This is a genomic window from Gammaproteobacteria bacterium (assembly GCA_034522055.1).
Lineage (GTDB): Bacteria > Pseudomonadota > Gammaproteobacteria > JAABTG01 > JAABTG01 > JAABTG01.
This window is the reverse complement of sequence record JAXHLS010000002.1, coordinates 1372490-1430160: the sequence shown is the minus strand read 5'-3', so window position 1 is coordinate 1430160 and position 57671 is coordinate 1372490. Positions and strand designations below refer to the sequence as shown.

The following is a 57671-nucleotide window of genomic DNA, read 5'->3' as shown; positions in this document are numbered from 1 at the left end:
CCCAGTTCGGCGGCTGCCACCCGCACGTCCACGTTTTCCGTCCGCGACGCGGCCAGCAGGACGTCCACCTTGTCCGGGTCGTGCTCCGAGGGCCCGATGATCTCGAAGTCCAGGCTGACCTCTTCGAGGGGATAGGGGATGTACTGGTCGGCCTCCAGCTGGATCTGGCCTTCCATCTCGTCGTCGGAGATGCCGGCGGGCATGGGAATGACCTTGGTGATCACCGCGGAGCCAGCGACCGCCAGGGCGCAATGCTTGGACTTGCTACCCGAGCGCTTCACCGCCCGCCGGATGGCCTCGCCCACCGCCTGTTCGTCGGTGATGGTCTTCTCCACCACGGAGTTCGGGGGTAACGGCTCCACCGCATAGCTCTCCACCCGATACTTGCCGCCGCTCCTGCCGAGCTCCAGGAGCTTTACGGCGGTGGAACTGACGTCCAACCCGATGACGGGGACATTACGCTTGCCAAAGAGGCTCACTGGGGTACCTTTTTCATTATAAATCAGCTAATTATGTAAGCAATGTCTACCGATTTATTACGTCTACGGCTAACTATAGATCAAGCAGTTGCAAGATACAAATAAACTGGTGTCTTAAGTTGAGGCGGTCCTTTCCCGGTGTGACACTGTCCGTGGAAGTCGTCGGGTGGCCACTGACGGGTCAACGGCAGAAGCCCCTACATTCTTTAATCTGTCGGGGTGCAATCACTTTCTTATATACTAGGGCGCCCGCCAGGGAAATGCCTGAAGATTCGGGCATCCGGAGGCGGGCATGGTTGATTCTTGCCATAAAGGCTCGAATCAGGGTCTTCCGGACGTTGCAGGATTCGTTACCCCATCTCACCATGCGCTTGTTACTGCGCCTCATTCTCGGACTCATGCTTGTCGGCGCCGCCACGGGCCTGGCGGCGGGTGCCGCCATCTGGTTCTACCTGGTACCCCAGCTGCCGGCCGTGGAGACCCTGCGGGACGTCCAGTTCCAGGTCCCCCTGAAGGTCTATAGTCGCGACGGTCTGCTGATGGCCGAATTCGGCGAGAAGCGACGCATCCCCGTGCGCCTCCCCGAGGTGCCCAAGGGGCTTATCGCGGCGGTCCTGGCGGCCGAGGATGACCGCTTCTACGAACACCCGGGCGTGGACTGGCAGGGTCTGGCCCGGGCCGCCTGGAGCCTCGCCACCACCGGGGAGAAGACCCAGGGGGGCAGCACCATCACCATGCAGGTGGCGCGCAATTTCTTCCTGGAGCGGGAAAAGACCTACATCCGCAAGCTCAACGAGATCCTGCTGGCCGTGAAGATCGAATCCAGCCTGGACAAGGACCAGATCCTTGAACTCTACTTCAACAAGATCTTCCTCGGTCACCGCGCTTACGGTGTGGGCTCCGCCGCCCAAGTCTACTATGGCCGCCCTCTGGCGGAACTCACCACCGCCGAGATGGCCATGATCGCTGGCCTGCCCAAGGCCCCATCGGCCTTCAATCCCATCTCCAATCCCCAGCGGGCCCTGTCCCGCCGGAGCTACGTGCTGCGCCGCATGCGCGAGGTGGGGTACATCGATGAGGCGGAATTCGAGTTGGCCGATGCCCAGCCCATCACGGCGCAACTCCACGGCTTCGCCGTCGAAATCGACGCGCCCTATGTGGCGGAGATGGTGCGCGCGTACATGGTGGAGCGTTACGGAGAGGACGCGTATGTGAGTGGTTACTCCGTTACCACGACCGTGGACAGCCGCTTGCAGGGGGCCGCCACGACCGCCCTGCGGCGGGGGCTGGTGGACTACACCGAGCGCCATGGCTATCGGGGACCGGAGGCGCGTCTGGAGACGGATGGCGAACCGTCGGCGGCGCAGGCCAGGGCGACCCTGGAGGATATCCCCCGGGTGGGCGGTCTGGTGCCCGCAGTGGTGTTCCGGGTGGGTGAGCAGGAGGCGGAGGCCTATCTGACCAACGGCGAGACCATCGACATCCCCTGGAGCGGCCTGTCCTGGGCCCGTCCCTATATCAGCGAGGATCGGCGGGGCCCCAGTCCCAAGGGTGCCGCCGACGTGGTGGCCCCTGGGGACATCGTTCGCGTGCGCGAGGACGAGGAGGGCGCATGGCGCCTCACCCAGGTGCCGCGGGTGGAAGGGGCGCTGGTGGCCCTGGACCCCGGCGATGGGGCGGTGAGGGCCCTCCAGGGTGGTTTCGACTTTTACCTCAACAAGTTCAACCGCGCCGTCCAGGCGAAGCGCCAGCCGGGTTCCAACTTCAAGCCTTTCATTTACTCGGCGGCCCTCGGATCCGGCCTGACGCCCGCCTCCCTCATCAACGATGCCCCGGTGGTGTTCGAGGATACGAGCCTGGAGGCATCGTGGCGGCCCGAGAACTACAGTGGCAAGTTCTTCGGGCCCACGCGCCTGCGGGAGGCCCTGACCAAGTCGCGCAACCTGGTGTCCATCCGCGTGCTGGAGCGCGTCGGCATCCCCTACACCGTGCGGTTCCTGGAGCGTTTCGGCTTTGCGCCGGACGAGCTGCCCCGCAACCTCTCCCTGGCTCTGGGGGCCCTGGACCTGGAGCCCATCAAGGTGGCGAGGGGCTTTGCGGTGTTCGCCAACGGCGGCCACCGGGTGACGCCCTATTTTGTCGACAGGATCACCGATTACCGCGGCGAGGTGGTCTTCGAGGCCGCGCCACCGGTGGCGTGCGCGGAGTGCTGGCAGGCCATCGAGAAGGCCGACGCGCAGGAAGCGGACCCGGAGATGCTGGCCGGCCTCGCGCCCCGTGCCATTCCCCCCGAGAACGCCTGGCTCCTGCGCTCCATGCTGAAGGACGTGATCCGCCGCGGCACCGGGCGCAAGGCCCTGGCCCTCGGCCGTGACGACATCGCCGGCAAGACCGGCACCACCAACCAGCAGCGGGATGCCTGGTTCTCCGGCTTCAACGGGGCCATGGTGGCCACGGCCTGGGTGGGTTTCGACAAGCTGGCCCCCCTGGGGGCGCGGGAGACCGGTGGGCGGGCGGCCCTGCCGGTGTGGATAGACTTCATGGCCGAGGCCCTCGAAGACATGCCGAGTCGCGACATGGCGCCGCCGCCGGGCCTGGTGACGGTGCGTATCGATCCCACCACCGGCCTGCTGGCCACTTCGGACTTTCCGGGGGCCATCTTCGAGACCTTTCGCAAGGCCCATGTCCCCACCAAACAGGTGGACTGGGAGGGGCCGGCGACGGCCGGTGGGGAGTCGTCGGGGAGCATCACGGAGCAGTTGTTCTGAGGGTCGCTTCGAGCCGACACGGGCGCTGTCCCGCCCTGGACGGTGCCGCGGTGCGATAGGCGATGATCGATGGCTAAGAAGAAGGCACATGCCGGCTCCGCCCTGCGGGAGCAGATCGCCGCGGTGGCGGCGCGCATCATGGTGGAATCGGGCAATCCGAGCTATTTGATGGCCAAGAAGAAGGCCGCCCAGCGCCTGGGGGCGGCCGATGGCCACGCCCTGCCCAAGAACGAGGAGATCCAGCAGGCTATCGCCGAATACCAGCGGCTGTTTCTCGCCGACACCCAGCCCCGTCATCTGCGGCGCCTGCGGGAGGCGGGGCTGAAGGCCATGCGCTTGCTGGAGCCCTTCGGCCCCCGCCTCGTGGGACCGGTGCTGGAGGGCACGGCGGATCACTACAGCGAGGTGAATCTGCACGTATTCGCCGACACCGTCGAGGACGTGGGCCTGTATCTCATGAATCACGGCATCCCCAGCGACCTCTCCAGCCGCCGCCTGCGGGAGGCCGGGGGCGCCAACGTGGAACAACCTGAATACCGTTTCGTCGCCGGCGACATCCCGGTGGGCGTCACGGTGTTCTGTGGTCCCGCCGCCCGCCAGCCCCCCGTCAGCCCGGTGGATGGCCGGCCCATGCGGCGGGCCTCCATGAGGCAGGTGGAGGCGTTGCTCACCGAACCCGGCGACGCCGGCCTCCTCGTCTGAGTGACCCGGCCATCGCCCGCCGGCGGGCCCGTCATTTGGCAGGTGGCCGTGCCCTCGCCCCTCCGGCAGGCCTTCGACTATCTTCCTCCTGCACCGTGGACCGGCCCCCCTCCCGCACCCGGCGTGCGCGTCGAGGTACCCTTCGGGCCGGGGCGCCGTGTCGGCATCCTCACGGCGGTGGCCGGCGCCACCACGGTGCCGGACCATCGCCTGCGCCAGGCATCGCGGGTGCTCGACGACGCTCCCCTGTGGCCACGACCCCTGTTCGAGCTGCTGCGGTGGGCCGCGGATTACTACCACCACCCCCCGGGCGAGGTGTTCGCCAGTGCCCTGCCGGCGGCCCTGCGCCAGGGACGCCCCGCCTCGCCGCGGCCCGCCGAGGTCTGGCGGCTCACCGCCGCGGGCCATGCCGGCGCCGCCGCGGTGCCGGCCCGTGCGGCGGCCCAGCGACGGCTGCTGGCCGTGCTGGCGGCGGCCCCGCAAGGCCTGCCGCCGCCGGAGTTGGCCGCCGCCATGGACGGTTGGCGGGCCCCCGCCCGTGCCCTCGAGGCCAAGGGCCTGGTGGAGACCGTGGTCCCGCCGCCGCTCACCCGCCCGCCACCGCCGCCCGCGGTGGCGCCCTCCACTCCCCAGCGCGAGGTGCTGGAGCGCCTGGCGGGGCTGGAGGGCTTTGCCGCCGTGCTGCTGGACGGCGTCACCGGCAGCGGCAAGACCGAGGTCTACCTGCGCCACATCGAGCATCTGCGGGACGCTGGGGCCCAGGCCCTGGTGCTGGTGCCTGAGATCGGACTCACCCCGCAGATGGCCGAACGCTTTAGGGAGCGTTTCGGCGCCGCGGTGGTCGTGATGCACTCGAGGCTTACGGATCATGAGCGCCTGGCGGCGTGGGCGGCGGCCCGGGAGGGCCGGGCGGCGGTGGTGCTGGGGACCCGCTCCGCCGTGTTCACGCCCCTGGCGCGCCCCGGCGTCATCGTGGTGGACGAGGAACACGATGGCTCCTACAAGCAGCAGGAGGGCTTTCGCTACTCCGCCCGCGACCTGGCGGTGGCCCGGGCCCGCCGCGAGGGGATACCCGTGATTCTGGGCTCGGCCACGCCATCCCTGGAGACCCTGGAGAACGCCGCGGCCGGGCGCTATCAGCACCATGTCCTGCCCCACCGGGTCACCGGCCACGCCCCGCCCCGCCTGCGGGTGGTGGATGTGCGGGGGCGGCCCCTGGCGGAGGGGTTGTCCCAGGAACTCCTGGCCGCGGTGGCGGCCCGCATCGCCCGGGGTGAGCAAAGCCTGCTGTTCCTCAACCGCCGGGGCTGGGCACCGGTGCTGCTGTGCCATGAATGTGGCTGGGTTTCCCACTGCGACCACTGCGATGCGCGCCTGGTCTTTCATCGTTCCAGCGGCCGCCAGCATTGTCACTACTGCGGCGCCGTCGCCCCCATGCCCGAGCACTGCCCCGAATGCCGCTCCACCGAGCTGCGTTTTCTCGGCAAGGGCACGGAGCGTATCGAGGAGGCCCTGAGGGGGCCGTTCCCCGAGGCCCGCATCGTCCGGGTGGACCGCGACAGCACCCGCCGCAAGGGGGCCCTGGAGGACGCCCTGGCCGAGGTGCACAGCGGCCGCGCGGACATCCTCATCGGCACCCAGATGGTGGCCAAGGGACATCACTTTCCGGCGGTGACCCTGGTGGGGATCCTGGACGCCGACGGCGGCCTGTGCGCGGTGGATTACCGGGCCCCCGAGCGCCTCGCCCAGCTCATCGTGCAGGTGGCGGGGCGGGCCGGGCGGGGCGATACCGCCGGCGAGGTGATGGTGCAGACCCATCAGCCGGAGCACCCCTTGTTGCAGGCCCTGGCGGCGGGGGGCTACGGGGCGGCGGTGCCCATCCTGCGGGGGGAGCGCCGGGCCGCCGAATTGCCGCCCTTCTGCGCCATGGCCCTGGTGCGGGCCGAGGCGAGGCAGGAGGAACACGTGGTGGCCTTCCTCGAGGGCGCCGTGGCGGTGGCCCGGGCGCGGCCGGTGACGGGGGCCGAGGTCCATGGTCCCATCCCGGCGCCGGTGGAGCGGGTGGCCAACCGGCGGCGTTTCCAGCTGGTGATCCTGGCCGCCGGGCGGCTGGCGCTCCACCAGGCCCTGACCCAGTGGCTGCCGGCCATAGAGGCCCTGCCGGGTGTGCGGCGGGTGCGCTGGAGTGTCGATGTGGATCCTCAGGATCTGGGTTGACCGACCCGGGCCCACATGCTGCTAGAATACCCCACTTTTTTGCCGGCCCTGTCTTCGTGAAAGAACACATCCAATCCCTGTTGAACGAGGCCCTCGAGGTCCTGCGCCGCGACGGCGTGGTGCCCGCCGACGCCGCCGTGGACATCCATGTGGAACGCGCCCGGGATAAGTCCCACGGCGATCTGGCCACCAACCTGGCCCTGGTGCTGGCCAAGGCGGCCAAGCGCAATCCCCGGGAGCTGGCCCAGGCCCTGGCGGCGGCCCTGCCCGCCAGCGACGGCGTGACCCGGGTGGAGGTCGCCGGCCCCGGGTTCATCAACTTCCACCTGGCGCCGGAATTCGCCCTGGCGGTGATCCCGCGCATCCTGGAGCAGGGTGAGGCCTTCGGCCGCGGTGCCGTGGGTGCGGGGCGGCGCATCCAGGTGGAGTTCGTGTCGGCCAATCCCACCGGGCCCCTGCACGTGGGCCACGGCCGTGGTGCCGCCTACGGTGCGGTGGTGGCCTCCCTGCTGGAGGCCGTGGGCTTCCAGGTGCACCGCGAGTACTACGTCAACGACGCCGGCCGCCAGATGGACATCCTCGGCACCAGCATATGGCTGCGTTACCTGGAGCTGTGCGGAGAGGAGTTTCCCTTCCCCAGCAACGGCTACCAGGGCGACTACGTGTGGGACATCGCCGCCACCCTCCACCGCGAGCACGGCGAGGCCTATCGGCACGGGGCGACCGAGGTATTCGTGGGGGTGGTGGCGGACGAACCCGCCGGCGGCGACAAGGAACTGCACATCGACGCCCTCATCGCCCGCGCCAAGGCCTTGCTCGGCGACAATCGCTACCGCTACGTCTTCGAGCTGGGCCTCAACACCATCCTGGACGACATCCGCGACGACCTGGGGCTGTTCGGTGCCGTCTACGACCAGTGGTTCTCGGAGCGCTCCCTGGTGGAGTCGGGGGCCGTGAACAAGGCGGTGGAACGCCTGCGCGCCGGCGGACATCTCTACGAGCAGGAGGGGGCGTGGTGGTTCCGCTCCACCGCCTTCGGCGACGAGAAAGACCGGGTGGTAGTCAGGGAGAATGGCCAGGCCACCTATTTCGCCTCGGACATCGCCTACCACCTCGACAAGCTGGAACGGGGCTTCGAGCGGGTCATCGACATCTGGGGGGCGGACCATCATGGCTACGTACCGCGGGTCAAGGCGGCCCTCGCGGCCCTGGGGGAGGACCCGGCACGCCTCGACGTGTTGCTGGTGCAGTTCGCCAACCTCTACCGCGGCGGTGAGAAGGTGCAGATGTCCACCCGTTCCGGCCAGTTCGTCACCCTGCGCCAGTTGCGCAAGGAGGTGGGTCGCGACGCCGCGCGCTTCTTCTACGTCATGCGCCGTTGCGAACAGCACCTGGATTTCGACCTGGATCTGGCCAAGTCCCAGTCGGCGGACAACCCCGTCTACTACGTGCAGTACGCCCACGCCCGGGTGTGCAGCGTCATGCACCAGTTGGAGGAGCGCGGCCTCGTCCATGACCGGGCCGCCGGTAACGTGGCGGCTTCACGATTGGGGGAGAGCCACGAGGCGGATCTGGTGACCCTGCTGGACCGCTATCCGGAAGTGGTCGAAGGGGCCGCCCTGACCCATGAGCCCCATCAACTGGTCCACTACCTGCGGGAACTGGCCAACGGTTTTCACACCTATTACAACGCCCACCAGCTGCTGGTGGAGGACCCCGACCTGCGCCATGCCCGCCTCAACCTGGTCCTGGCGGTGCGTCAGGTGATCGCCAACGGCCTCGGCCTGCTGGGCGTGTCGGCACCGCAATCCATGTAGGGGCGGGCGATGGCCAGGGACTACAAGAACCGCCGATCACCGCCGCCCCCGAAGGGCGGCTCCTGCTGGCTGTGGCTGGTTACGGGTCTGGCCGTGGGACTGCTGGTGGCCCTGTTCACCTATCTCAGCGTCCACCCGCCGGCCCACTCGCCCATGGCGGAGGCCCCCGGCGGCGCCCCTCCCCGTGAGGCGGACGACGCGGGCACCCGGCAGGAGCCGACCGCCCCGCCCCCACCGGCCAAGGCCCCGGCCGCCAGGCCGCGGTTCGAGTTCTATTCCATCCTGCCCGAGATGGAGGTGCCGGTGAGCGCCGAGGCCCTGCCCGAGCGGGGGACGCGGGAGCCGCCCAAGGAGGACGGCAACTATTTGTTGCAGGTGGGCTCCTTCCGCGGCGCCGACGAGGCCGAGCGGCTCAAGGCCAATCTTGCCCTGCTCGGCATGCAGGCCGCGATCCAGACGGTGTCGGTGGACGGCCGCCGGACCTGGCACCGGGTGCGCCTCGGTCCCTTCCCCAGCCTCAAGGAGGCCTACCGGGTGCGGGATCGTCTGGCGCAGGAGCGGATGGAGGCCATTGTGCTGAAGGTTTCTTCGTGGTAATGGACCCGGTGACGCCGGCGAGGTGCAGGGCCGCGAGGGGGGTTGAAATGCATCAGAAAATATCCGCAACTTCGCGGTATGAAAGAGCCACTAAACCATCGCTGAAAGCCATTCCCTCACCAGCATAGACGACATAACGGTTGCTGAGGGGATGATGCTTTGCCGCAAAGCGCTGCAAACCTTGTTTGAAACTGCTGTGCCAAGTGGCCGCGGCCTTGATTCCGATTCCGCTCAGATCACGTCCGGATTTGTATAACAAATCAACCTCCACGCCATTGCTGTCACGGAAGAAATACAGATTGGGCGTCAACCCGCGGTTATAACGCGCCTTAAGCGCCTCCAGCACCACCAGATTTTCAAACAGGTTGCCGACCAGTGGGTCGCGCGTTACCTGCGCGGCCTTTTCAATGTCCAGCAAATAGGCCAACAGGCCGACATCGGTGAAATAGTACTTGGGCGACTTGATCACACGCTTGCCAAAATTCTCGAAATACGGCGGCAATTTGAAAACCACAAACGAAGCCTCCAGTATCGACAGCCATTGCCTGATGGTTTTGCCATCCACCCCGACATCATTCGCCAGCGACTGGTAATTGATGAGTTGCCCGGTGCGCCCCGCCAGCAGTTTGACGAATTTTTCAAACAGCGTGGCATCCTTGAGCTGGATCAACTGGCGTACATCGCGCTCCACGTAGGTCTGGTAGTAGTTGGCATAGGCGGTGTACGGGCGTTGTTGCTGGTCGTATACGCGCGGCATGAAACCATGATGGATGTAGTCCTCGAACGCATCGAAGCGGATGTCGGCGGCTTCCAGTTCGGCAATCGACAGGGGCAACAGGTGCAACATCCCGGTGCGCCCGGCCAGTGACTGGGTGATGGCGGCACGTAACTCCAGTTGATGCGAGCCGGTCAGCACGAACTGCCCGTTTTCCGGCTGCGCATCCACGACACCCTGCAAATAGCTCAGCAACAGCGGAGTGCGCTGGACCTCATCAAGAATGACGTTGCCGGGGTACTGTTTCAGGAAGGCTTTCGGGTCTTCGGTGGCAAACTGGCGGTTCTCCGGGGTTTCCAGACTGACATAGGCGTAATCCGGCAGCGCCGCGCGCACCAGCGTGGTTTTGCCTGCCTGACGCGGCCCGATGACTGTGACAATCGGGTACTCCCGAAGCTGGACAAGCAGCTCGGTTTGCATGAGTCGTGGAATCATGCAAACAGCGTATTTTATGCCAATACGGAGTTCAACTCCTAATTTACATAACTCTGGTCCTTGTAAGGCGGCGTACCAAACCCCGTTCTGACCACGATGGCGTTGCCACCGTAACGGATGCGCTCACTGCGATTGTTCGCCAACTCACCCATTACGCCAGCGACTTACACGTCCGAGTCCTCATCGGCCTGGGTCGCCGATGGAGAACTCTGCACGCCTGTACAACTGCGCCCGTTGTCATCGTCAGGTGATGATCTGCAGCGGGGTATGCGCTTTTCGCGGTTCGGCTCTATTGTCGGAGTTTTTTACAGTGCCCGGCGGCAGCCGGTGCAAGCCATTGAAAACCCGAGTCCTGGTGATGTGGCTCGGCGCTTGCATCCGCGTTATTGAATGCAAGACGGGCCCGCCGCGGCGCCCCGGAGGTTATACATGGTTCCGATCGATTCCCGGGTCTCCCGGCCCGATGCCGACAAGGTGGCGCCTCGTGAGGTGTCCTATCCCCGTGAGGTCATGGAGGCGGGCTGGGTCCCCGACGCGGCGGATCTCGGGCGGCTGAAGGATGCCCGGCGCCTGCCGGAACGTTCCCGCCGCCGCGAGACCCCGCTGGGCGAGGGTCCTGCCCGCTTCATCTGAACGTGGCTCACTCCCCGCGGGGGGGCCTTGTCCGGCCGTTCGCCGAACTGCAGCCGGACATTGAGCATGTCGTTCATGATGGCGCCGAAGCGCCTGACCAACTCGGGGTCGAAGAGGGTGCCGGCCTCGCGCTTGATGAGGGCCACCGCCTTGTCCAGGGGCCAGGCCTCCTTGTAGGGACGGCTGCTGGTGAGGGCGTCGAACACGTCCACGATGGCCATGACGCGCCCGGCCAGGGGGATGTTCTCGGCCGCCAGGCCCTCGGGATAGCCCGTGCCGTCCCAGCGTTCGTGGTGGGTCAACACCACGTCCAGGGCCATGCGGGCCAGGGGGGTGTCGGGCGTACCGATGATGCGGGCACCGAGGGTGGTATGAGTCTTCATGATCTCCCACTCGTCGGGGTCGAGGCGGCCGGGCTTGAGCAGGATATGATCGGGGATACCGACCTTGCCGATATCGTGCAGGGGTGCGGTGATGGCGAGCAGTTCCACCGTGTCCTCGTCCATCCCTGCCGCCAGCCCGAGCCGCCGGGCATAGCTGCCCACCCGCACCACGTGCCGGCCGCTGTCGTCCTCCCTGAATTCGGCGCCGTGGCCGAGCCAATGGGCGAGCCGCATGGCCTCCTGCCGCTGGGGGCCCATGGCCCGGCGCACGTGATGATGCACCCGGGCGCGGGCCAGGGCGGGTATGCTGTGGCGCAAGACATCGGCGGCCCCGGCCTCGAAGGCCGCCACCTCGTCGCCGGCCGGGGCCCCCAGGGCCACGGCGATGACCGGTGGGCCGGGGTTGGCGAGGCGGCGGCACAGGGCATGGCCGGCCGCGGTGTCGGGGGCCAGGTTCACCAGGATGGCCCACGGTGGGGGTTCCCCGGTGGCGAAGGCCGCGGCCTGGTCCCGCGGCACGACGCTGAGTTCGAAGTCCGCGGCGAGGGCGTCGCGCAGGAAGGCCGCGGCATCGCCGGTGTCGTCGATGATGAGGATGGGGGGGTTGGCGGTGTGGTGGGTCATGGATGGTATACGCCTCCCGAACGGCCTGGGTTGATGGAGTGCCGCCGCGGGCACATCGAGGAATTATCGTAGACCGCGCACCATAATACGATGGCTGTACGCGGGGCCACGGGCACCGGGGCGGCGTAAGACTTTTTGAGAGACCACAGCGGTGAACGAACCACAGGACAACCAGGCCCTCGATGGCGGAGGAGGGGAGCCCCATCAGCTGCGCGTGGTGGCGCGCCGCAACGAATACGTGCTGCGGCGCTTCCAGCGCCACGAGCTTACCCTCATGGCCGTGGATTCCCTCCATGGCCTGCTCCGCCAGTTGACCGAGGGCACCCTGCGCAGCTTCGGCCTGGATGCCGTGGCCCTCACCGTGGTGGACCCCGGTGGCGAGATCGCCGATGCCCTGGAACGCGCGGGGGTGCCTCTGGCGGAGCTGCCGGCGGTGCGCCTGACGCCGCTGCCCGAGTGGCCCGGCCACGAGGGCACCACGCCCCAGCTGGGGCCGGTCCATGCGGCGGAGCACGGCGGCTATTTCGGAGAGCGCCTGGAGGAGCTTCACAGTGCGGCCCTGCTGCCCCTGGTCCGGGGCGGGCGTAACCGCGGTGTGCTGGCCCTGGGCAGCCGGGATCCCCTGCGCTATCAGCCCCACCTGGGCACCGACTTCCTCGACCACCTGGCCATGGTGGCCACGGTGTGCCTGGAGAATGCTCTCAACCAGGAACGCCTGCGCCACTACGGCCGCACCGATCCCCTCACGGGCCTCTACAACCGGCGTTACCTGGAGGCCAGGCTCGCCGAGGAGGTGTCCCGGGCGCGCCGTCACGGGATGCCTCTGTCGTGCATGTTCCTGGACGTGGACCACTTCAAACGCATCAACGACCGCCACGGCCACGCCGCCGGCGATGCCGTGCTGCGGCACCTGGCGGACCGTATCACCGAACTGCTAAGGGCCAGCGACGTGGCGGTGCGTTACGGCGGCGAGGAGTTCGCGCTGCTGCTGCCCCAGACCGCGGCGGCGGAGGCGGCGGTACTGGCCGAACGCCTGCGCGCCCATCTGGCGGCGCAGCCCATCGAGGTGGCGGGGGTCGATAGCCCCATGGAGGTCACGGTGTCCATCGGCGTGGCGGAACTGGCGGCCGACGAAGACGGCGCCGGGCTGCTGGACGGGGCCGACCGCGCCCTCTATCGCGCCAAGGCCGGGGGCCGCAACCGCGTGGAGCGGCGGGTCCTCGGGGACGCCGACTGAGGCTCCTCCCCGTTCATGGCGGGCGCTACTCCCGGCATCGTACCCCTCCTTTCATTTTGCCTCGTCAGCAGAATTTGTGGGTGTAGAGAGGAGAATTTCCTCTCGCCAAGAGCGCCAAGAACAGCAAATATTCCTCTCACGGAGGCACAGAGGCACGGAGATTTTTTTGTTGGATGGGCCCGGCGGACCTGCCCGGCGAGTGGAGTCCTTCCCGGGGACGGGAAGCCGTCACGGAAGCTGCGAGGGTTGCGGAACTATGGTTGTTCTCGCCTTTCTCCGTGCCTCTGTGCCTCCGTGAGAGATCATGCTTTTTTGATCAACACGCGGACAGGCCACGAATACAACGAAAAACGATAAGCTGAAGCTCTTCTCCCAGAGGGAGAGGGGGAGAACGTGCTTCGCGACTTACACGTTAACTCTCATGGCGAGACGCGCCACCCGAAATGATGAAAGCGGAGCGCGTATCGCCAATGTTCGTTCCCTCACCCCATCCCTGTACTTCGGGCATCCTGCCCTTCGCCCCTTCGGGGCCGCGCCGAGGCGCGTTCAAATCCGTTCCCGACGGATTTGTCCCAGAGGGAGAGGGGGAGTTCGTGCTTCCCGACTTTCACGTTAACTCTCATGCATCTGTGAGGCACCCCCGATAATGAAAGATAATAGGGGTGCCGTCGCCGTGGGCAGAGGTCGCGATACTTTTTGATGGCGCTAGACCGCGCAAGTTGACTCGACCCGCCACCATTCACTCGTACCCCAGATTGCTTGGCATGGCCTGAACCGGTCATGGACAGCGCACGTTAAAAAGAGCCGTCGGTTTCCGACAGGCCGTTGAATGGCGGCGCCCTTGGCGACAGCACATCATCAATGATAGTGCGTCAGCCTCAGGAGGTCAGCATGGACATCACCCCGATTCACCAGCGGGTCATCGGTCTGGATGTGCACCAGAACAAGATCACGGCCTGCGCCCTGACCGAGCAAGCCGATGGCAGTGTGGCAGTGGAACAACGCGAGTTTGGTGGCTTCAAGCGGGAGCGTCGGGCACTGGCAGAGTGGGCACACGGGTTCGCCCCGGACATCGTTGTCATGGAAAGCACGGGGATTTACTGGAAGAGCCCCTATGCGGCATTGGAGCGAGTAGGCATCGCGGCCTGGGTGGTCAATGCCCGTCATGTCAAGAACGTGCCCGGCCGCAAGACGGACATCTCCGATGCCCAGTGGCTGGCTACGCTGGCGCGGGCGGGCCTGGTGCGGGCCTCGTTCATTCCTCCGGCCGACATCCGTCACCTGCGCCTGATCTCCCGGCAGCACCAGAAGTTGGGTGGAATGCTGGCCGCGGAGAAGAACCGGCTACACAAGGTGCTGGCCGATGCCGGGATCCGCCTGAATGTGCTGGTCTCCGATCTGCATGGGCAGGCTGCACGGGCCATGGTCAAGGCCCTGCTGGCCGATGCGCCCATCGATGCCATCCTCAATCGCGCCGGACGCCTGCGGGCCAGCCGTGAGGATCTGTTCGAAGCCCTGCAACCGGAAGAACTCAGCGCAAAGCACCGCTTCGTGCTCAACGAGATCATGGCGCATATCGAGTACCTGGAAGCCACGATGGCCCGCTTCGCACAGGAACTGCTCGATGGCCTTGCCCCTGGGAGGCGCAGATGAGCCTGCTGGAAACCGTTCCCGGCATCGACCGCATGGGCGCCGCCATGCTGCTGGTGGAAATCGGCACCGACATGGACAGCTTCGGCAGCGCCGAACGCCTGGCTTCCTGGGTCGGGATCTGTCCCGGCAATAACGAGAGTGCCGGCAAACGCAAGCGCGGACGCACGCGCAAGGGCAATGCTTGGGTGCGACGCCTGTTGTGCGAGTTCGCCCAGGCCGCCTCACGAACCCGCTGCGCCCTCAAGGACAAGTTCTCCGCCCTGTCCATACGTAAGGGACACAAGCGCTCCATCATCGCCCTGGCCCACAAGATGCTGCGTATCGTCTATGCCATGCTCACCAACATGACACCCTATCAGGATCGCACCGTCGATTACGAAGCACTGATGGTCGGCCGCAACGCGCCTCGCTGGCTGAAGATGCTGGCCAAACACGGCTACATCGCTGCCTGAGTCGTTCTGTAGACTGACAACCCGCCAACGTTCCTTGCGCCCGGCATGCGTCACGCCAGAATCGCGCTCGCCCAAAGGCCGGGTTCTTTCACGTTAAGTCTGACGGAAGTCCCGCTCGCGTCGGCGCCGCGAGCCACGGTGTCCGCGGGAGGGTGCCCCCGTCAGGCCATGAATGTGCTGGGGATGATCGATACGCTGAAATATCTGGAGACCCCCGAAGGGGTGGAGCTGGGGCTGCAGGTGGCAGGGCCCGTGGCCCGCGGACTGGCGTGGGCGTTGGATGTCCTCATCCGGCTGGGTTTCTATATCGTGCTGGCCCTGGTGCTGCTGCCCATGGGGCGTTTCGGCACCGGCCTGTTCCTGGTGCTGCTGTTCCTCGGCGAGTGGTTCTATCCGGTGGTGGGTGAGGTCCTGTTCCATGGCGCGACCCCGGGCAAGCGTTCCCTGGGCCTGCGAGTCATCGCCGACAACGGTACCCCCGTGACCCTGGCGGCCTCCCTGATCCGCAACCTGCTGCGCTTCGTGGATTTCTTGCCCCTGTTCTATGGCGTGGGGCTGGTGGCCATGATGCTGAACCGTGACTTCAGGCGCCTCGGGGACGTGGCCGCCGGCACCCTGGTGGTGTACGGCCGGGACCCGCGGCCCCGGGAGGGGATGCCCCGCATCGAAGGGGCCGCTCCGCCCTTCGAGTTGCGGGCGGAGGAGCGCCAGGCGGTGCTCGATTTCGCCGAGCGGCGCCAGCTGCTGTCCGATGAGCGGGCCCGGGAGCTGGCGGCCCTCACCGGCCCCCTGGTGGCCGGCAGCGGGGACCCGGCGGAGTCCTTGGTCCGCTTCGCCGCCTGGTACGCGGGGGAACGATGAACCAGGACCGTTTCGTGGCCCTCCATGAGGAAGAGTGGCAACGGCTGGCCGCGGTCCTGCGCGACCGGGGCGCGCCGCCGGCGGACGTCGCCGCCCTGCCCGCCCTCTACCGCCGTGTCTGCCACCACTATGCCCTGGCCCGGGCCCGCCATTACAGCAGCGGGGTGGTGGAGCGCCTGCACGGCCTGGTGCTGGAGGGCCACCAGCGTTTCTACGGCGCCCGCCGGCCGTTGTGGCGCCCGCTCGGGGATTTCCTCACTCGCGGTTATCCGCGGCTGGTGCGCCGGGAGTGGCCCTTCGTGCTGGCCTCCGCACTGTGCTTCCTGGGGCCGTTACTCATGTTGCTGGTGGCCCTGCAGTTCCGGCCCGAACTGGTCTACACGGTGATGGATGGCGAGGAGGTGCGGCGCATGGAGGCCATGTACAGCCCCGGCGAGCACCGCCGGGTGGGCCAGGCGCGGGGCGCCGACAGCGACGTCATGATGTTCGGCTTCTATCTGCGCAACAACACCGGCATCGGCTTTCGCACCTTCGCCGGTGGCCTGCCCGCCGGCCTCGGCACCCTGTTCTTCCTGGCCCTGAACGGCATCCACATCGGCGCGGTGGCCGGCCATCTCACGGCCATCGGCTACATCCATACCTTCTGGGGCTTCGTCGCCGGCCACAGTGCCTTCGAACTCACGGCCATCGTGCTTTCGGGGGCGGCGGGCCTGCGCCTCGGCTGGGCCCTGGTGGCGCCCGGCCCGCGCACTCGCCTGCGGGCGTTGCGGGAGGACGCGGTGGTGGGGGTGCGTCTCATCTACGGCGCCGCCCTGCTGTTCCTGGCGGCGGCCTTCGTGGAGGCCTTCTGGTCCTCCCTCACGACCCCGGCCCCGGCGGTGAAGTACGGCGTGGGCGTGGCCCTGTGGCTGCTGCTCATGGCTTATCTGGTGCTGGCGGGCCGCGACCATGCGCCTCGCTGACGTCACCGTCGCCCTGCGCCCGCGCTCGCCCTGGGAGGCCAGCGATCTGGGCCTCGCCATGACCCAGGCATGGTGGCGTGCCGTATACCCACCCTTCCTGCTGCTGGTGCTGAGTGTCTACGGCGTCGTCAGCCTGCTGCTGTGGTCCTCGCCGGCCTGGGTGCCCGTGGTGATGTGGTGGCTCAAACCCCTGTTCGACCGCCTGCTGCTCCATGTCTACAGCCAGGGCCTGTTCGGTGCCCTGCCGGCCACCGGCCAGACCCTGCGGGCCCTGCCCGGCCTCATGAGCAATGGCTTGGGGCTGCAGCTGTCGCTGTTGCGCCTCGACACCATCCGTTCCTTCCGCACCCCCATCATGCAGTTGGAGCGGCTGCACGGCCGGGCCCGCCGGGAACGCCTGCGCACCCTGGCCCGGCGCGGCCGCAGCCAGGCCGCGCTCCTCACCCTGGTGTGTGTGCACATGGAGGTGATCCTGGTCATAGGCGTCGTCGTGCTGGCGGCGGTCATGGTCCCCGCCGGCATGGACGTGGACGTCATCGACCGTCTGACCGCGGCCACGGGGCCCGAGGCGCTGTTGTGGAACCTGCTGCTGATGGCGGGTTTCCTGGTGGTGGAGCCCTTCTACGTGGCCGCCGGCTTCGCCATCTATCTCAACCGGCGCAGCGAGCTGGAGGGCTGGGACATCGAGCTGCGGCTGCGCCGCATCGCGGCCCGCCTGGCGGGCACGGCCGCCCTGGTGCTGGCCGTGGTGCTGGTGCCCCTGCCCCAGGCCGGGGCGAGCGCCTTCGACACCCCCGTCCACGACGGCCGGCGTCCCAGCGGCGAGGCGGGCGTGGTCGCCGCCGAGGTGCTGGCCCACGAGGATTTCGACACCACCCGCCGCTTCACCGTCTGGCGCTGGCGCGGCGAGTCGGCGGACGAGGAGCCCTCCCTGGATCCGGAAGGCATCGCCCGCTGGGTGTTGTGGCTCGCCCGCGCCACCGAGGGCCTGCTGTGGGGGATGGCCGCCGCCCTGGTGGTGGCCGCCTTGTACTATGGCCGGCGCTGGCTGCCGCGGGGCCGCCGCCGGCCCCGGGAGACGGCCATACCCGCCGCCCCGCGTTTCGCCGGCGACGCGCAGCAGGCCCCCCTGCCCGCGGATGTCCCGGCGGCGGCCCGCGAGTTGTGGGCCGCGGGCCGCCGCCGCGCCGCCCTGTCGCTGCTCTACCGCGGCTGCCTCGCCGCCGCCGGCGCCGGGGTCCGGGACAGCGCCACCGAGGACGAGGTGCTGGCGGCCCTGCATGGAGCCCTGCCGGCGGGGGATTACGCCTATGTGGCGCGCGTCACCCGGCTGTGGCAGGCCGCCGCCTATGCCCGGCAACTACCCCGGCAGGCGGAGTTCGAGGACCTGCTGCGGGGTTGGCCGCGGGCAGAGGGGAGGCCATGAGCCCGCGGATGGTGGCATGGGGGCTGGTCCTGGTACTGTCCCTGGGTGCCCTGGGTGCCCTGGGTGCCCTGGGGCTGTGGGTCTACAACCAGGGCGCATGGGTCGAGATCGAGGTGGAGACGGGGCCCCGGGGCGAGGCGGCCCGCGACCCCTACCTGGCGGCCACCCGCCTGCTAGGCCGCATGGGCGTGCCGGTGCGCCGCCTGCGCGCTCATCCCTGGGGCGAGGGACCGCCGGCGGAGGTGGATGTGCTGGTGGTCGCCGGCCCCCGTCCCGGCCTCGCCGGCCCCCTGCTGGCGCCGTTGCTGGACTGGGTGTCCGGCGGCGGCCATCTGGTGGTGCCGGCGCCGGCGGGCGGCGACGATGATGCCGATCCGTTGTTTGCGGCCCTCGGCCTCGGCAGCCACCGTGCGGACGACACCACCTCCCCGGGGGCCGTTACCATGGCCCTCGACGGGGCCGTGCTGAAGGCGGAGTTCCGCGGCACGACCCGCCTCGCCGGCGGGGCGGGATACCGCGACCTGGCGGCGGATGTTTACGGCGCCCTGGTGCTGGAGGGGCGGGTGGGCCGGGGCCGGGTGACGGCCCTGGCGACCCTCGATCCCTTCACCAACCGCCGGCTGGGTGAGCACGATCATGCCGAATTGCTGGTGCGCCTGCTGGCCCCCGGCGGAACGGCACCGCGGGTGGCCTTCGCCCGGGATCCCGGGATGCCCGGCCTGGCGGCGTGGCTGTGGCAACGCATCCCCGAGACCCTGCTGTCCCTCGCCCTCATGGCGGCGCTGTTCCTGTGGTGGCGGGGTCATCGCTTCGGCCGCCTCGCCGGTGCGCCGGAGGCGCCGCGGCGCAGTCTGCTGGAGCACATCGAGGCGGCCGGCTGGTTCCTGTGGCGCCGCGGTCGGGCCGAGGGCCTGCTGGAGGCCCAGCGCCGCGCCCTGGTGGCCCGTGCCGCGGGGCGGGCCGGGGGGTTCGGCCGCCGTCCCCATGACGAACAGGTACGCATGATCGCCCGCATGAGCGGCCTGCCGGGCCCACAGGTGGCCGCGGCCCTCGAGCCCCTCCGGCGCCCGTCTCCCCAGGAGTTCGTGGAACGGGTCGCCACCCTGGAAGCCATAAGGAAGCGACTATGAACGAGCAAGACGAGACCTCCGCCCCCCTGTCGGGGGCCGCGGTGGAGGAGGCCGGGGCCATCGCCGCACGCTTGCGGGAAGCCGTGGGCCGTGCCGTGGTGGGCCAGGAGGAGGTGGTGGACATGCTCCTCACCGCTCTGCTGGCGGCCGGCCACGTGCTGCTGGAGGGGGTGCCTGGCCTGGGCAAGACCCTACTGGCGCGGGCCCTGGCCAAGACCTATGACGGGGCCTTCGCGCGCATCCAGTTCACCCCCGACCTGATGCCCACGGACATCACCGGCCATGTGCTCTACGACATGAAAAACGAGCGTTTCACGGTGCGCAAGGGCCCCGCCTTCACCAGCCTGCTGCTGGCGGACGAGATCAATCGCGCGCCGGCCAAGACCCAGTCCGCCCTGCTGGAGGTGATGCAGGAGCAACAGGTGAGCATCGAGGGCCAGGCCATGGCCGTGCCCCGGCCCTTCATGACCATCGCCACCCAGAACCCCATCGAACAGGAGGGCACCTACCCCCTGCCCGAGGCCCAGGTCGACCGCTTCCTTTTGAAGCTGCGCATCGACTACCCCTCCGAGGCCGAGGAGTCCCGCATGGTGCGCGCCGTCACCGGGGCTCGGGTGGGCGACCAGCTCGACGTCTCCCGGGTGCCCCGGGTGATCGACCCGGATACCGTGATCCGCCTCCAGCAGGCGTCCGCCCGGGTGCGGGTGGACGATGCCGTCCATGACTACGGCGTGCGTCTGGTGCGCGCCACCCGCGACTGGCCGGGGGTGCGTATCGGCGCCGGGCCCCGCGGCGGCATCGCCCTGGTGCGCACCGCCCGCGCCCGCGCCCTCATGGCGGGCCGCGGCTACGCGCTCCCCGACGACATCAAGGCGGTGCTGCCGGCGGTGCTGCGCCACCGCATCCTGCTGGCCCCGGAACTGGAACTCGAGGGCCGCGAGCCCGACGACGTGCTGGAGGCCATCATGGCCCGCATCGAGGCCCCTCGCACGTGATCCCCACGCCGCGCCTGCTGGCCCTGGTGGCCGTGGCCGCCCTGCTGGGGCTGCTTCTTCCCCTGGGGGTTCTGCCGGCGGGGCTGTGGGCGGGCTGGCTGGGCTTCGTGGTGGTGGTCGCCATGGCCGATGCCCTGGGGCTGGCGGCGGAGGCGCCCCTGGCGGTGGAGCGGCGGGTGGCGGGCTCCCTGCCCCTGGGGGTCCTCAGTACGGTGACCCTGCGCATCCACAACCCGGGCCGGCGGACCTGCCGGGTGGACATCACGGACCACGCCCCCGCGGCCATGGAGATGGAGGGCCTGCCACGCCGCCTGGAGGCGGCCGCCGGGGGCTGGACGGCGCTGGATTACCGCTGCCGCCCCCGGGTCCGGGGCGAGCACCGGTTTCCCGTGGTGCAACTTAAGAAGGGCTCGCCCCTCGGCTTGTGGCAGCGCACCCGCCGGCTGCACCACAAGTCGGTGGTGCGGGTGTACCCGGACTTCGCCGCGGTGAGCCCCTATGCGGTGTATGCCCTGGACCAGCAGCTGTCGGTGTTCGGGGCCCTCAAGCGCCGGCGCCGCGGCGAGGGCTCCGAGTTCCACCAGCTGCGGGAGTTCCGCCAGGGCGATGCCCTGCGCCAGATCGACTGGCGCGCCACCGCCCGCATGCGCCGGCTGATCTCGAAGGAGTACCAGGACGAGCGCGACCAGACCCTGGTGTTCCTGCTGGATTGCGGCCGCCGCATGCGCACCCGGGACGGCACCCTGTCTCATTTCGATCAGGCCCTCAACGCCATGCTGCTCATGAGCTACGTGGCCCTGCGCAAGGGCGACGCGGTGGGGGTGTCCAGCTTCGGCGGAGAGGCCCGCTGGCTTTCGCCCCGCAAGGGCGCCACCACCCTGACCCTGCTCCTCAACACCCTCTATGATCTGCAGCCCACCCTGACGGTGGCCGACTACGTGGCGGCGGCCACCGACCTCATGGCGCGCCAGCGCAAGCGCGCCCTGGTGGTGCTGGTGACCAACCTCCACGGCGAGGAGCAGGAGGAGCTCCGCCAGGCCGTGGCCCTGCTGCGGCGCCGTCATCTGGTGGTGGTCACGAGCCTGCGGGAGGTGGTGCTGGACGAGGTCATGGAGGCCCCCGTCGAGACCCTGCCGGATGCCCTGCGGGTGGCGGCGGCCCATGACTACATGGCCGAGCGCGACCATGCCCTGGGTATGCTGCGCCAGGGCGGCGTGCCGGTGGTGGATGTGACCCCGCCCCGGTTGTCGGTGGCCATGGTCAACGCCTACCTTGCCATCAAGGCCGGCGGCGCGTTGTAACCTTTCCCCGCCCCGGCGGTCCACTGATAGATGGCCCTCGGGCGCGAACGGGCCACGGCATTCGCGCGCAAGCGCGCTCCTAGTGCGCCGGGAGTGACCGCCTGTTCGGCCCTTGGCGTGACACGACAACGAAGACGAAGGTAACAACGATAATGCGAACATGGTTCGGCATCGCCCTGTGGGCGGCTTATACCGGCGTGGCGGCGGCCCCACCCCCCATCCCGGTCATCGTCGCCACGGTGGAGGAGGCCCCCTTCGAGGACCGCATCGAGGCCCTCGGTACCCTGCGGGCCAACGAGTCGGTGGCCCTCACGGCCTCCGTCACCGAGAAGGTGGGGGCCCTGCATTTCGACGATGGTGATCGCGTCGAGAAGGGGCAGCTGCTGGCGGAGCTGGTGAATGCCGAGCAGCGGGCGCAACTGCTGGAAGCGCGGGCTTTGGCCGGCGAGGCCGAGCGCCAGTACCGGCGCGTCAAGTCCCTGGTGGCCCAGGGTACCGCCGCCGAGTCCCTGCTGGACGAGCGCCTGCGGGAATGGGAGACGGCCCGCGCCCGGGTGGCGGCCATCGAGTCCCGCCTCGCCAACCGCCTGGTGAAGGCCCCCTTCGCGGGGGTGGTGGGGCTGCGCAACATCAGCGTGGGGGCCCTGGTGGAGCCGGGGGACCTCATCACCACCCTGGATGACCTGTCCGTCATGAAGCTGGACCTGGCGGTGCCCAGCATCCATCTGGCCACCCTCGTCCCCGGTCTCGGCGTCGAGGCGGTGACCAGCGCCTATGGGGAGAGCCGCTTCAGCGGCGAGGTGCACTCCATCGACAGCCGCGTGGATCCGGTCACCCGTTCGGTGGTGGTGCGGGTGTTGCTGGACAACGCCGAGGGGCTGCTCAAGCCCGGCATGCTCATGCAGGTGACCCTGCGCAAGAATCCCCGCCGCACCCTGGTGATCCTGGAAGGGGCCCTGATGCCCGTGGGCCGCGATCAGTTCGTGCTGGTGGCGGTGCCCGCCGGGGACGGCCACCGGGCGGAGCGCCGGGCGGTGCGCATCGGCTCCCGCCGCACCGGCGAGGTGGAGGTGCTGGAGGGCCTGGCGGCGGGGGAGCAGGTGATCACCCACGGCACCCTGCGCGCCCGGCCCGGGCAGCCGGTGACGGTGCGGGCGGTGGATGACGGCTCCCGCAGCCTGGCGGAGCTGTTGCGGGGTGATGTCGCGGAGAGCGCCCGGTGATCCTGTCCGATGTGTCCGTCACCCGGCCGGTGTTCGCCACGGTCATGTCCCTGCTGCTGCTCGCCTTCGGGCTGCTGGCCTTCGACCGCCTGCCGTTGCGGGAGTACCCGGACATCGACCCGCCGGTGGTGTCCGTCGAGACGGTCTACCGCGGGGCCGCCGCCAACGTGGTGGAGAGCCGCGTCACCCAGGTCATCGAGGACCGCATCGCCGGCGTAGAGGGCATCGAGTACACCGAGTCCGTGAGCGAGGACGGGCGCTCGGCCATCACCGTGCGCTTTCGCATCGACCGCGACATCGACGGCGCCGCCAACGATATCCGCGACCGCGTGGCGGCGGTCATGGACGAACTACCGGACGAGGCCGAGCCGCCCGAGATCACCAAGGTGGACAGCAACGAGGACGTCATCATGTGGCTCAACCTGGTGAGCGACCGCATGACGGTGCCGGAGCTGTCGGATTACGCCCGCCGCTACCTGGTGGACCGCTTCTCGGTGCTGGACGGGGTGGCCCGAGTGCGGGTGGGCGGGGCCCAGACCTTCGCCATGCGCATCTGGCTCGACCGCAAGGCCCTGGCGGCCCGCGGGCTGGCGGTGAGCGACGTGGAGCAGGCCCTGCGGGCGGAGAACCTGGAGCTGCCCGCCGGCAGCCTGGATTCCGTGGACCGCCAGTTCACGGTGCGGGTGGCCCGCTCCTTCCAGACCGCCGACGACTTCGCCCGCCTGGTGCTGGCCCGCGGGGATGACGGCTACCTGGTGCGCCTGGCCGACGTGGCGCGGGTGGAGAAGGGGGCGGAGGAGACCCGTACCTTCTTCCGTGGCAACGGCGTGCCCATGGTGGGGATCGGCATCATCAAGCAGTCCACCGCCAACACCATCGCCGTGGCCCAGGCCGCCCAGGCGGAGGCCGAGCGCATCCGCCCCGCCCTGCCCGCGGGCATGGAGATCAAGCAGAGTTTCGACAGCTCGGTGTTCGTCAAGGGCGCCATCCGCGAGGTCTACAAGACCCTCGGCATCGCCGTGGTGCTGGTGGTGGTGGTGATCTTCCTGTTCCTCGGCAGCGTCCGCGCCACCCTGGTACCGGCGGTGACGGTGCCGGTGTCCCTGGTGGCCACCTGCCTGGTGCTGCTGTTCCTCGGTTTCTCCATAAACATCCTCACCCTGCTGGCCCTGGTGCTGGCCATCGGCCTGGTGGTGGACGACTCCATCGTGGTGCTGGAGAACATTCACCGGCGCATGGAGGAATATGGCGAGACCCGCCTGGTGGCGGCCTACCGGGGTACCCGCCAGGTGGCCTTCGCGGTCATCGCCACCACCATCGTGCTGGTGGCGGTGTTCGTGCCCATCGCCTTCCTCCAGGGCGACGTGGGCCGGCTGTTCTCCGAGTTCGCCCTCACCATGGCGGCGGCGGTGGGCTTCTCGAGCTTCGTGGCCCTGTCCCTGGCCCCCATGCTGGCCTCCCAGATCCTGCCCCGGGACAGCGGCCGGGCGAGCCTGGCCCATGGCGTGGACGTGGGCTTCGGGCGCCTGCGGGACGGTTACCTGTGGATGCTGCGGGGCGCCCTCGCCCACAAATGGGTGGTGGGGCTGGTGTTCCTGGGGATCCTCGGCGGCGCCCACTGGCTGCTGAACGCCATCCCCGACGAATACGCCCCCAAGGAGGACCGCGGCGCCTTCTTCGTGCTGGTGAACGGCCCGGAGGGGGCCTCCTACGCCTACATGAAGGAGTACATGGACGAGATCGAGACCCGCCTCATGCCCCTGGTGGAGGCCGGCGAGATCACCCGCCTGCTGGTACGCGCGCCGCGCGGCTTCAGCACCCTGCAGATCTTCAACAGCGGCATCGTCATCAACGTGCTGAACGACTGGAAGGCCCGGCGCTCGGCCTGGGAGATCATGGATGACGTGCGCGCCCGGCTGGCCGATCTGAGCGGGGTGCGGGCCTTTCCGGTGATGCGCCAGGGCTTCGGTGCGCGCATCCAGAAGCCGGTGCAGTTCGTCATCGGCGGCGGCAGCTACGAGGAGCTGGTGGCGTGGCGGGATATTCTGTTGGACCACATCGAGCGTTCGAACCCCGGCCTCACGGGGGTGGACTGGGACTACAAGGAGACCAAGCCCCAGCTCCAGGTGCAGGTGGACTACGACCGCGCCTCGGATCTCGGCGTGACGGTGGGCGAGATCGGCCGCACCCTGGAGACCATGCTGGGCTCGCGGCGGGTCACCACCTTCCTGGAGGACGGCGAGGAGTACGATGTCATCCTCGAGGGCGAGCGGGCCGACCAGCGCACCGCCGCGGACCTGGCCAACCTGTACGTGCGCTCGGAGCGCAGCGGCCGGCTCATCCCCCTGGCCAGCTTGGTGGAACTGGAGGAGCTGGCGGACTCGGTCAAGCTCAACCGCTACAACCGCGTGCGTGCCATCACCATCGAGGCCAACCTGGAGGACGGCCTGGTGCTGGGGGACGCCCTGGCCTACCTGGAGGGCCTGGTGCGCCACCTGCCGGGCCAGGTGATCGTCGACTACAAGGGCCAGTCCCGGGACTTCAAGGCCGCCGGCCAGTCCATCCTGTTCGTGCTGGTGCTGGGGGCGGCGGTGGTGTTCCTGGTGCTGGCGGCCCAGTTCGAGAGCTGGCTCCATCCCCTGGTGATCATGCTCACGGTGCCCCTGGCCATGGCCGGGGCCCTGCTGGGGCTGTATCTGAGCGGCCAGACCCTGAACCTCTATAGCCAGATCGGTCTCATCATGCTGGTGGGCCTGGCGGCCAAGAACGGCATCCTCATCGTCGAGTTCGCCAACCAGTTGCGGGACGACGGCATCGAGTTCCACGCCGCCCTGGCGGAGGCCTGCCGGGTGCGCTTCCGCCCCATCGTCATGACCGGCATCACCACCGCGGCGGGCTCCCTGCCCCTGCTGCTGTCCTCCGGTGCCGGCCAGGAGGCGCGCACGGTCATCGGCACGGTGATCCTCTACGGCGCCCTGGCGGCGACCCTCTTCACCCTGTTCATCGTGCCCGTGGCCTACGTTCTGCTGGCCCGCCATACGGCCTCGCCCAAGGCGCTGCAGCGGCGCCTTGAGGAGGAGCAGGCGGCGGCTTGATTTGTTACCTTAGGAGCGTGTTCAGCAACCATGACGATGCCCATGACCCATATCCGACCGCTTGCGGCGATGCTTATCGCCCTGACCCTCACCGTTGCCACTGGCTGTGCAACCGATGATCCCAACCGTCGTGCCAAGATAGGCGCCGCCACCGGCGCCGTGGCGGGGGCGGTGCTCGGCCACCAGCTGGACGACTCCGCCGGGCGCTGGGTGGGTGCCGCGGCGGGGGCCCTGGCCGGCGGCGCCGTGGGCAACTACATGGACAACCAGCAACAGGACTTCGAGGCGGCCCTGGCCGAGGAGCGGGCGGCCCATGAGATGGAGGTCGAGCGACTGCGCGACGATACCCTGAAGCTGACCCTGGATTCCGAGGTCTCCTTCGATTTCGATCGCGCCACCATCAAACCCGCCTTCCGGCCCTCCCTGGACAAGCTGGCCCGGGTCATCGACAAGTACGAGCGCACCGTCGTGCACGTGGTGGGCCACACCGACAGTGTCGGTCGGGACGACTATAACCAGCGCCTGTCGGAGCGCCGCGCCGAGAGCGTGGCGGATTACCTTGTCGCCACCGGCGTGCCCGCGGCCCGCCTGCGCACCGAGGGCCGGGGGGAGCGTGAGCCGCGGGCCACCAACGATACCGAGGCCGGCCGCCAGTTGAACCGGCGGGTGGAGATCTTCGTCAAGCCCATCGTGGAGGGCGAGGAGCAGCGAGCCTTCGAGTCACCGCGTTACTGACCCCCTGCGGTGGGCGGCGCCCTGGGTCACGTCCGTTTGAAACCCGTGTAGCGCTTCTGGAATGCCGCCTTGTCGTGCGCCAGGAAGGCCTCGGGGTCCCATGCGCGCGGCTCGAGGCGGTCCCGGAAGGCCCTCTTGATGACGTAGGTGAAGGTGGTGCGGCGGCTGCCGTTGGCCAGGGTCACCCGTACCCGCACCCGCTTATACATCTCGCCCTCGAAGCGGTCGAGACGCACCAGGCCCCGTGGGCCGATGGCGGTGTAGACCACGCCTTCCACGTTGTGGGCCGGGGCCGGCACGATGCCGGGGTAGGGCGCGTCCCGCACCGCCAGCCGGCGATGGCCGGGAAGGGTGGCGGCGGCCAGGCGGCGGCAGCGTCCGGCCACGGCGCCCATGATGTCCGGGTCCATGAGGGTGCCGTAGACAAACAGATCAGCCATGGGCCCAGTCTAAACGGCCGCCGCGCGCCCTGCATCATGGCGCCCGGGGCGGGCCAACCCCGTCCTCGGGCCGGCTGTTGCGCCATCGCCGGCCCTGAGGCATGGTCATGGTGAGGGTGCAGCCGCAGCCCCAGGGCGCGTGTTCCAACGGCATCCTCGGGAGAAGGTTATGAGTGAAGCGACGAAAACGGCGGTGGCCCGCCAGCGCCTGCTGCTCCAGGGGCGCCTGGCCACGGCCCTGGCGCGGCTGGTGGGCCCCTGCGGCGAGGCGTGGGGCGACCGGGAGGCCCTGGAGAGACTGCTCGCGGAGGCTCTGGCCGCCCTGCCGTCCTGCAAATACCTCTACGTGCTCGACCAGCGGGCCCACCAGATAACGGCCAATGTATCCCCGGAAGGCCCCCATCCGGACCAGGCCGGACGGGATCGCAGCGCCCGGCCCTACATGGCCGCGGCCCTGGCCGGCACCGAGTTCTCCATGTCGTCGGCCTACATCAGCCGCAACCGGCGGCGCCCCACTCTGACCGCGGTGCAGCGCCTGACGCGGGCGGACGGCACCCTGCTGGGCTTTCTGGGTGCGGACTTCGACCTGCGGGAACTGCCCCTGACCCGGGAACTCTACCAGCAGCCGGACCAGTGGATGCAGCTCAAGGGCGACCCGGCCATCCGCGGCGGCTTGTTCAACCAGCAACGGGTGGAGAGCCTCATGGATGCCCGCATCGACGAGGTGCTGGACCTGGTGACGGAGCTGGTGGCGGCCCACGGCGTGTTCCACGGCAAGCTGCACTTCTCCAGCTCCCGGGCCACCCTGTGGTTGCGGGACGACCCTTTCCGCTACCGCCTGCTGGACTACGAGGACCTCACGGACCCGGGGATCTGCCTGGCCTATCCTCAGCGCGCCTATCCCGACGAGGCGGTGCTCTCCCTGGAGCAGGTGGCGGAGGTGTTCCATACCTTTCGCGACCTGCGCTTCATGGACGAGACCATCTACCTGCGCTCCGGCTCCCTCAACATCTTCAACGGCATGGTGGGCCTCAACTTCTCCTGCGACGGTTCCCACTACATGGGCTGGCACGAGTTCCTGGGCAAGCGCCTGGACTTCTGGCTGGGGGCCGGCGCCACCTGCGCGGCGGAGCCGGCCGGTCCGGAGGCCGGCCTCCCGTAGCGTGGAGCCGGCGCAACGGCCGCCACCCCGAGCCGACAGGTCGAGAGGAGGGTCATCCCTGGCCTGAAGGCACGCCCGGGGCTCCGGAGCCTGGTCCTCGTCAGGGGGTTGGGCGGGGCTCGATGCCGGAGTCGGTCACCACGCGGTCGCGGCCCTGGTGCTTGGCGGCGTAGAGGGCATCGTCGGCCAGCCCCACGAGGCGCTGCTCTTCCTCCACATCGGTCTCTGGATAGGAGGCGACGCCGATGCTCAGGGTGACGTGGAAGGTCTGGTCCTCGTCCGTGAAGCGGGTCTCCTTCACCCGCTGGCGGATGCGCTCGGCGACCTGCCGGCAGTCGTCGATGGAGCCGCCGGGCAGGATGACCAGGAACTCCTCGCCGCCCCAGCGTACCAGCACGTCGCCATCCCGCAGGCCCTGGCGCAGGGTCTGGGTCACGGAGATCAGCACACGGTCGCCCACCAGGTGACCATAGGTGTCGTTGACCGGCTTGAAGTGGTCGATGTCCGCCATCATCACTCCCAGGGGGCTCTTGGAGCGCACCGCCCGCTTGAACTCCTCCCGCAGGCGGGACAGGCCGAAGCGCCGGTTGTAGGTCCCGGTGAGGGCGTCCAGGGCCGCCAGGCGCTTCATGTCGTGATGGGCGAGGGCATTGTTGAGGGCCACGCCGAAGCTCTGCCGGAAAAGTTCCAGGAGCTTGCAGGCATCCGGTGAAAAGGGCTGCGCGGTGGCCAGCACCACCACGCCGAGGGGTGTGGTCTTGAAGTCGATGGGCGTGACGTAGGCCTCCAGGGGGGCGAACTCGGCCAGCAGGGCCTCCAGTTTCAGGGCGGGAGGATAGTGCAGGGTGACGATCCTGCCGCTGCGCAGGGCGCGGCGGACGTGGTCGCTCGCCGCCAGGGTGGTGGTGTCCACCAAGCCGTGGCTCGCCACCACCGTCAGCGCGCCGCCCTGGTTGACGAGCACGGCGCCGGCCCCGGCCCCGGTGTGGCCCATGAGCTGGTCCAGCGCCAGGGTGGCCAGGGGTTGCACGTCCAGCTCGCTGGACAGCACCCGCGAGAAGTCGCTGACCGCCGACTCCACCTCGTAGGAGCGGAAGATGGCCCTCACCAGGCCGTTGAAGGCCCCGGCCGCCTCCCCGAGTTCGTCCGTGGAGTCCATATCCACCAGGCATTGGTCCACGGTGCAGGCCTGCTGGTCGTCGTCGTAGGTGCCTTGGCGGATGGCGTCCGCCACCACATGCATGCGCTGGCCCAGCAGACCCAGGCGCGGCCTCACCACGAGGCGGGCGAGCAGGAAATTGAGTCCGCCGGCGGCGAGCCCCGCACCCAGGGTCGCGAGGTAGAAGCGGAGATTGAGGGCGTGCTCCGGGCGGATCCCCAGCATCAGGGCGAACAGGGGAAAGGTGGCCCCGATGAGCAGCCCGAAGCCGACCATCCAGATGGCCAGATCGAGAAAGAGGGTCTTGGTGATTCGCGGCAAGATCATGGCTCGATATCTCCTTGGGAGCCTGGTTCCTATGGATGGATACACCCCATAGCGGCACCCGCCGCGCCCGGTTTAGGCGTTGAGCCCCCGGAGGCCCCCTCGGCGAATCGGTTTGAATGTCGGGATGAATCCCGACCTACATTCGTGCCCAAGGAATGGGCGGGGTCGATGACCGTGTCGCGTTCCGGGTTTAGCGTTACGGTAACCCCCATTCCCGGGGAGAATGGCAAGGAGCGGGCGTTCAGCCCTCCGGGGGTCGCCGCAGTTCCTCCACCTTGGTGGCCAGGGTCTTCAGCAGCCCGTCCATGCCGTCGTTGCTGACGATGCTGCCGAAGGAGCCCCGGTAGTTGTTCACCAGGCTCACGCCCTCCACGGTGACATCGTAGATCTGCCATTCACTATCGTTCTCCCGCAGACGATAGGAGACGGGGATGGCCTTGTCGCCCGAGAGGATCTTCGTGGCCACGGAGGCCTTGGCCTGGCCTTTCATGCGGGTATCCTCGATCTCCACCACTTCGTTCGTATAACCCTCCAGGCCCGCCATGTAGGTATGCAGTAACAGTTCCGGGAACAGCTCAGTGAAACGTTCCTGCTGGGCCGGGGAGGCATCACGCCAGTTACGGGCCAGCACGCTGCGCGACATGGTGAGGAAATCGAAGCGCTCATGCATGAGGCGGCGGATCCTGTCGATGCGCTGGTCACGCTCCAGGGAGTCGTCGGCGAGCACCTCGATGACGGCGTCGACGGTGGAGCGGATGACCTCCCGGGGCCCGTCGCTGGCCCACGTCGGGCCGCTGCCGAGGAGCAGGAGGGCGGCGAGGCCGAGACGACGGATGAAGGGGATGGTGATGGCTGTCATGGCGGTCTTCCGTAGTGGTAGGTGGATGGGGGGAGGCGGTGGTGGATTACTTGGTTTCGAAGATGTATTTGCTGATGAGTTCCTCGAGGCTGACGGAGGCCTCGGTCTCGACGATCTCGTCGCCGGGTGCGAGGATGTCCGGCGACCCGCCGGGCGTAATCTTGACGAACTTGCTGCCGATGATGCCGGTGCTGCGCACCGAGGCGATGGCGTCGTCCTGGAGTTCGATATGGTTGGGGATGCGCAGGGACACCACGGCCTCGTAGCGGCCGGGGTCGAAGTCGATGGCCTGCACCTTGCCCACGGGTACGCCGGCGATCTCCACCGGCGATCCCTCCTTGAGCCCGGACACCGAGGTGAAGCGCGCCTTGACGGTATAGCTCCGGTCGTCGAGGACGTCCACGTCCCCCAGGGCGATGGTGAGCCAGGCGAAGGCGGCGATGCCGGCGAGCAGGAAAAGCCCCACCACCGTTTCCGTGTTGAATCTGGTCATGGTGTTCAGTTCTCCAGAATGAAACGCCGGGTGCCCCGGCATCGGCTTAACTCTCATGGCGCTACGCGCCGCCCAAGATGATGAAAGAGGAGCGCGTATCGCCATGTTCGTTCCCTCACCCCATCCCTGTACTCCGGGCATCCTGCCCTTCGCCCTGCGGGCCGCGCCGAGGCGCGTTCAAATCCGTTCCCGACGGATTTGTCCCAGAGGGAGAGGGGGAGTTCGTGCTTCGCGACTTTCACGTTAATATGGCCTAAAGCAATAGGGCCCCGATGAGGTAGTCGGCGAACAGGATGGCGATGGCCGACAGCACCACGGCATTGGTGGTGGTGCGGCTCACGCCCTCCGCGCCGTAGGCACCGCTGCGGTCGGTGTGCAGCAGGTAGCCCTTGCTGGTGGCGATCCAGCCGATGAGCAGGCCGAACACCACGGACTTCACCAGCCCCATGTGGACGTCGGCCCACTCGGTGCCGTCGTACATGCCTTCGAAATAGGCGCCCTGGCTCATGCCGAAGAGCACCACCGCCACCAGCCAGCCGCCCACGATGCCGATGACGTCGAAGATGTGGGTGAGGACGGGCAGGGAGATGATAGTGGCGATGATCTTGGGGCCGATGAGGTACTGGAGGGGGTTGATGGCCATGCACTCGATGGCGTCGATCTGCTCGCTGGTGCGCATGATGCCGATCTCGGCGGTCATGGCGGAGCCGGCGCGGGCGATCACCATCAGGGCGGCCATCACCGGTCCCAGCTCGCGGAGCAGGGCGAGGGCCACCGCCGAGCCCAGGAGGTCGACGGTGCCGAAGCGCTCCAGGGTGTTGTAGAACTGCAGGGACAGCACCATGCCGGTGAAGAAGCCGGACACCAGGATCACCAGCAGGGAGCGGGCACCGATGAAATGGACCTGGCGCAGGATGGCGGGCAGGTCGTAGGGCGGGCGCGCGAGGCTGGTGAGGGCGCCCGTCAGTACGCGGAACATGAGGCCGGCCTGCGAGCCGTAGTAGAGGGTGTCGTCCCCCAGTCTGTCGATGAAACGACGCATGGGCTAGTGTTCTCCGCCAGGGGGATGGCCGGCCGGACTGGTTATGTGAGGCCTCACCGGCGCCACCCTAGAGACCCCCCGTGAGGCGGTCGAGGTAATCTTCCGGGTCGGGTGCCTCGTCCCGGGGCTTGCGGTTCAGCATATTCTGGATCTCCGCGTTGTCGCTGGCCCGTATGGCCTCCACGGTGCCCTCCTCCAGGACCTCGCCATGGCCCAGCACCGAGATGCGGTCGGCGATCTTGAAGGCGCTTTCCAGCTCGTGGGTCACCACCACGATGGTCATGCCCATGGCCCGGCGCAGGCGCAGGATGAGTTCGTCCAGTTCGGCCGAGGTCACGGGGTCGAGGCCGGCCGAGGGTTCGTCGAAGAACAGCAGTTTGGGGTCCATGATCACCGCCCGGGCCAGGGCCGCGCGCTTCACCATGCCTCCCGAGAGTTCGGCCGGCATGAGGTCCTCGAAGCCCGCCAGGTTCACCATCTCCAGCTTGATGCGGGTCATCACGCGGATGGTCCGCGCATCCAGCCGGGTATGGCGGCGCAGGGGCAGGCTGATGTTGTCCCCCACCGACAGGGAGCTGAGCAGGGCGCCCCCTTGAAAGGCCACACCCATGTGTCTGCGCACCGTCTCCAGGGCCCCGCGGCGTGGCGGGAAGATCTCCTCGCCGAGGATGCGGATGGTGCCGGCGGTAGGCCGGAGCAGGCCCAGGATGGAGCGCAGCAGGGTGGACTTGCCGGAGCCGGAGCCCCCCATGATGACCCGGATCTCGCCGGGCTCCACCGTCAGGCCCACCCCTTTGAGCACCTGTCGCGGCCCGTAGTGGGTCACCAGGTCCCGCACCTCGATGGCGGGGCCGGTGACCGTGGGTAGTTCTGAGTCGTCGCCGGGGACGAGGGGTTCCAGGATCACGGGGGCAGGCGAGTGGATTCCGTTGGGGGGACCGTAGGGTAGCGGAAAACGGGCGTCCGTCGAAGCCTTGTCGTGTCGTCGGGTGGCGACCACCGCTCGGCCTGTCATGTGCCTGAAATACGGATATGCACATATTGTGTCCACGCAGCCGGATCATGATCGACGGAGGTTATTTCTATGGCAAAGGTGGGCATCAACGGCTTCGGCCGCATGGGACGCCTCGCCCTGCGAGCGGCCTGGGGCATGGAGGGCCTGCGCTTCGTGCGGGTCAACGAGACGGCGACGGACGCCGCCGGTTCCGCCCACCTGCTGGTGTTCGATTCGGTCCACGGGCGCTGGGATCGTGAATGCCGCGGAGACGACCAGGGGCTGACGGTGGACGGCCAGGGCCTCGTCTACACCGGCAACGCGGCCGTCGCCGCCACCGACTGGTCGGACTGCGACATCGTGGTGGAGGCCACGGGGCGCTTTCGCACCGTGGAGGCCCTGCAGCCCTACTTCGAGCAAGGGGTGAAGAAGGTGGTGGTGGCTGCCCCGGTGGCGGGGGCCCTGAACGTGGTCTACGGGGTCAACGATCACCTCTACGACCCCCGGGTTCACGACCTCCTGACGGCCGCCTCCTGCACCACCAACTGCCTGGCCCCCGTCATCAAGGTCATGCAGGAGCAGGTGGGGATCCGCCACGGCACCATGACCACCATCCACGACATCACCAACACCCAGACCATCGTGGATCGCGGTCACAAGGACCTGCGCCGCGCCCGCGCCTGCGGCCAGTCCCTGATCCCCACCACAACGGGGTCCGCCAAGGCCATTACCGAGATATTTCCTGAGCTTAAAGGACGTTTGAACGGACTCGCCGTGCGCGTGCCCCTGCTCAACGCCTCCCTGACGGATCTGGTGCTCGAGATGGAGCGACCGGTGGAGCGCGACGAAGTGAATGCCCACTTCGAGGCCGCGGCGGCGGGAGAGCTGGCCGGTATCCTGGGCTACGAGGAACGCCCTCTGGTGTCCGTGGACTACACCAACGACCCCCGCTCCGCCGTGGTGGACGCCCCCAGCACCATGGTGGTGGATGGCACCCAGCTCAAAATCCTGGCGTGGTATGACAACGAGTGGGGCTACGTGAACCGCATGATGGAACTGGCGCGCAAGGTGGCCATGGCGCTGTGACCCCGGCCGTCGACGTGCGCAACTACCTGGTGGTCACCGCCGGGTATTGGGGCTTCACCGTCACCGACGGCGCCATCCGCATGCTGGTGGTGCTGTATTTCCACAACCTCGGATACAGCCCCTTCGAGGTGGCCATGCTGTTCCTGTTCTACGAGTTCTTCGGCGTGGTCACCAATCTGGTCGGGGGCTGGCTGGGGGCGCGCATCGGCCTCAACCTCACCATGCACATGGGCATGGCCCTGCAGGTGTTCGCCTTGGCCATGCTGACGGTGCCCGATGCGTGGCTGACGGTACCCTACGTCATGACCGCCCAGGCCCTGTCGGGGATCGCCAAGGACCTCAACAAGATGAGCGCCAAGGCGAGCGTGCGGCTGATGGTCGCCGATGGGGCCGACACGCGCCTGTTCCGCTGGGTGGCGGCCCTCACGGGCTCCAAGAATGCCCTCAAGGGGGCCGGCTACTTCCTCGGTGCCCTGTTGCTGGACCTCATCGGCTTCCGCGGTGCCCTCCTCGGCTTGGCGGGGGGCCTGGCGGTGGTGCTGGTGTTCATGGTGGTCCTGCTGCCCCGCCACCTCGGCAAGACCAAGGCCCGGCCCAAGTTCTCGGGGGTGTTCTCCAAGACCGCGGAGATCAACTGGCTGTCGGCGGCGCGGTTCTTCCTGTTCAGCTCCCGGGACGTGTGGTTCGTGGTGGCCCTGCCGGTGTTCCTCTACGACCGCCTGGGCTGGGGTTTCTCCGCGGTGGGGGGATTCCTGGCCCTGTGGATCATCGGCTACGGCATGGTGCAGGCGGCGGCGCCCCGCTTCCTGCGCGGCCGGGACCGGGCCCGCAGTCCCGATGGTGCCACGGCGCGCACTCTGGCCTGGCTGCTGGCCGTGGTGCCGGCGGCCATCGCCGCGGCCCTGGTGGCCGGCTGGGCGCCGGCGACGGTGTTGATGGTGGGCCTCGCGGTCTTCGGCGTGGTGTTCGCCATGAACTCGGCGGTGCACTCCTACCTCATTCTCGCGTATTCGGACCACGACAAGGTGGCCATGAACGTGGGGTTCTATTACATGGCCAACGCCGGCGGGCGCCTGTTGGGCACGGTGCTGTCCGGCTGGGCCTATCAACAGTGGGGCCTGACGGGCTGTCTGCTGGGGTCCAGCGCCTTCCTGGTGCTGGCGGCCCTGCTCTCCTTCGCGCTTCCCCGCACCGAGGCCGCGACCGGGTAGTCGGCCTCCCTTGTGCTCTTTCCGGGCTCGCAACGGAAACGCCCGCTGTGGACCGGGTCACACGCTGACCGCTCAACTCGCCACACATTCAATAAGTTAGGTGTCCATATTCACGCTTTGTGTGACTGCGGACACAGCGTTTCCTTATAAAGCCCCCTAGGCTGCAGTCAACTACCGGAGAGACGCGCAGGTGCACGTCCCCTGATGAAGACCGAGGAAACGTCATGTCCTTCACCCGCAACAAGCACAGGCTCCTGGCCATCGCCCTGGCGGTATTTCCCCTGGCGGCCCCCGCCGCCCTGGTGGATTTCGATCTGCTGGGCTGGGGTATGAGCGAACCCCTCGTGGTGACCTCCGGCGATCTCTCCCTGGCCGTGACGGCCAGCGGCGACGCTTTGTACCAGACCGGGTTCCTCGGGGTGTCGAACGCCGGCCCCGCCGCCGGGCTGCTGGTGGGCGACGGCGAGTCCCTGACCTTCGATTTCGGCGCGGCGCCGGTGGCTCTCGCCCGGGTCAACTTCTCCGGCATGGCGGCGCAGCCGGCCGCCGTGCGGATCTACGGTGATGGCGATGTGCTGGGGGACTTCGCCTTCACGGCCGGCTCGGCGGCTGCCAGCGGGGAGTTCGAGGCCCGGGGCTGGCTCGCCCGCACCTTCACCTTCGCCGGTTTCGACGGGACGGGTGCCGGGTTCAGCATCGCCGACCTCACGGTCAACACCCGGACGGCCGGCGTGGGGGCCGTGCCCGTGCCCAACTCCGTGTGGCTGCTGGCCTCGGCCATCGGTTTTCTCGGCCTCATGAGGCGTCGCCGTCAATTGCGGGCCCAGACCTTTAACGTGAAAGTCGCGAAGCACGAACTCCCCCTCTCCCTCTGGGACAAATCCGTCGGGAACGGATTTGAACGCGCCCTGGCGCGGCCCGCAGGGCGAAGGGCAGGATGCCCGGAGTACAGGGATGGGGTGAGGGAACGAACATGGCGATACGCGCTCCTCTTTCATCATTTCGGGTGGCGCGTATCGCCATGAGAGTTAACAACTATTCGCGGGATGCCCTGCAATGAGAAGCATTAAATTACTGGTACTCTTGGCCCTCACCGGCTTCGCCGGCGGCGCGTGGGCCACCGTCATCGGCTTCGATTTCGAATCCCAGGCCGTGGCCTCCCACACCGCGCCCCATGACGTGACCGCGGCGGGCCTGACAGTCACCATCGGCCAGGGTGACCCCACGGCCACCGACTTCCGCTTCGCCGATGGCGGCGGCGGGGTGCCGGCGGGCTTCGGCGGCCGCAGCCTGGAGTCCCTCAACGGCGCAAGCTTCGTGTTCGAGTTCTCCACCGCGGTGGACGGGGTATCCATCGACTTCGCCGATGCCGCCGCCGACGCGGACACGGGGTACCTGTACGTCTTCGGCCCCGGCGGCGGCGCGGCCCTCGGGTTTGCCGGCGACACCCTGGTGGCAGACCCCGCGGGCGGGCCCACCTGGGCCACCCTTTCGGTGCAGGCCGCCGGTATCACCAGCGCCATGGTGATGGCGACCCCGGACAACAGCGTGTGGTGGGACAACCTCCAGGTGACCCGCGCTCACCAGGTACCGGAACCCCTGACGCCGGCCCTGCTGGTGGCCGGCCTCGGCCTCTTGGGCCTGCAACGCCGCGCCGCCCGCCGGCGTACGGCATAGCGCCCCGGGGCATCGCGCCCCGGAAGGTTGGTTGATGGCCGCTTCCCCCGGGGAGCACGCCATCAGGAGGGCGCCTCCTCCTCTGGCCCGAGGACGCTCTTCAGGGCCTCGGGCGATGCCCGCACGGAGCCGATGGAGAGCAGGGGCGCGGCATCCAGGTCTTCGGCGTCCATCATGGCGGCGATGCGTTGCAGGGCGGCCAGCAGGGTGGTCTGCTCCCAGTCCGCCAGTTCCTCGAAGCGCTTGGCGAAGCGCTCCTGCAGCAGCGGGGGCGAGGTGGCGAGCAGTGCCTTGCCGGCGCCCGTGGCCTCCACGATCACCCGCCGGCGGTCCTCCTCCGAGCGTGTGCGTTTGATCAGACTCCGTTGCTCCAATCGGTTCAGGATATCCGTGACCGTGGCCTGACTGAGGCTCACGCGCTCCGCCAACACCCCCGCGATGAGGGGCTTGTCGGTCAAGGCTTTGAGAATGAGGGCCTGGGGGCCGGTGAGGCCGTGGGTCTGTACCAGGCTGCGGGAATGCAGGTCCACTGCCCGCATGACGCGGCGCAGGGCGATCAGGATCTCGTCGACCCGAGAGGTGCTCGACATGGCAGGAAATACCTCAATCTGTTTCGGGCCCGAATCGTATGCTCAATCGGTGCCAAAATCATTTTTGCATCATTTACAGCCGCTTAAACCATCCATGCCTTTACATGGGCTAAAGTTACTTATGGTTTCTTTTGGGTTAAAATGAATCCTTTAAAATTCATGGGACAGCAAAAATCGTCTATAGAAACACCATCTTAGAGCAAGCGTACCGCCACGGCGCCACGCGGGTGGCGCGCGGCCGTCTCGTCGCCTGGGCGTTGCTGCTGGGGGCCGTCGCGCCCGTTGCGGCGGCCCCCGTGCTCGAAACCGACGCGGCGCGGGCCACCGCCGGTTATTTCCGCCTCGAGTGGCAGGCGGAGACCCCCCTGGTGCGCCTGGAGCGGGCCTCCACGGCGGCATTCGAGAGCCCCCAGACGGAATACGAGGGACCCGACCGCGCGCGCGTTCTGTCCGGGCAGCCCGACGGTATCTCCCACTTTCGCCTCGCCGCCCTGGAAGACGGCCGGCCGGTGGCATGGAGTGAGGCCGTGGTGGTGACCGTGGAGCACCATCCCCTGTCGCGTGCCTTCCTGTTCTTCGGCATCGGCGGCGTCGTCTTCCTGTCCACCCTCGGCCTCATCGTGCATGGCGCCCGGGAGGATGCATCCTGATGGATGAATTACGGGTCAATGGCGAGCGGCTACGCGCCGATCTGGAAGCACTCTCCGGCATCGGTCGCGGCGAGGACCATGGCGTCTACCGCATGGCCTTCTCCGACGGCGACATGGCCGGCCGGGCCTGGTTCCAGGAGCGGGTAATGGCGGCGGGCCTGGATTTCCACCAGGACGGGGCCGCGAACCTGTTCGCGCGCCTCGGCTGGCAGGAGGGCAAGCCAAGCGTGATGTCGGGTTCGCACCTGGATACCGTACCCGCGTCGGGTTACCTGGACGGCGCCCTGGGCGTCGTATGTGCCCTGGAGGCGCTGCGGGTGCTGAAGGAGCAGGGTGTGGCCTTGTCCCGGCCCGTGGAGGGCGTTTCCTTCACCGACGAGGAGGGGCGCTTCGGCGGTCTGCTGGGGTCCCAGGCCATGGCGGGACAAGTGACCCCAGAGTATATCCACGGGGCCCGCGACCTGACCGGGGTGACCCTGGTGGATGCCATGGCGTCCCGCGGTCTCGATGCCCACAGCACGCTGCGCGCCCAGCGCCGGCCCGAGTCCATCCATGCCTACGTGGAACTCCACATCGAGCAGGGTCCGGTGCTGGACCGTAAGGGGATCTCCCTGGGAGTGGTGGAGGCCATCGCCGGCCTGTTCAAGTGGGAGGTGCGCCTCACCGGGGTGGCCAACCATGCCGGCACCACCCCCATGAACATGCGCCAGGATGCCCTGCTGGGGCTGGCCGAATTCGCCACCGAGGTCGAGCGCGTCCTCGAGGAACATGGCAGCCCGCGCAGCGTGGCCACGGTGGGGCGGGTGCAGCTCCTGCCCGGTGCGGCCAACGTGGTGCCGGGCCAGGCCATATTCTCCCTGGACGTGCGGGACACCGATCCCGAGACCCTGGGGCACCTGGGGGAGGCCTTTCGGCGCACCCTGTCCGCCATCGCGCGGCGCCGCAACCTGATGTTCGAGTTCCAGGTGCTGAGCGAGGTGGCGCCGGTGCAGTGTGCCTCCACGGTGGTGGGGGCGGTGGAGCAGGCCGCGGCGGCGGCGGGGGTGGAGTCCATGCGGCTGCACAGCGGCGCCGCCCACGATGCCCAGATCCTCGCCGCCATCGCGCCGTCGGGCATGATCTTCGTGCCCAGCAAGGAGGGCCGCAGCCATTCCGCGGCCGAGTGGACCGCCTGGGACGACATCGAGCTGGGTGCCAATGTCCTGCTGAACACCATCCGCCGGCTGGCGGCCTGAGGGCCGGGACCATGAGCGACGAAATGAACCCGAGACCGACGGAGGTGAAGCACTTTCTGGACGTGGATCCCCTGCGGGATACCTACCGCAAGTCCATTACCCACTCGCCGGCCGTCACCCGCTCCCTGGCCACCCACCATACCGCCCTGCTGTGTATCGACATGCAGTATCTGGACGCGGCCCGGGACTACGGGGTGTTCGCCGACGTGGAGGCCTCGGGGGTGCCGCCCGAGGCCCAGGAGTACTATTTCGACCGCCTCGAGTACGTGGTGCTGCCCAACGTGCGGCGCCTCCAGGATGCCTTCCGCAGCCGCGAGCTGGAGGTGATCCACACCCGCATCCAGTCCCTCACCCTCGATGGCCGGGACCGCAGCGCCGGCCACAAGCGGCTGGGCCTCCACGCGCCGCCCGGTTCCAAGGAGGCGGAGTTCCTCGAGGAGGTGGCGCCCCAGGGCGATGAGATCGTCCTCAATAAGACGGCGAGCGGGGTGTTCACTTCGACCAACCTGGAATACCTGCTGCGCAACCTCGGCATCACCGGGCTGTTCGTGGTGGGGGTGTACAGCAACGAGTGCGTGTCCACGGCGATTCGCGATGCCTGTGATCTGGGTTTCTACGTGACCCTGATCGCCGACGGCTGCGCCACCGTGACCCCGGACCTGCAGAAGGCCACCATCACCACCATGAAGGATCGCTACGCCCGCGTCCTCACCGCCGAAGAGGCCCTGGCGGAACTGGTGGAGGTGGTGACCTCATGAATGCCGTCAACAGCGCCATCCTGGATGCCCGCATCGGCTGGCTGATCCTCGCCCTGTTCAGCATGGTGTGGGTGGCCCTGGGCTGGTACTGGGGGCGTCATGCCAAGAAGCTGGACGACTACGTGCTGGCGGGGCGGGGCGTGGGCCTCGCTCTCGGTACCGCCACCGCCATGGCCACCTGGGTGACCAGCAACACCACCATGGCGGCGCCCCAGCTCGCCTTCCAGATGGGGATCTGGGGCATGCTGGGGTACTCCCTGGGCTCGGTGGGCCTGTTGATGTTCGCGCCCCTGGCGCGGCGTATCCGCAGGCTCATGCCCAACGGCTATACCAGCGGCGATTTCGTGCGCATCCGTTACGGCAATACGGCGTGGCGGGTGTTCCTCGCCATCTCCCTGTTCTACAGCCTGGGCTGGCTGGTGAGCATGGGCATGGCCGGGGGGATCCTCATCCATGCCCTCACCGGCATCCCCTACCATTACGGCATGACGGTCATCCTCACCATCTGCGTGGCCTATACTCTTCTGGGGGGCTTCCGCGCGGTCATCGGCACCGATTTCATCCAGGCCCTGCTGATCCTGTCGGGGCTGGTGGTCATCGCCTTCCTCGCCATCGAGAAGGTGGGGTTCGACGAGATCCATCAGACGGTGCTGGAGGAACGCCCGGAGCTGCTCAACCTGATGATGCCGGCGGCCATCATGTTCCTGTTCAACAACCTGCTGTTCGGCGTGGGCGAGATCTTCCACTCCAACGTGTGGTGGAGTCGCGCCTTCTCTTTCCGGCCCGGGGTGGGCTTCAAGGCCTACACCCTCGCCGGCATCCTGTGGGCCCCCATCCCGGTGGTCGCGGGCTTCGTGGCCCTGGCCACGCCGGCCCTGGCCCTCAACGTACCCGCCGCCGACATGGTGGGACCCATGGTGGCGGCCAAGATCCTCGGGGTCACGGGGGCGGTGCTGGTGCTCATCATGGTGTTCTCGGCCCTGTCGTCCAGCCTCGACTCCCTGCTGGCGGCCACCAGCATCCTGGTGGTGGAGGATATCTACCGGCGCCATTTCAAGCCCCACGCCAGCGCCACCGAGATGCGGCGTGCCACCTCGTGGATCATCGTCGGTCTCGGGGTGCTGACGTGGCTGCTGTGCGCGCCGCGCCTCACCACCCTGGCGGAGTTGCTCTATTTCACCGGCGCCTTCGTGGCCAGCACCATCTGGCCCATCGCCGCGGGGCTGTTCTGGCGGCGCGTGAACCCCACCGGCGCCATCGCCGGCATGGTGCTGGGCAGCGCCGCCGGCCTCTACGGCTATTTCGCCATCGGTTTCTACGTGGCCGCCCTGGTGGGTGCCGCGGTATCCATGGCCTGTGTGCTGCTCTCCACCTGGCTGGCGCCCCGCATGTTCGACTGGGAGACCCTGAACGAGACCCACCCGGCGCAGATGCCTGGCGCAGATGGAGGGGCAATGACATGACCATTTCTTCCGGAGCCTTCGAGATCCTGGTGCTGGCGGCCCTCGCGGTCACCGTCGTCGCCCCGATCCTGCTGCTTGGCCTGCTGATTCGTGACTGGAAGCGAGGACATCTGTGGTGAACCATCTCAACCCCCGATTGCGCGATCCCCTGGAGGAGCAGCCGCTGGATGTCCAGGGCTTCGAGCGCCCGCGCGCCCTGCTGGACAGGATCCCGGAGGATCTGACCCACCTGCTGGACCTGGTGAACCGGCCGGTGGTGTCTGCACGGCAGTTCAGCCGCCAGCAGCTGCTGCAGCTCACCCGCCTGGCTGCCCGCTACGAGACCCAGCCTCAGCATCAGGTGCGGCCCCTCACGGGCAAGATCCTGATCAGCGCGTTCTACGAGCCCAGTACGCGCACCCGACTGTCCTTCGAGAGCGCCTGGCACCGCCTGGGCGGGGACATCATGTCCATCACCGATCCGGCCTCCACCGGCATCGCCAAGGGGGAGTCGCTCTATGACATCGGCGAGATGCTCAATCACTACGGCGACCTGGTGGTGTTGAGAGACGGCGACGAACAGGCGGTGTATGAGATGCTGGAGTCCCTGCGCGTACCCATCGTCAATGCCGGCAACGGCACCGACGAGCATCCCACCCAGGCGATGGCGGATATCTACGCCCTGCTGAAATGGCGCCCGGAGCTGTGCGGCGACGATATCGATCTCACGGAGAAGATCCGTTTCGGCATCGTGGGGGTGCCGGGGCGCATGCGTACGGTGCGCAGCCTGCTCATCTACCTGTCCCTGTTCGCCCCCGCCCTGGAAGAGCTGGTGGTGGTGAGCGACGAGCAGGAGCCCTTCGCCGAGGGGCAGCGGGAAGAACTGGAGGAGGTGGGCCTCAAGGTACGCACGACACAGGATTTCGACGCCGAGTTGCCCCACCTCGACGTGATCTACATCAACGCCATCGCCTGGGTGAGTGGCAACTACGAGGAACTGGGGGCCCGTTATCGTCTGGATGCCGACTCGCCCCTCAAGCCCGACGCCATCATCATGCATCCCCTGGCGCGCGGCGAAGAGCTGTCCCGCGACCTCGATGCCACGCCCCATAACTGGTACTTCGCCCAGGCCCGCGGCGCCGTGTATATGCGCATGGCGCTCCTTTCAACGATTTTGAAGAGCTTTGCGTAACCAATAATCATGTGCGGAATCGCAGGATACATCTACGCCGATCGGGAACGCCCCGTCGATCCCGAGACCCTGGTGGCCATGGCGGCCATCCAATACCACCGCGGCCCCGACGGCTACGGCTGGCAGGCCATGGAGGGGGTGGGCTTGAGCCACGCGCGGCTGTCCATCATCGACCTCGACCAGAACCGGGGGCGCCAGCCCTTCGTCAGCGCGGACAAGCGCCTCATGCTGACCAAGAACGGCGAACTCTACGACTATCAGCGTATCCGCGCCGATCTGACGGCGCGGGGGGCGGTGTTCCGCACCAAGAGCGATTCCGAAATCGTCATGCATCTCCACCCGCGCCTGGGCATGGAGGGCACCGTGCCCCACCTGCGGGGCGAGTTCGCCTTTGCCCTCTATGACCGCGACGAGGATACCCTCCACCTGGTGCGCGACCGTTTCGGCATCAAGCCCCTGTACTGGACCGAGATCGACGGCGGCGTGGTGTTCGGCTCGGAACTCAAGGTGATCTTCGCCCATCCCGAGGTGGAATGTCGCTTCGATTCCGCGGGCCTGTTCCACCAGCTGATGCAGACGGTGGTGCCCGGCCAGACGGCCTTCGCCGGGGTCCGGCAGGTGCAGCCCGGCCACGTGCTGACGGTGCGCCGCCGGGACGGCCGGCTGGATGTCAAGGAATGGTGCTACTGGGACGTGCCCTTCCCCGAAGAGGATGCCAGTCGTATCCACGTAGCCGATGAGGCCCCCTGGATCGAGGGCACCCGCGAGCAGTTGGTCGACGCGGTGCAACTGCGCATGACCGCCGACGTGCCGGTGGGCTGCTATTTGTCCGGGGGCATCGATTCCTGCTCCATCCTCGGCCTCGCGGCCGCGGCCTCCCAGAATCCCGTCAAGGCCTTCACCATCGGCTTCGACAGCGAGGTCTACGACGAGACCCCCATCGCCACCGAGATGGCCGAGGCCACGGGGGCCGACCAGGAGATCCTGCGCATCGAGTCGGGCCATCTCTACGAGCACTTCGAGGAGACCCTGTGGCACACCGAGCGCACCATCTACAACACCCTGGGGGTGGCCAAGCTGCTCATGAGCCGGCGGGTCAACGAGGTGGGCTACAAGGTGGTGATGACGGGCGAGGGCTCGGACGAGCTGTTCGGCGGTTACCCGGCATTTCGCCGCGACATGTTCCGCCACGGCCTGGATCACCTGCCGGCGGACGAGCGGCGCGAATGGGAACGCATACTGTCCGACAGCAACGAGACCTTCCGCGGCGCCATGCTGGCCGAGGAGGAGGTACATAACCCGGCCCTGGACAGTCTCATCGGCTTCACGCCCTCATGCCTGCAGCCGTGGCTGGCCAGCAGCGCCCGGGTGCCCGCCGTGCTGCACCACGATCATCGCGAGGCCCTGAGGGGCTATGACCCCGGCGAGGCCATCGCCCGGGAACTGAACAGCGAGGCCCTGCGGGGCCGGCATCCCTTGGACAAGGCCCAGTACGTCTGGATCAAGACCATGCTGGAGGGACAGATCCTCACCTGGGGGGGTGACCGGGTGGACATGGCCAATTCCATGGAGGCCCGGCCGCCCTTCCTGGACCATCATCTGGCGGAGTTCGCGGCGACCCTGCCGCCGACCATGCGCATCCACGGGCGCATCGAGAAGTACGTGTTACGGGAGGCCATGAAGGGGCTCCTGCCCGATACCCTCTACAAGCGGGAGAAGTTCGCCTTCATGGCGCCGCCCGCCCATACCGATCCCAGGAAATGGCAGGCCATGCGTGTGCTTGCCGACCGCCATCTCAGTCCCCAGGCCATCGAAGATGCCGGTCTGCTGAACGTGGATGGCGTGGCGGGGGTCTTCGAGGAGCACGAGTCGCCCAATACCACGGCGGCGGCGCAGATCCAATTGGATGCGCTTATCAATCATCTGCTGGGCGTCCAGATCCTTCACAGGGATTTCGTGAAGGGGGATATCCCCAGGCGTGCCCGCGAGCAGGCCCGGCAGTTGGGCTGGCATCCGTAGCCCGCCCAGGTAAGCCCCCGCGCATCCGCCCCCAGACTACGGGCGCGCGGGCTGGCGGCGCCGGATCCCGGCGCCAGCGGCATGCCACCACGCGGGCGCGGACCCGCGTCGACCAGGAAGCAAGGTCCACGGCGACGGCCCTCCCGACTTAACCCGGGAACGGCGTCGCCCATGATTCACTCACTGAACAGGAGATAATTTATGTTAAACGTCCATAAAGAACAGGATTACGGAGCCAACCCCCTCGATGTCCGCGAGACGGACCAGTACACCGAGGAATACGTCCACTCTTTCGTCCAGAAATGGGACGACCTCATCGACTGGGAGGGCCGCGCCGAGGCCGAGGGTGAGTTCTTCATCGAGGAGTTGCGCAAGCACGGGGCGAAGAAGGTCCTCGACGTGGCCACGGGTACGGGGTTCCATTCCGTGCGCCTGATGCAGGCCGGTTTCGAAGTCACCAGCGCCGACGGCAGCCCCGAGATGCTGGCCAAGGCCTTCGAGAACGCCCGCAAGAGGGGCCAGATCCTGCGTACCGTCCACGCCGACTGGCGCTGGCTCAACCAGGACGTCCACGATCTGTATGATGCGGTGATCTGCCTCGGCAACTCCTTCACCCATCTCCACAGCGAGAAGGACCGCCGCAAGGCCCTGGCGGAGTACTACGCCACCCTGCGTCATGACGGCATCCTGATCCTGGACCAGCGCAACTACGATGCCCTGCTGGACCATCAGGTGGAGCCCTCCCACAACTATTACTATTGCGGCGACGACGTGTCCGCCACCCCGGAGCATGTGGACGAGTCCCTGGCCCGCTTCCGCTATGAATTCAGCGACGGATCCACCTATCACCTCAACATGTTCCCGCTGCGCAAGGCCTATACCCAGCGCCTCATGAAGGAGGTGGGTTTCCAGCGCGTCACCACCTATGGCGACTTCAAGGAGACCTACAAGGAGGGTGAGCCGGACTTCTTCATCCATGTGGCCGAGAAGAAATACATCGAGGAGGACACGGAATGAGTGCCAATTATTCTGAAGTCGTCAGCACCGCGCGGGAGTACTACAACAGCGACGACGCGGACAACTTCTATTTCCACATCTGGGGTGGCGAGGACATCCATGTGGGCATCTACCAGTCGGATGACGAGGACATCCGGGTGGCATCGGAGCGCACCGTGGCCACCATTGGCGCACGCCTCAAGGGCCTGGGGCCGGAGCATCGGGTCATCGACCTGGGAGCCGGCTATGGCGGTGCGGGCCGCTGGCTGGCCCGCACCTTCGGGTGCCACGTCACCTGCCTGAACCTCAGCGAGGCCCAGAACCGGCGCAATCGCGAGATCTCGGAACAGCAGGGGCTCAGTCACCTCATGGAGGTCATCGACGGCAGCTTCGAGGAGATCCCTTCCGCCGACGGCAGCTTCGATGTCGCCTGGTCCCAGGACTCTATTCTCCACTCGGGCCAGCGGGCCCGCGTGCTGGACGAGGTGGACCGGGTGCTGAAGCCCGGCGGTGACATCCTGTTCACGGATCCCATGCAGGCGGACGACTGTCCCCCGGGGGTCATCGATCCCGTGCTGGAGCGCATCCACCTGGATAGCCTGGGTTCCTTCGCCTTCTATCGCGAGCAGGCCGCGCGCCTTGGCTGGCAGGAGGTGGAGATCGAGGACCTGACGCCCCAGCTGGTGCGTCACTACACCCGCGTGCGCCAGGAACTCGCCAACCACCGGGAGGCCCTCGAGGGCAAGGTGTCCGAGGATTACATCGACCGCATGATCAAGGGCCTGGGCCACTGGGTGGATGCCGGCGCCAACGGCTATCTCGCCTGGGGCATCATGCATTTTCGAAAGCCCTGAGGGCAGTCGTCGCCCCGGTCCCGGTCGCGCCATCCGGCGTGACGGGAGCGGTGGAGCCATCCACCCACCGGGGTGTGGCCTCTCGTCGTCGCCGTTGCCGCGCCCTGGTTTTCCCTGGGTAGGTCGGTTCGCGGTGCACGGCGAGGCCCCATCTATCTCCCAACGGCCCTCGCGGACCAAGCCTCCCTTATTTCATCATCTTGGGCGGCACGTATTGCCATGAGAGTTAATCTGAATTGATATGGGGCAGGGAAAAGTCCTGTAAACGTATACCCTGCACCAAAAAGGGATGGATTCCTTGGATTTTCGGGAATTGCCCTGCTATGGTTAGTGTATAAGGATTCAAGAAAATGCTGATTTGATCCGTCGCGGATCGCCTCAGCGGAGGTAAGACGCATGACAAATGTATGTTTCACGTTGAAGGGCTTTTGCCTGCGCCATGAGTGGGCGCAGCTCACCTTTGCCGTACTCGGCGTCACCTTGTTCATTGGAACCGTGTGGTCGTTGCTGAACTTCCAACTGGCGGTTCTGGACTGGCTCGGTCAGAACGTACTCATCCATGGCTTGCTTTTCGGTACCGCGGCGCTCATGGATACCCTCCTCATCTTTGGATTGCTGTGTCTCGGCTTCTCCGAGAACGCCCATGAGGACAAACACTGTGTCCACGCCTTCCGTGGCCGGCGCCACCGCCCCCTCATGCCCCACGTCTCGAAATTCGCCGGCCATCTGGGCAAGAATCCGCGGCGTCCTTAGCCCGGCCCTCCTCGCCCACCACGCATTCACCATCATCCCGCCGCGGCGGCTCATACGGGCCGTGGCTCGGTATGATTCCGGCAAATCCCCCATAGACAGAGAGCCGGCGACGCTTCGACCCGCGCAGGGTTCCGGCGACGACCGCGGCATAGCTTGGAGAGATCGATGTTGGAGGAAAAGATTCGCCGCGTCCCCGTGTGGTCCGGTGCGCTGCGTGCCTTGCACTGGTCGTTGGCCGCGGGCGTGGTCTTTCAACTGGCGAGTGGCTGGCTCATGGGGCAGGGCGTCAGGGATCCGGACTTCTGGCGCGATTGGCACCTCATGACGGGCCAGGCGGTATTGGTACTGGTCCTTTGTCGTCTGGCCCTTTTGTTCAGGCAGGGTCCGGACAATTGGCGCTCCTTCGTTCCCAAAAGCACCCTGCTTCAAGGGGCCCGCCAGACCCTGTCGTTCTATGTCAGTCTCGGCAAGGCGCCGTTACCGAACTGGTATGCCCACAATCCTCTGTGGGCACTTCTGTATCCCCTGCTCGCCGCACTTATCCTGGTGGCGGCCATCAGTGGCATTTTCCACGAGGCACCTTATCTAATCGCCGGTCTCAGCCCGGCCGCCGTGCACGGCGGCGCGGTGTCTCTGCTGGTATGGCTGATGGCGGCTCACGTGGTCACGGCCGTCGTCCATGACCTGAAAGGCAAGGGTGCCTTCATCTCCGCCATGATCAACGGCAACCGATATTTCCATGTCTCGGTGCAGCCCCTGGGGCCCGAACCACCGGTGGCCGGCCGCTCGGTGGATGTCACCTTCGACACGGCCCCCCCGGACCGGCCCATCTCCGGCGCGGCGCGTCCCGGGGCCGGAGGCGTCCGTGGAGAAGGGCCGGGACACACCGAGTAAATACCGACCGCACTCAGGGTCGGCTCACCCGGCGCCTCTCCTTTCTCATGGGGCCGACGAAATCGCTGCCATAGCCATTACGATTGCGCTCCTCCGGGACAGGATGGCTGGCCACATAGCGGCTCGTCTGCTCGGCGATACGGTCGAGAGAGGAGCATGGTCCGAGGGGCGGTCCGTTTCTGATCTTTGCAAACCAGGCCGGGATGTGCCAATCGGAGGGCATGTACAAAGGGCTCATACAGAAATAACGGTCGTCGATCAGACCCGTGTGTCTCATGGCGGCGGTCCTCTTTCCTTAGTCTCTGTTCGCCTGACGATCATGGCGATGCGCAGTGCCCCGGATGATGCAAAGAGGGGCGTGTATCGCCATGTTCGTTCCCTCACCCCGTCCCTCTCCCAAAGGGAGAGGGGGAGTTCGTGCTTCGCGACTTTCACGTTAACGAGTTGACAGCTTAGACTATGTTTTCATTATTTCCATTAGAATCAACTAATTAAGTTGTTCATGATAAGCTGTCGCGGTATCCGGCGTGGCCGCGCTCATGCGAGGTCCTGTCGAGCCGGTTCGCGGTGAATGTCATAATAATCCAGGAGGAGGCGATTGCGCCGGCGCCGGTGCGCGGGACCGTCCGTGTTTCTACGTATCCGGCCGCATGGTCCGCGGCGATGACGGTTCCATTGCTCATGCCTTTAAATTCGCCCCCTGATCGCGTATGGTCCTAACCAATGGATCACTACTGCTTCTGCGCTACCTCTCTCGACACCGCTCCCGAGTGCTTCTTGGTTTTGACGCGGACTCAATCTAGTGCTTCCTGGCGCGACCATTCCGGCCGGCACCTGGCTATCAGGGTGTCGTGCTTTCGAGCCGTCTCGAGACAGAAACCAAAAGGAGCCCATAGGCGTGCAGATTCAAAAGCATCGCGTGGTGACTATCCACTACACCCTGGCCAACAATCAGGGTGAAGTCATCGACTCATCCGAGGGGCAGGATCCCCTCGTCTACATACATGGGGTCAATCAGCTCGTGAGCGGGTTGGAGAAGGCCTTGGAAGGAAAGGCCACCGGCGAGCAGGTGTCAGTCACCGTGGCGCCCGAGGAAGGCTATGGCCCGGTGCTGCCTGAACTGTTCCAGGAGGTGCCTCGCGCGGCATTCGATAACATCGAGAACCTCGAGCCGGGCCTGCATCTGCAGGCACAGACGGAAGAGGGCCATGTGCGTCACGTGCGGGTCGTAAAAGTGGGTGATGATACGGTGGAGATCGACATCAATCACCCACTGGCCGGCGAAGAGCTATATTTCGACGTGTCCATCGAGCAGGTACGCGATGCCAGCGAAGAGGAAGTGGAACACGGTCATGTTCACGGCGGGGACGGCCACAGCCACTGACTAAGGTGGTCGCCCGGCTTACTTTGTTCGCGGCAACGGCCGAGGGGCCGCCCGCAAACCGGCGGTATGGTGGAATACTACCGTCTTTTCAATAACAACACTGGAGGTCAGTTTTATGAAGAAGTTAAAACTCGCAGTCGCTTCCGCGGCCCTGCTGTCGTTTTCCGCGCTCCCCTTTGCCGCCAGCGCATGGTGGGGCGGCCCCGGCTACGGCGGCGGTCCCTGGAGTGGCATGGGCGATGGTTTCGGCGACATGTTCGGCAGCGGCAACATGAGCTGGACGGGTAGCGGTTCCGGTCGCGGCTATGGCCGTGGCTATGGCGCCCCCTACTATGGCGGCTATCCGGGCTACGGTTACGGCGGCTATCCGGGCTATGGTGCGCCCGGCTACGGCGCCCCCGCCTATGGCGGCTACCCGGGCTACGGCGCCCCGGGCGTGATGCCTCATCCGGGCATGGGCGGTTACCCAGCCCAGGGCGGTGGTGCCCAGCAGGGCGGCCAGCAGGCCCCTGCGCAGTAAGGCTTCCGGACCACCCTCTTCCCTGGGGGTTATTCCTGAAGATGAAAGGCCCCACCATGGTGGGGCCTTTTTTATGTCAACCACTCCGGGAGAGACATGAGTACACTACATCGCCAGCATAACCAAGGGCACCGGACGGCCTCGGGAAGCACTGCCGGGGTGGCGGCGGTGTGGGTGGGTACTTTCGTCCTGCCGGCGTATGGACGGATCGGGCCCGCCGATGCCGGGGGCTGGTGGTAAAACAAACGGGACGTACCCCGACGGCGCCAGCGCGCCGGTTCAGGGCCGACCATGCAACGGGATGCACAATACGCCCATGTCCGAGTCTTCTTCCACGCCCTACGCCACTTTGGGGCCCGATACGGTGCTGGACGCCGTCGAGAGCATCGGCTTGTCCACGGATGGGCGCCTGCTGGCGCTGAGCAGCTATGAAAACCGGGTATACCAGGTGGGTATGGACCGGGGGCCGCCGGTGGTGGTGAAGTTCTATCGCCCCGCGCGCTGGACCGATGCAGCCATTCTCGAGGAACACGAATTCGTCGCCGAACTGGCAGCCGCGGAGCTGCCGGTGGTGCCTGCAATGGCGTATGCAGGCGAGGTATTGCATCGCTTCGGGGACTTCCGCTTCAGTGTGTTCCCCCGCCAGGGGGGGCGCTCGCCCGAATTCGATGACCTCGAAACCCTGGAGTGGATGGGGCGCTTCATCGGACGCCTCCATGCCGTGGGACGCGTTAGGCCCTTCGCCCATCGCCCCGCCCTCACCATCGAGACCTTCGGCGAGGCGCCCCGGCGGTATCTCTTCGATCTCCATTGGGTGCCGGACGAGCTGGTGGAGGCCCTGGCCGCGGTGATGGACTATGCGCTGGGGCAGGTGGCCCAGTGTTACCGCCGTGCGGGCGCGGGGCGCCAATTACGCCTTCACGGCGACTGCCATGCCGGCAACGTGTTGTGGACCGACGACGGCCCCCATTTCGTGGATTTCGATGACTGCCGGACCGGGCCCGCCATCCAGGACCTGTGGATGTGCCTGTCCGGGGAGCGGGCCGACATGACCCGCCAGTTGGACGCCCTGCTGGAGGGCTATGAGATGTTCAGCAGTTTCGATGCCGCCGAGTTGCACCTGGTGGAGGCCCTGCGCACCCTGCGCATGATCCATTATACGGCCTGGCTGGCCCGGCGCTGGAGCGACCCCGCCTTTCCCGCCGCATTTCCGTGGTTCGCCAGCCCCCGCTACTGGCAGGACCTGATCCTGAACCTCCGGGAGCAGGTGGCCCTGATGGACGAACCGCCCCTGCGGGCCCTGCCCTGACAGCCCGGCCAGTCAGACCTCCCGCGGGCGGCGGCGTCTGACCAGGGCCCCGAGGCCGGGCACCGCGGGGGGTGAACAGCCAGGCCACCGCCGGCAGGGGCACGGCGGCGATGGCGGGGGCGGGGGCGAGCCCCGCCAGCAGGGTGTCGGCGTCCATGAACCGCAGTGGATGCGCTGCACTATTCAGCGCGTGCCTGGGGTTTGGGTTGGCGCTGGAACTCGGTGCCGTGACAGGCCGGGCAGGGGGGAATGTGCCCGGTGCGCTTGAAGTGCATCTCCTTGCCGCATTGGGTACATTTGAGGACGCCAGGGGCGGTGATCTCGCCGGTGTGGCGCATGCCCGCGGCGCGGGCCCGGGCGGCCAGGCGGTCCAACTCCAGGCGGGTGCGGTCCGCCACGTCGGTGAACAGTTCCAGCATGCGCTCCTCGATGAGGCCGAGGTCGAAACGCCACCAGTCCCGCAGCTCGCGCCCCGACTCCACCATGTACTCGGCGGCGTCCCGCAGGTCACGCTTGAGGTATTCGGCGACACGCTCGGCCTCCTCGCGGGTCAGCTCACCCAGTTCCACCGCCTTCTCCCGCGCCTCGGCCACCCGCTCCTGCATATGGGGCAGGTCCTGCTCCGCCTGGTCGATACGCAGGCGGGTGCGTTCCAGCATCTTCTCGTAGGCCTGGATCAGGCGGTCGCTCAAGTGGTCGTCGGGTTCGCGGGTGGGCATGGGGGGCGTCTCTCCTGGGTAATCAGCATCTCTCAGTGGAAGTTTGGTCCACCGGGCGCCAGCGTACAAGCGCGGCCGGGGGACCGCATGGATGGAGGTAGCATGGGGCGGTGTCTGAATGTCGGGATGAATCCCGGCCTCCAAGTTAGCCGCCGAGACATGGGCATGAGCGATGGTTCTCTGTATGCCGAGCTTCCGTCGGCTGCCAGGAGCAGCCGACCTACGCCTCTGTCCTTCTCCCCAGGGGAAATGGGAAATGGGAAAGGGGAAAAGATTACCACCCGTGCGTCCGCTCTGCTGACGCCGAAACGGTGGATCCGCTGCGCCTTTTCAAACTGCCACTCCTCCCTGACCTTCTTCCTTTTGGCGTCACTTGCGTCTTTCGCGGTTACGCTTTTTGTAGGTCGGGCTTCAGCCCGACAGCCCTTGGCTGGTTGCGACCCGGCCCGAGGTGCCTGCGGCGGGCTTGAATGTCGGAATGAATTCCGACCCACATCCGTGCCGCTGGAACGGGCGGTGGGAGATATTTGTAGGTCGGGCTTCAGCCCGACAGGGTGCAGCGCTGGCCTGGGCCCGGAGGACGCACCTCCATCAGTTGATGGTGACACCCTCCGGTACTTCCCCGGCAGGCGCCTGGGGCGCCTGGGCCTTGCCCCAACCGGCGCCCTCGGCGGTCTTGAGCAACAGACTGTGCAGGGAATACACCATGTCCTCCTTGAGCACGATCTCCGTGTTTTGGCCGCCGGCGGGCTGGAGCACCAGCAGCCAGCGCCCCTCGGCCTGCCGGCGCAGCCTGACGCCGGTCACCAGCACGGGCTGTTCCCCCAGGGGGAAGCGTTCGGCGCCTTCCCGATAGGTGGTCTTGAAGTCCGCCTTGGCCAGGGCCTGTTCCCGGCGAAACCTGAATACCTCCCGTCGCGCCTCGGGGTCGGGGTGGGCGCCGACGTCGGGTTGCCGGGCCAGACTGCGGGTGAGGCCCGCCAGCAGGCGCAGCACCAGGCGGCGGGTCAGCCAGAAGCGGAACTCTTCCCGTTCCGTGGTATTGACCCGGAGCAGTATGCGATCCTCCTCCGGCGCATAGGTGACCTGTAGCTGTTGCAGACGGCCCATGGGGTAGTGTTCGACTCCGGTGACGTATGAAGCACGGTGAACTATAGCAATGTGCGCAGGATAACGGGTGGGATGGCCCCATGAGCCTGGAGATAGGCGTGGAAATCTGGGACAGTCACTGTCATATGGACGACGACCTGTTCGCCGGCGACCGTGCGGCCGTCATTGGTCGCGCCCGCACGGCAGGGGTCACCACCCAGGTGGTGCCGGCGGTGAGTGCCGCCACCTGGCCGCGTCTCAAGGCCGTATGCGCCGCCTTCGACGGGCTGTTGCCCGCCTATGGCCTGCATCCCATGTACCTGGCCCACCATCGTGATGAACATCTCACGGAGCTGGCCCGCTGGCTCGAGGCCGAGAGTCCGGTGGCGGTGGGGGAGTGTGGCCTGGATTACTACGTGGAGGGGCTGGACCGCGACCGCCAACTCGATATCTTCGAGGCCCACATCCGGCTGGCGCGGGATTACGACCTGCCCCTCATCGTCCACGGCCGCAAGGCCCTGGATGACGTGCTGAAATGCGTACGTCGCCATCCCGGGGTGCGGGGCGTGGCCCATAGTTTTTCGGGCAGCGAGCAGCAGGCCCGGCAACTCCTGGACAACGGCTTCCTGCTGGGGATCGGCGGGCCCCTCACCTACCCGCGGGCCCGGCGTCTGCGCCGGGTGGTGGCGGCGGTGCCCCTGGAGGGTCTGGTGCTGGAGACGGATGCGCCCGATCAGCCCGTGGCGGGGCACCAGGGGGTGCGCAACGAGCCTGCCCGGGTGACCGATGTGCTGGCGGCCATGGCCGAGGTGCGGGGCATGGCGGTGGCGGAGGTCGCGCGGGCGACAACGGCGAACGCCCGGCGTCTTTTCAGTCCCCGCGCCTGAGGATTCAGTGTGGTTGCGTGCCGCACACCGGGCAACCCGGATCCCGCGGGATCCCCAGGATACGGATGCTCATGCCCAGGGCATCCAGGAGCATCAGGCGGCCCGCCAGGGTCTCGCCGGTGCCGATGATGAGCTTCAGTACCTCGGCGGCCTGAGTGCTGCCCACCATGCCCAGCAGGGGCGCGAAGATGCCGGCCTGATCGCAGGTCTCCCCCGGACCGCCGTCGTCCGGGTAGAGGCAGTGGTAGCAAGGGCTGCCGTCGCGCCGGGGATCGAACACCGCGACCTGGCCGTCCCAGGCGGTGGCGGCCCCGGATACCAGGGGCACCCCGGTGCTCACGCAGGCCCGGTTGAGGGCGTAGCGGGTCTCGAAGTTGTCGCTGGCGTCCACCACCACCTGGCAGCCGCGGGTGGTCTCCACGAGTTCCTCGTCGTCGAGGGCGCGAGGGATGGTCTCCACGCCGGTATCCCGGTTGAGACCGGCGATGGTGGCGGCCGCCGATTCCACCTTGAGACGGCCCACGTCCGCCTCGCCATGGATGATCTGGCGTTGCAGGTTGGAGAGTTCCACACGGTCGAAGTCCACCAGCACCAGGGTCCCCACTCCGGCCGCCGCCAGATACATGGCCACCGGCGAGCCCAGGCCGCCGAGACCCACCACCATGACCCGGGCGTCCACCAGCCGCTGCTGGCCGGCCTCGCCTATCTGGGGGAGGAAGATCTGGCGGCTGTAACGCTGGCGCTCGATGTCGTTCATGGTGGGGCGGCGCAGGGGCGCCGGGCTAGAGATAGCGGCGCCAGTGGGAGGGACGGTCGTCGCGGCAGCCGTGGGTGGTCCGCTGGTAGCGGTTCACGAAGATGCGGGCGGTGCAATTGGAGTCGTTGCGGCAACCCATGTTGTCGCGCTGGGTCTCGTCGGCGTAATGCCAGACGGTGCGCCGCAGTTTCGACATCAGGCTGTTGTCCAGGTGGAAACCGACACCCTCCAGGGCCCCTTCGATATCCTGGAGGGTGATGTACCGCACGTCGTAGCTGAGCCTGAGCACCAGGGGATCGGCGGCCTCCAGGCTGATTATGCCGTCGGCGTCCCCGAGCAGGAACACCGCGGACCGTGCCTGATCGGGATCCGAGTGGGGGGCCTGGAAGCGGATCTCCCGGTGCTTGACGATCTCTTGGTCCGGTTCTTGATCCGGCGTATTCATGGGCGCCAATGCTTCCTCCATGCCGGCCCGGCGGAAGGGCCGCCGGCGCTTGCCGGGGCCTCGAGGGCGTGGCTGGGATTATTCAGCCGTTGCGAGGGGGAATCAAGCCGCCCTCGCCTGACCACCAGCCCTCGGTGACCCGTTCCCGGCCCGCGAGATCCGGGTGGGAGGCCACCGCCGCGAGGCCGGCCTCCTGCATGAGCCGGCGCACGGCCGGGCCCTGGGTGTGGCCGTGCTCGGTGAGCAGCCATCCCGCGTTCATGCAGGCGGGGAGGTCGCCGACGATGCGGCGGATGTCGTCCAGGCCCTCGGCGCCGGAGGCCAGGGCAGCGGCGGGCTCGAAGCGCACATCGCCGCGCCGCAGGTGGGGGTCACCGCACGCCACGTAAGGTGGGTTGGTGACCACCAGTTGCAAGCCCCGCAGGCCCCGGCACCAGTCGGTTCGTACCAGGGACACGTTGTCGGAGGCCAGGCCCCGCCGGTTGTGGGCCGCCACCGCCAGGGCCGTCTCGGAGATGTCGGTGGCCACGATGGTGGCATGGGGGCGCTCGCGGGCCAGGGCGAGGGCCACGGCGCCGCTGCCGGTACCCAGATCCGCCACCCGCAGGGGCGTTTCCTCGGGCAGGCGGGCCAGGGCACGCTCCACCAGGGTCTCGGTCTCCGGGCGCGGGATGAGGGTGGCCGGCGTGACCACGAGGTCCAGGGACCAGAACTCACGCCGGCCGGTGAGATAGGCGACGGGCTCCCCCTGCCGCCGGCGCGCCACCAAGGCCTCGAAGCAGCGGCGCACCGATTCGTCGAGGGGCTTGTCCGGCCATGCGAGGAGGTGGCTGCGGGGCCGTCCCAGGCAATGGCCGAGGAGTACCGCCGCCTCCAGGCGCGGGTTGTCGCCATCGAGAAGGGCAGTGGCCCAGCCCAGGGCGCCGGCGATGCTCCCGGCGTGGGCGGGCGGCCGGTCCCTCATCGCGGATGCACCCCTCAACCGGCCAGGGCGGCCAGCTGCTCGGCCTGGTGTTCGTTGATCAGGGTGTCGATGAGCAGGTCCAGGTTGCCGGCCACGATGTCATCCAGCTTGTACAGGGTGAGGTTGATTCGGTGGTCGGTGACCCGCCCCTGGGGAAAGTTGTAGGTGCGGATGCGCTCGGAGCGGTCGCCGCTGCCCACCAGGCTCTTGCGGGTCGCCGCCTCCTCCCGGGCCTGGGCGCTGCGCTGCTGCTCCAGCAGCCGGGCCTGCAGCAGGCTGAGGGCGCGGGCCCGGTTCTTGTGCTGGGAGCGCTCGTCCTGGCATTCCACCACGATGCCCGTAGGCAGGTGGGTGAGACGGATAGCGGAATCGGTCTTGTTGACGTGCTGGCCGCCGGCGCCGGAGGCGCGATAGGTATCCACCCGCAGATCCGCCGGGTTGACCTCCACCTCGTCGATATCATCGGCCTCGGGCAGCACCGCCACGGTGCAGGCGGAGGTGTGGATGCGGCCCTGGGACTCGGTCTCCGGCACCCGCTGCACGCGATGGGCGCCGGATTCGAACTTGAGCCGGGCGTAGACGTCTTTGCCCAGGATACGGCAGATGATCTCCTTGTAGCCGCCGTGTTCGCCCAGGCTCTCGGATAGCACCTCCACCGTCCAGCCCCGGGTCTCGGCGTAGTGGCTGTACATGCGGAACAGGTCGCCGGCGAACAGGGCGGCCTCGTCGCCGCCGGTGCCGGCGCGGATCTCCAGGAAGGTGTTGCGGTTGTCCGCGGGGTCCCGGGGCAGCAACAGGCGGTTGAGCTCGGCCTCCAGGGCCTCCTGCCGGGACTGGCCTTCAGCCAGGCTCTCCCGGGCGAGTTCACGGATTTCCGGGTCGCCGTCCTTGAGCATCTCCTCGGCGGCGGCCACCTCCGCCCCGGCGTCTGTGTATTTCCGGTAACAGGCCACCACGGGGTCGATCTCGGCGTATTCCATGGCATAGGCACGGAAACGGTCCTGGTCGGCGATCACCGAAGGTTCCGACAGCAGGGCGCTCAACTCCGTGAGCCGATCCGCGACGTCGGCGAGCTTGTCCTCCATCGATGCCTTCATCGCGGCGGGTACCGTTTGGCGGTGATGCCGAGCAGGCGCAGCCCCGTGCTGACGGTATCGGTGTCGCCGGCGGCACTGGCCTTGCGCAGCTCCGTACAGGGGGTGTGGATGAGCTTGTTGGTGAGGACATGGGCGAGGTAGTCGACGACCCGTTCCGGGGCCTCCCC

52 protein-coding genes and 1 pseudogene (2 of these 53 running past the window's edge) are annotated in these 57671 nt (G+C 67.6%); 36 read left to right on the top strand and 17 right to left on the bottom strand.

Going from position 1 to position 57671, the window contains the following annotated elements; translation table 11 throughout:
* Nucleotides 1–479: the 5' portion of a pilus assembly protein PilM gene (locus tag U5S82_06915; GenBank protein MDZ7751385.1), read on the bottom strand. The gene continues 583 nt to the left of window position 1, outside the view; only the first 479 of its 1062 coding nucleotides appear in the window; its start codon is at nt 477–479; its stop codon lies beyond the left edge, outside the window.
* Nucleotides 480–775: 296 nt separating this feature from the next.
* Here U5S82_06915 and U5S82_06910 point away from each other — a divergent pair, with 296 nt between their 5' ends.
* The 5 genes from U5S82_06910 (at nt 776) to U5S82_06890 (ending at nt 8580) form a co-directional block, all read left to right on the top strand.
* Complete coding sequence (locus tag U5S82_06910) at nt 776–3247, top strand: penicillin-binding protein 1A (GenBank protein ID MDZ7751384.1); 2472 nt, start codon at nt 776–778, stop codon at nt 3245–3247.
* Between the two features lie 69 nt (nt 3248–3316).
* On the top strand, nt 3317–3949 hold the full coding sequence (locus U5S82_06905) for a hypothetical protein (protein ID MDZ7751383.1): 633 nt from the start codon (nt 3317–3319) through the stop codon (nt 3947–3949).
* Entirely contained in the window at nt 3950–6166 is a 2217-nt protein-coding gene (locus U5S82_06900; protein ID MDZ7751382.1) for a primosomal protein N', read from the top strand.
* A 56-nt stretch (nt 6167–6222) separates the two neighbouring features.
* The gene (gene argS, locus U5S82_06895; GenBank protein ID MDZ7751381.1) at nt 6223–7983 is read left to right on the top strand and encodes an arginine--tRNA ligase; all 1761 of its coding nucleotides are present in this window, start codon (nt 6223–6225) and stop codon (nt 7981–7983) included.
* A 9-nt stretch (nt 7984–7992) separates the two neighbouring features.
* Complete coding sequence (locus U5S82_06890) at nt 7993–8580, top strand: SPOR domain-containing protein (GenBank protein ID MDZ7751380.1); 588 nt, start codon at nt 7993–7995, stop codon at nt 8578–8580.
* 52 nt (nt 8581–8632) lie between these two features.
* Here the strand turns inward: U5S82_06890 and U5S82_06885 are convergent, their stop codons facing one another.
* Together U5S82_06885 and U5S82_06880 are read right to left on the bottom strand one after the other, a co-directional pair.
* Nucleotides 8633–9775 carry an ATP-binding protein gene (locus U5S82_06885; GenBank protein ID MDZ7751379.1) on the bottom strand — a complete coding sequence of 381 codons (1143 nt, stop codon included), beginning with the start codon at nt 9773–9775 and terminating at the stop codon, nt 8633–8635.
* Between the two features lie 509 nt (nt 9776–10284).
* Nucleotides 10285–11430 carry an HD domain-containing protein gene (locus U5S82_06880; protein MDZ7751378.1) on the bottom strand — a complete coding sequence of 382 codons (1146 nt, stop codon included), beginning with the start codon at nt 11428–11430 and terminating at the stop codon, nt 10285–10287.
* A gap of 151 nt (nt 11431–11581) precedes the next feature.
* On the opposite strand from U5S82_06880, the gene U5S82_06875 reads away from it, so the two are divergent.
* The 11 genes and pseudogenes from U5S82_06875 (at nt 11582) to U5S82_06825 (ending at nt 26500) form a co-directional block, all read left to right on the top strand.
* Nucleotides 11582–12667: a DUF484 family protein gene (locus U5S82_06875; GenBank protein ID MDZ7751377.1), complete on the top strand. Its 1086-nt coding sequence runs from the start codon at nt 11582–11584 to the stop codon at nt 12665–12667.
* 891 nt (nt 12668–13558) lie between these two features.
* Nucleotides 13559–14772 (top strand): annotated as a pseudogene (locus U5S82_06870) (IS110 family transposase).
* Nucleotides 14773–14955: 183 nt separating this feature from the next.
* Nucleotides 14956–15633, top strand: coding sequence for an RDD family protein (locus tag U5S82_06865; GenBank protein ID MDZ7751376.1), 678 nt, complete (start codon nt 14956–14958; stop codon nt 15631–15633).
* Nucleotides 15630–16595: a stage II sporulation protein M gene (locus U5S82_06860; GenBank protein ID MDZ7751375.1), complete on the top strand. Its 966-nt coding sequence runs from the start codon at nt 15630–15632 to the stop codon at nt 16593–16595. The genes U5S82_06865 and U5S82_06860 overlap by 4 nt, the downstream gene beginning before the upstream one ends.
* Nucleotides 16582–18021 (top strand): hypothetical protein, encoded by a 1440-nt coding sequence (locus U5S82_06855; GenBank protein ID MDZ7751374.1) that lies wholly within the window; start codon nt 16582–16584, stop codon nt 18019–18021. The genes U5S82_06860 and U5S82_06855 overlap by 14 nt, the downstream gene beginning before the upstream one ends.
* On the top strand, nt 18018–19151 hold the full coding sequence (locus U5S82_06850) for a DUF4350 domain-containing protein (GenBank protein ID MDZ7751373.1): 1134 nt from the start codon (nt 18018–18020) through the stop codon (nt 19149–19151). The genes U5S82_06855 and U5S82_06850 overlap by 4 nt, the downstream gene beginning before the upstream one ends.
* Nucleotides 19148–20146 carry a MoxR family ATPase gene (locus U5S82_06845; protein MDZ7751372.1) on the top strand — a complete coding sequence of 333 codons (999 nt, stop codon included), beginning with the start codon at nt 19148–19150 and terminating at the stop codon, nt 20144–20146. Before U5S82_06850 ends, U5S82_06845 begins: the two co-directional genes overlap by 4 nt.
* Complete coding sequence (locus U5S82_06840; GenBank protein ID MDZ7751371.1) at nt 20143–21447, top strand: DUF58 domain-containing protein; 1305 nt, start codon at nt 20143–20145, stop codon at nt 21445–21447. The genes U5S82_06845 and U5S82_06840 overlap by 4 nt, the downstream gene beginning before the upstream one ends.
* A 152-nt stretch (nt 21448–21599) precedes the next feature.
* On the top strand, nt 21600–22670 hold the full coding sequence (locus tag U5S82_06835; protein MDZ7751370.1) for an efflux RND transporter periplasmic adaptor subunit: 1071 nt from the start codon (nt 21600–21602) through the stop codon (nt 22668–22670).
* Entirely contained in the window at nt 22667–25765 is a 3099-nt protein-coding gene (locus U5S82_06830) for an efflux RND transporter permease subunit (protein ID MDZ7751369.1), read from the top strand. The genes U5S82_06835 and U5S82_06830 overlap by 4 nt, the downstream gene beginning before the upstream one ends.
* 30 nt (nt 25766–25795) lie before the next feature.
* A complete protein-coding gene (locus tag U5S82_06825; protein ID MDZ7751368.1) occupies nt 25796–26500 on the top strand; it encodes an OmpA family protein in 705 nt (234 codons plus the stop codon).
* A 26-nt stretch (nt 26501–26526) separates the two neighbouring features.
* Here the strand turns inward: U5S82_06825 and U5S82_06820 are convergent, their stop codons facing one another.
* A complete protein-coding gene (locus U5S82_06820; GenBank protein MDZ7751367.1) occupies nt 26527–26940 on the bottom strand; it encodes a gamma-glutamylcyclotransferase family protein in 414 nt (137 codons plus the stop codon).
* A gap of 169 nt (nt 26941–27109) precedes the next feature.
* Between U5S82_06820 and U5S82_06815 the strand changes: the two genes are divergently transcribed.
* Nucleotides 27110–28102, top strand: coding sequence for a PDC sensor domain-containing protein (locus U5S82_06815; GenBank protein ID MDZ7751366.1), 993 nt, complete (start codon nt 27110–27112; stop codon nt 28100–28102).
* A gap of 100 nt (nt 28103–28202) precedes the next feature.
* On the opposite strand, the gene U5S82_06810 is transcribed toward U5S82_06815, so the two are convergent.
* From U5S82_06810 to U5S82_06790, 5 genes are all read right to left on the bottom strand, one after another.
* Entirely contained in the window at nt 28203–29588 is a 1386-nt protein-coding gene (locus tag U5S82_06810) for a GGDEF domain-containing protein (protein MDZ7751365.1), read from the bottom strand.
* Between the two features lie 241 nt (nt 29589–29829).
* Entirely contained in the window at nt 29830–30447 is a 618-nt protein-coding gene (locus U5S82_06805; GenBank protein MDZ7751364.1) for an ABC transporter substrate-binding protein, read from the bottom strand.
* 46 nt (nt 30448–30493) lie between these two features.
* The gene (gene mlaD / locus U5S82_06800; protein MDZ7751363.1) at nt 30494–30940 is read right to left on the bottom strand and encodes an outer membrane lipid asymmetry maintenance protein MlaD; all 447 of its coding nucleotides are present in this window, start codon (nt 30938–30940) and stop codon (nt 30494–30496) included.
* Nucleotides 30941–31193: 253 nt separating this feature from the next.
* Nucleotides 31194–31982 carry an MlaE family lipid ABC transporter permease subunit gene (locus tag U5S82_06795; protein ID MDZ7751362.1) on the bottom strand — a complete coding sequence of 263 codons (789 nt, stop codon included), beginning with the start codon at nt 31980–31982 and terminating at the stop codon, nt 31194–31196.
* A 67-nt stretch (nt 31983–32049) separates the two neighbouring features.
* Nucleotides 32050–32886 carry an ABC transporter ATP-binding protein gene (locus tag U5S82_06790; protein ID MDZ7751361.1) on the bottom strand — a complete coding sequence of 279 codons (837 nt, stop codon included), beginning with the start codon at nt 32884–32886 and terminating at the stop codon, nt 32050–32052.
* A gap of 180 nt (nt 32887–33066) precedes the next feature.
* Here U5S82_06790 and U5S82_06785 point away from each other — a divergent pair, with 180 nt between their 5' ends.
* From U5S82_06785 to U5S82_06770, 4 genes are all read left to right on the top strand, one after another.
* Nucleotides 33067–34062 (top strand): ArsJ-associated glyceraldehyde-3-phosphate dehydrogenase, encoded by a 996-nt coding sequence (locus U5S82_06785; GenBank protein ID MDZ7751360.1) that lies wholly within the window; start codon nt 33067–33069, stop codon nt 34060–34062.
* Nucleotides 34059–35273: an organoarsenical effux MFS transporter ArsJ gene (gene arsJ, locus U5S82_06780; GenBank protein ID MDZ7751359.1), complete on the top strand. Its 1215-nt coding sequence runs from the start codon at nt 34059–34061 to the stop codon at nt 35271–35273. Before U5S82_06785 ends, arsJ begins: the two co-directional genes overlap by 4 nt.
* A 224-nt stretch (nt 35274–35497) precedes the next feature.
* Nucleotides 35498–36298 carry a VPLPA-CTERM sorting domain-containing protein gene (locus U5S82_06775; protein MDZ7751358.1) on the top strand — a complete coding sequence of 267 codons (801 nt, stop codon included), beginning with the start codon at nt 35498–35500 and terminating at the stop codon, nt 36296–36298.
* A gap of 31 nt (nt 36299–36329) precedes the next feature.
* Nucleotides 36330–36950: a PEP-CTERM sorting domain-containing protein gene (locus tag U5S82_06770; GenBank protein MDZ7751357.1), complete on the top strand. Its 621-nt coding sequence runs from the start codon at nt 36330–36332 to the stop codon at nt 36948–36950.
* A 62-nt stretch (nt 36951–37012) separates the two neighbouring features.
* Here the strand turns inward: U5S82_06770 and U5S82_06765 are convergent, their stop codons facing one another.
* The gene (locus U5S82_06765) at nt 37013–37540 is read right to left on the bottom strand and encodes a MarR family transcriptional regulator (protein ID MDZ7751356.1); all 528 of its coding nucleotides are present in this window, start codon (nt 37538–37540) and stop codon (nt 37013–37015) included.
* A gap of 227 nt (nt 37541–37767) precedes the next feature.
* On the opposite strand from U5S82_06765, the gene U5S82_06760 reads away from it, so the two are divergent.
* From U5S82_06760 to U5S82_06695, 14 genes are all read left to right on the top strand, one after another.
* Entirely contained in the window at nt 37768–38190 is a 423-nt protein-coding gene (locus tag U5S82_06760) for a hypothetical protein (GenBank protein MDZ7751355.1), read from the top strand.
* Nucleotides 38190–39425 carry a Zn-dependent hydrolase gene (locus U5S82_06755; protein ID MDZ7751354.1) on the top strand — a complete coding sequence of 412 codons (1236 nt, stop codon included), beginning with the start codon at nt 38190–38192 and terminating at the stop codon, nt 39423–39425. Before U5S82_06760 ends, U5S82_06755 begins: the two co-directional genes overlap by 1 nt.
* 11 nt (nt 39426–39436) lie before the next feature.
* Nucleotides 39437–40183, top strand: coding sequence for an isochorismatase family cysteine hydrolase (locus tag U5S82_06750; protein ID MDZ7751353.1), 747 nt, complete (start codon nt 39437–39439; stop codon nt 40181–40183).
* Complete coding sequence (locus U5S82_06745) at nt 40180–41646, top strand: sodium:solute symporter family protein (GenBank protein MDZ7751352.1); 1467 nt, start codon at nt 40180–40182, stop codon at nt 41644–41646. The genes U5S82_06750 and U5S82_06745 overlap by 4 nt, the downstream gene beginning before the upstream one ends.
* Nucleotides 41643–41765 (top strand): hypothetical protein, encoded by a 123-nt coding sequence (locus U5S82_06740; protein MDZ7751351.1) that lies wholly within the window; start codon nt 41643–41645, stop codon nt 41763–41765. Before U5S82_06745 ends, U5S82_06740 begins: the two co-directional genes overlap by 4 nt.
* The gene (locus U5S82_06735; protein MDZ7751350.1) at nt 41759–42817 is read left to right on the top strand and encodes an aspartate carbamoyltransferase; all 1059 of its coding nucleotides are present in this window, start codon (nt 41759–41761) and stop codon (nt 42815–42817) included. The genes U5S82_06740 and U5S82_06735 overlap by 7 nt, the downstream gene beginning before the upstream one ends.
* 9 nt (nt 42818–42826) lie before the next feature.
* On the top strand, nt 42827–44836 hold the full coding sequence (gene asnB, locus U5S82_06730; protein ID MDZ7751349.1) for an asparagine synthase (glutamine-hydrolyzing): 2010 nt from the start codon (nt 42827–42829) through the stop codon (nt 44834–44836).
* A gap of 201 nt (nt 44837–45037) precedes the next feature.
* On the top strand, nt 45038–45853 hold the full coding sequence (locus U5S82_06725) for a methyltransferase domain-containing protein (protein ID MDZ7751348.1): 816 nt from the start codon (nt 45038–45040) through the stop codon (nt 45851–45853).
* A complete protein-coding gene (locus tag U5S82_06720) occupies nt 45850–46686 on the top strand; it encodes a methyltransferase domain-containing protein (protein ID MDZ7751347.1) in 837 nt (278 codons plus the stop codon). Before U5S82_06725 ends, U5S82_06720 begins: the two co-directional genes overlap by 4 nt.
* A 396-nt stretch (nt 46687–47082) precedes the next feature.
* On the top strand, nt 47083–47439 hold the full coding sequence (locus U5S82_06715) for a hypothetical protein (GenBank protein ID MDZ7751346.1): 357 nt from the start codon (nt 47083–47085) through the stop codon (nt 47437–47439).
* 165 nt (nt 47440–47604) lie between these two features.
* Complete coding sequence (locus U5S82_06710) at nt 47605–48333, top strand: cytochrome b/b6 domain-containing protein (GenBank protein MDZ7751345.1); 729 nt, start codon at nt 47605–47607, stop codon at nt 48331–48333.
* 898 nt (nt 48334–49231) lie between these two features.
* Nucleotides 49232–49717, top strand: coding sequence for a peptidylprolyl isomerase (locus U5S82_06705; protein ID MDZ7751344.1), 486 nt, complete (start codon nt 49232–49234; stop codon nt 49715–49717).
* A 115-nt stretch (nt 49718–49832) separates the two neighbouring features.
* Nucleotides 49833–50237 (top strand): sulfur globule family protein, encoded by a 405-nt coding sequence (locus tag U5S82_06700; GenBank protein MDZ7751343.1) that lies wholly within the window; start codon nt 49833–49835, stop codon nt 50235–50237.
* A gap of 316 nt (nt 50238–50553) precedes the next feature.
* Nucleotides 50554–51546, top strand: coding sequence for a serine/threonine protein kinase (locus U5S82_06695; GenBank protein ID MDZ7751342.1), 993 nt, complete (start codon nt 50554–50556; stop codon nt 51544–51546).
* A gap of 179 nt (nt 51547–51725) precedes the next feature.
* Here U5S82_06695 and U5S82_06690 read toward each other — a convergent pair whose 3' ends face one another.
* Nucleotides 51726–52265 (bottom strand): zinc ribbon-containing protein, encoded by a 540-nt coding sequence (locus U5S82_06690; protein MDZ7751341.1) that lies wholly within the window; start codon nt 52263–52265, stop codon nt 51726–51728.
* Nucleotides 52266–52856: 591 nt separating this feature from the next.
* Nucleotides 52857–53375: a hypothetical protein gene (locus U5S82_06685; protein ID MDZ7751340.1), complete on the bottom strand. Its 519-nt coding sequence runs from the start codon at nt 53373–53375 to the stop codon at nt 52857–52859.
* Nucleotides 53376–53455: 80 nt separating this feature from the next.
* On the opposite strand from U5S82_06685, the gene U5S82_06680 reads away from it, so the two are divergent.
* On the top strand, nt 53456–54241 hold the full coding sequence (locus tag U5S82_06680) for a TatD family hydrolase (GenBank protein ID MDZ7751339.1): 786 nt from the start codon (nt 53456–53458) through the stop codon (nt 54239–54241).
* Between the two features lie 4 nt (nt 54242–54245).
* Here U5S82_06680 and moeB read toward each other — a convergent pair whose 3' ends face one another.
* From moeB to hemA, 5 genes are all read right to left on the bottom strand, one after another.
* A complete protein-coding gene (gene moeB, locus U5S82_06675) occupies nt 54246–54998 on the bottom strand; it encodes a molybdopterin-synthase adenylyltransferase MoeB (protein ID MDZ7751338.1) in 753 nt (250 codons plus the stop codon).
* A gap of 25 nt (nt 54999–55023) precedes the next feature.
* Nucleotides 55024–55443: a hypothetical protein gene (locus tag U5S82_06670; GenBank protein MDZ7751337.1), complete on the bottom strand. Its 420-nt coding sequence runs from the start codon at nt 55441–55443 to the stop codon at nt 55024–55026.
* A gap of 82 nt (nt 55444–55525) precedes the next feature.
* Nucleotides 55526–56407, bottom strand: coding sequence for a peptide chain release factor N(5)-glutamine methyltransferase (gene prmC / locus U5S82_06665; GenBank protein MDZ7751336.1), 882 nt, complete (start codon nt 56405–56407; stop codon nt 55526–55528).
* A gap of 14 nt (nt 56408–56421) precedes the next feature.
* Complete coding sequence (gene prfA, locus U5S82_06660; protein MDZ7751335.1) at nt 56422–57504, bottom strand: peptide chain release factor 1; 1083 nt, start codon at nt 57502–57504, stop codon at nt 56422–56424.
* On the bottom strand, nt 57501–57671 hold the final stretch of the coding sequence (gene hemA / locus U5S82_06655) for a glutamyl-tRNA reductase (GenBank protein ID MDZ7751334.1). 1104 nt of this gene lie beyond the right edge of the window; only the last 171 of its 1275 coding nucleotides appear in the window; its start codon lies off the right edge, out of view — the gene reads right to left on this strand; it ends in the stop codon at nt 57501–57503. The genes prfA and hemA overlap by 4 nt, the downstream gene beginning before the upstream one ends.

Bases quoted from the DNA above. Each gene is read 5' to 3' on its own strand.
- U5S82_06905 (MDZ7751383.1), top strand. From the start codon at position 3,317: ATGGCTAAGAAGAAGGCACATGCCGGCTCCGCCCTGCGGGAGCAGATC.
- U5S82_06890 (MDZ7751380.1), top strand. From the start codon at position 7,993: ATGGCCAGGGACTACAAGAACCGCCGATCACCGCCGCCCCCGAAGGGC.
- U5S82_06885 (MDZ7751379.1), bottom strand. From the start codon at position 9,775: ATGCAAACCGAGCTGCTTGTCCAGCTTCGGGAGTACCCGATTGTCACA.
- U5S82_06880 (MDZ7751378.1), bottom strand. From the start codon at position 11,430: ATGACCCACCACACCGCCAACCCCCCCATCCTCATCATCGACGACACC.
- U5S82_06865 (MDZ7751376.1), top strand. From the start codon at position 14,956: ATGATCGATACGCTGAAATATCTGGAGACCCCCGAAGGGGTGGAGCTG.
- U5S82_06860 (MDZ7751375.1), top strand. From the start codon at position 15,630: ATGAACCAGGACCGTTTCGTGGCCCTCCATGAGGAAGAGTGGCAACGG.
- U5S82_06855 (MDZ7751374.1), top strand. From the start codon at position 16,582: ATGCGCCTCGCTGACGTCACCGTCGCCCTGCGCCCGCGCTCGCCCTGG.
- U5S82_06850 (MDZ7751373.1), top strand. From the start codon at position 18,018: ATGAGCCCGCGGATGGTGGCATGGGGGCTGGTCCTGGTACTGTCCCTG.
- U5S82_06845 (MDZ7751372.1), top strand. From the start codon at position 19,148: ATGAACGAGCAAGACGAGACCTCCGCCCCCCTGTCGGGGGCCGCGGTG.
- U5S82_06835 (MDZ7751370.1), top strand. From the start codon at position 21,600: ATGCGAACATGGTTCGGCATCGCCCTGTGGGCGGCTTATACCGGCGTG.
- U5S82_06825 (MDZ7751368.1), top strand. From the start codon at position 25,796: ATGACGATGCCCATGACCCATATCCGACCGCTTGCGGCGATGCTTATC.
- U5S82_06820 (MDZ7751367.1), bottom strand. From the start codon at position 26,940: ATGGCTGATCTGTTTGTCTACGGCACCCTCATGGACCCGGACATCATG.
- U5S82_06815 (MDZ7751366.1), top strand. From the start codon at position 27,110: ATGAGTGAAGCGACGAAAACGGCGGTGGCCCGCCAGCGCCTGCTGCTC.
- U5S82_06810 (MDZ7751365.1), bottom strand. From the start codon at position 29,588: ATGATCTTGCCGCGAATCACCAAGACCCTCTTTCTCGATCTGGCCATC.
- U5S82_06805 (MDZ7751364.1), bottom strand. From the start codon at position 30,447: ATGACAGCCATCACCATCCCCTTCATCCGTCGTCTCGGCCTCGCCGCC.
- mlaD (MDZ7751363.1), bottom strand. From the start codon at position 30,940: ATGACCAGATTCAACACGGAAACGGTGGTGGGGCTTTTCCTGCTCGCC.
- U5S82_06795 (MDZ7751362.1), bottom strand. From the start codon at position 31,982: ATGCGTCGTTTCATCGACAGACTGGGGGACGACACCCTCTACTACGGC.
- U5S82_06785 (MDZ7751360.1), top strand. From the start codon at position 33,067: ATGGCAAAGGTGGGCATCAACGGCTTCGGCCGCATGGGACGCCTCGCC.
- U5S82_06775 (MDZ7751358.1), top strand. From the start codon at position 35,498: ATGTCCTTCACCCGCAACAAGCACAGGCTCCTGGCCATCGCCCTGGCG.
- U5S82_06770 (MDZ7751357.1), top strand. From the start codon at position 36,330: ATGAGAAGCATTAAATTACTGGTACTCTTGGCCCTCACCGGCTTCGCC.
- U5S82_06765 (MDZ7751356.1), bottom strand. From the start codon at position 37,540: ATGTCGAGCACCTCTCGGGTCGACGAGATCCTGATCGCCCTGCGCCGC.
- U5S82_06755 (MDZ7751354.1), top strand. From the start codon at position 38,190: ATGGATGAATTACGGGTCAATGGCGAGCGGCTACGCGCCGATCTGGAA.
- U5S82_06750 (MDZ7751353.1), top strand. From the start codon at position 39,437: ATGAGCGACGAAATGAACCCGAGACCGACGGAGGTGAAGCACTTTCTG.
- U5S82_06745 (MDZ7751352.1), top strand. From the start codon at position 40,180: ATGAATGCCGTCAACAGCGCCATCCTGGATGCCCGCATCGGCTGGCTG.
- U5S82_06740 (MDZ7751351.1), top strand. From the start codon at position 41,643: ATGACCATTTCTTCCGGAGCCTTCGAGATCCTGGTGCTGGCGGCCCTC.
- asnB (MDZ7751349.1), top strand. From the start codon at position 42,827: ATGTGCGGAATCGCAGGATACATCTACGCCGATCGGGAACGCCCCGTC.
- U5S82_06725 (MDZ7751348.1), top strand. From the start codon at position 45,038: ATGTTAAACGTCCATAAAGAACAGGATTACGGAGCCAACCCCCTCGAT.
- U5S82_06720 (MDZ7751347.1), top strand. From the start codon at position 45,850: ATGAGTGCCAATTATTCTGAAGTCGTCAGCACCGCGCGGGAGTACTAC.
- U5S82_06715 (MDZ7751346.1), top strand. From the start codon at position 47,083: ATGACAAATGTATGTTTCACGTTGAAGGGCTTTTGCCTGCGCCATGAG.
- U5S82_06710 (MDZ7751345.1), top strand. From the start codon at position 47,605: ATGTTGGAGGAAAAGATTCGCCGCGTCCCCGTGTGGTCCGGTGCGCTG.
- U5S82_06700 (MDZ7751343.1), top strand. From the start codon at position 49,833: ATGAAGAAGTTAAAACTCGCAGTCGCTTCCGCGGCCCTGCTGTCGTTT.
- U5S82_06695 (MDZ7751342.1), top strand. From the start codon at position 50,554: ATGTCCGAGTCTTCTTCCACGCCCTACGCCACTTTGGGGCCCGATACG.
- U5S82_06690 (MDZ7751341.1), bottom strand. From the start codon at position 52,265: ATGCCCACCCGCGAACCCGACGACCACTTGAGCGACCGCCTGATCCAG.
- U5S82_06685 (MDZ7751340.1), bottom strand. From the start codon at position 53,375: ATGGGCCGTCTGCAACAGCTACAGGTCACCTATGCGCCGGAGGAGGAT.
- U5S82_06680 (MDZ7751339.1), top strand. From the start codon at position 53,456: ATGAGCCTGGAGATAGGCGTGGAAATCTGGGACAGTCACTGTCATATG.
- moeB (MDZ7751338.1), bottom strand. From the start codon at position 54,998: ATGAACGACATCGAGCGCCAGCGTTACAGCCGCCAGATCTTCCTCCCC.
- U5S82_06670 (MDZ7751337.1), bottom strand. From the start codon at position 55,443: ATGAATACGCCGGATCAAGAACCGGACCAAGAGATCGTCAAGCACCGG.
- prmC (MDZ7751336.1), bottom strand. From the start codon at position 56,407: ATGAGGGACCGGCCGCCCGCCCACGCCGGGAGCATCGCCGGCGCCCTG.
- prfA (MDZ7751335.1), bottom strand. From the start codon at position 57,504: ATGAAGGCATCGATGGAGGACAAGCTCGCCGACGTCGCGGATCGGCTC.